The sequence below is a fragment of the Xenorhabdus doucetiae genome, from assembly GCF_000968195.1.
Lineage (GTDB): Bacteria > Pseudomonadota > Gammaproteobacteria > Enterobacterales > Enterobacteriaceae > Xenorhabdus > Xenorhabdus doucetiae.
This window is the reverse complement of record NZ_FO704550.1, coordinates 3284971-3342641: the sequence shown is the minus strand read 5'-3', so window position 1 is coordinate 3342641 and position 57671 is coordinate 3284971. Positions and strand designations below refer to the sequence as shown.

52 protein-coding genes and 2 pseudogenes (2 of these 54 only partly in view) are annotated in these 57671 nt (G+C 45.4%); 24 read left to right on the top strand and 30 right to left on the bottom strand.

The window, feature by feature from the left end; genetic code table 11:
* The 4 genes from XDD1_RS20255 to galE all read right to left on the bottom strand — a co-directional run.
* On the bottom strand, positions 1–43 hold the 5' end (the start) of the coding sequence (locus XDD1_RS20255) for a hypothetical protein (RefSeq protein WP_269450522.1). It extends 83 nt beyond the left edge of the window; only the first 43 of its 126 coding nucleotides appear in the window; its start codon is at positions 41–43; its stop codon lies off the left edge, out of view.
* Positions 44–554: 511 nt separating this feature from the next.
* Positions 555–1709 (bottom strand): galactokinase, encoded by a 1155-nt coding sequence (gene galK, locus XDD1_RS14530; protein WP_045972280.1) that lies wholly within the window; start codon positions 1707–1709, stop codon positions 555–557.
* Between the two features lie 38 nt (positions 1710–1747).
* The gene (locus XDD1_RS14525; protein ID WP_045972278.1) at positions 1748–2836 is read right to left on the bottom strand and encodes a UDP-glucose--hexose-1-phosphate uridylyltransferase; all 1089 of its coding nucleotides are present in this window, start codon (positions 2834–2836) and stop codon (positions 1748–1750) included.
* A 102-nt stretch (positions 2837–2938) separates the two neighbouring features.
* The gene (gene galE / locus XDD1_RS14520; RefSeq protein WP_045972276.1) at positions 2939–3958 is read right to left on the bottom strand and encodes a UDP-glucose 4-epimerase GalE; all 1020 of its coding nucleotides are present in this window, start codon (positions 3956–3958) and stop codon (positions 2939–2941) included.
* Positions 3959–4108: 150 nt separating this feature from the next.
* Between galE and XDD1_RS14515 the strand changes: the two genes are divergently transcribed.
* The 3 genes from XDD1_RS14515 to XDD1_RS14505 all read left to right on the top strand — a co-directional run bounded on the left by XDD1_RS14515 (position 4109) and on the right by XDD1_RS14505 (position 5791).
* Positions 4109–4861 carry a 4'-phosphopantetheinyl transferase family protein gene (locus tag XDD1_RS14515; protein ID WP_045972274.1) on the top strand — a complete coding sequence of 251 codons (753 nt, stop codon included), beginning with the start codon at positions 4109–4111 and terminating at the stop codon, positions 4859–4861.
* Between the two features lie 81 nt (positions 4862–4942).
* Complete coding sequence (locus XDD1_RS14510; protein WP_045972272.1) at positions 4943–5314, top strand: type II toxin-antitoxin system HigB family toxin; 372 nt, start codon at positions 4943–4945, stop codon at positions 5312–5314.
* Positions 5315–5317: 3 nt separating this feature from the next.
* Positions 5318–5791 carry a helix-turn-helix domain-containing protein gene (locus tag XDD1_RS14505; protein WP_052705726.1) on the top strand — a complete coding sequence of 158 codons (474 nt, stop codon included), beginning with the start codon at positions 5318–5320 and terminating at the stop codon, positions 5789–5791.
* 185 nt (positions 5792–5976) lie between these two features.
* Here XDD1_RS14505 and speB read toward each other — a convergent pair whose 3' ends face one another.
* Positions 5977–6903: an agmatinase gene (speB, locus tag XDD1_RS14500; RefSeq protein WP_045972270.1), complete on the bottom strand. Its 927-nt coding sequence runs from the start codon at positions 6901–6903 to the stop codon at positions 5977–5979.
* 367 nt (positions 6904–7270) lie between these two features.
* Complete coding sequence (speA, locus tag XDD1_RS14495; protein ID WP_045972268.1) at positions 7271–9175, bottom strand: biosynthetic arginine decarboxylase; 1905 nt, start codon at positions 9173–9175, stop codon at positions 7271–7273.
* A 429-nt stretch (positions 9176–9604) separates the two neighbouring features.
* On the opposite strand from speA, the gene metK reads away from it, so the two are divergent.
* Together metK and XDD1_RS14485 are read left to right on the top strand one after the other, a co-directional pair.
* Positions 9605–10759: a methionine adenosyltransferase gene (gene metK, locus XDD1_RS14490; RefSeq protein WP_045972266.1), complete on the top strand. Its 1155-nt coding sequence runs from the start codon at positions 9605–9607 to the stop codon at positions 10757–10759.
* Between the two features lie 72 nt (positions 10760–10831).
* On the top strand, positions 10832–11344 hold the full coding sequence (locus XDD1_RS14485; RefSeq protein ID WP_045972264.1) for a SprT family zinc-dependent metalloprotease: 513 nt from the start codon (positions 10832–10834) through the stop codon (positions 11342–11344).
* 2 nt (positions 11345–11346) lie between these two features.
* Here the strand turns inward: XDD1_RS14485 and XDD1_RS14480 are convergent, their stop codons facing one another.
* Together XDD1_RS14480 and XDD1_RS14475 are read right to left on the bottom strand one after the other, a co-directional pair.
* Positions 11347–11694 carry a DUF6694 family lipoprotein gene (locus tag XDD1_RS14480; protein WP_045972262.1) on the bottom strand — a complete coding sequence of 116 codons (348 nt, stop codon included), beginning with the start codon at positions 11692–11694 and terminating at the stop codon, positions 11347–11349.
* 253 nt (positions 11695–11947) lie between these two features.
* Positions 11948–12694, bottom strand: a complete 747-nt coding sequence (locus XDD1_RS14475; RefSeq protein WP_045972260.1) for a sulfite exporter TauE/SafE family protein — start codon at positions 12692–12694, stop codon at positions 11948–11950.
* A 259-nt stretch (positions 12695–12953) separates the two neighbouring features.
* On the opposite strand from XDD1_RS14475, the gene XDD1_RS14470 reads away from it, so the two are divergent.
* Positions 12954–14255 (top strand): dicarboxylate/amino acid:cation symporter, encoded by a 1302-nt coding sequence (locus XDD1_RS14470; RefSeq protein ID WP_045972258.1) that lies wholly within the window; start codon positions 12954–12956, stop codon positions 14253–14255.
* Between the two features lie 481 nt (positions 14256–14736).
* A complete protein-coding gene (locus tag XDD1_RS14465; RefSeq protein WP_045972256.1) occupies positions 14737–16221 on the top strand; it encodes an aldehyde dehydrogenase family protein in 1485 nt (494 codons plus the stop codon).
* A 63-nt stretch (positions 16222–16284) separates the two neighbouring features.
* On the opposite strand, the gene XDD1_RS14460 is transcribed toward XDD1_RS14465, so the two are convergent.
* Positions 16285–17670, bottom strand: coding sequence for an SLC13 family permease (locus XDD1_RS14460; protein ID WP_045973659.1), 1386 nt, complete (start codon positions 17668–17670; stop codon positions 16285–16287).
* 409 nt (positions 17671–18079) lie between these two features.
* On the opposite strand from XDD1_RS14460, the gene abiEi reads away from it, so the two are divergent.
* Positions 18080–18613 (top strand): type IV toxin-antitoxin system AbiEi family antitoxin, encoded by a 534-nt coding sequence (gene abiEi / locus XDD1_RS14455; protein WP_045972254.1) that lies wholly within the window; start codon positions 18080–18082, stop codon positions 18611–18613.
* Entirely contained in the window at positions 18606–19526 is a 921-nt protein-coding gene (locus XDD1_RS14450; RefSeq protein ID WP_045972252.1) for a nucleotidyl transferase AbiEii/AbiGii toxin family protein, read from the top strand. Before abiEi ends, XDD1_RS14450 begins: the two co-directional genes overlap by 8 nt.
* Before the next feature lie 107 nt (positions 19527–19633).
* Here the strand turns inward: XDD1_RS14450 and eno are convergent, their stop codons facing one another.
* The 5 genes from eno to rlmD all read right to left on the bottom strand — a co-directional run bounded on the left by eno (position 19634) and on the right by rlmD (position 27255).
* Positions 19634–20935 carry a phosphopyruvate hydratase gene (gene eno, locus XDD1_RS14445; protein WP_045972250.1) on the bottom strand — a complete coding sequence of 434 codons (1302 nt, stop codon included), beginning with the start codon at positions 20933–20935 and terminating at the stop codon, positions 19634–19636.
* Positions 20936–21048: 113 nt separating this feature from the next.
* A complete protein-coding gene (gene pyrG, locus XDD1_RS14440; protein ID WP_045972248.1) occupies positions 21049–22686 on the bottom strand; it encodes a glutamine hydrolyzing CTP synthase in 1638 nt (545 codons plus the stop codon).
* A 161-nt stretch (positions 22687–22847) separates the two neighbouring features.
* Positions 22848–23654, bottom strand: coding sequence for a nucleoside triphosphate pyrophosphohydrolase (gene mazG, locus XDD1_RS14435; protein WP_084721053.1), 807 nt, complete (start codon positions 23652–23654; stop codon positions 22848–22850).
* Between the two features lie 10 nt (positions 23655–23664).
* Positions 23665–25908, bottom strand: a complete 2244-nt coding sequence (gene relA, locus XDD1_RS14430) for a GTP diphosphokinase (protein WP_045972246.1) — start codon at positions 25906–25908, stop codon at positions 23665–23667.
* A gap of 9 nt (positions 25909–25917) precedes the next feature.
* A complete protein-coding gene (rlmD, locus tag XDD1_RS14425; RefSeq protein ID WP_045973655.1) occupies positions 25918–27255 on the bottom strand; it encodes a 23S rRNA (uracil(1939)-C(5))-methyltransferase RlmD in 1338 nt (445 codons plus the stop codon).
* A gap of 53 nt (positions 27256–27308) precedes the next feature.
* On the opposite strand from rlmD, the gene XDD1_RS14420 reads away from it, so the two are divergent.
* Entirely contained in the window at positions 27309–29663 is a 2355-nt protein-coding gene (locus XDD1_RS14420) for an ATP-binding protein (RefSeq protein WP_045972244.1), read from the top strand.
* Here XDD1_RS14420 and dgt read toward each other — a convergent pair.
* Positions 29653–31179: a dGTPase gene (gene dgt, locus XDD1_RS14415; RefSeq protein ID WP_045972241.1), complete on the bottom strand. Its 1527-nt coding sequence runs from the start codon at positions 31177–31179 to the stop codon at positions 29653–29655. The genes XDD1_RS14420 and dgt overlap by 11 nt on opposite strands.
* Positions 31180–31305: 126 nt before the next feature.
* Here dgt and mtnN point away from each other — a divergent pair, with 126 nt between their 5' ends.
* Positions 31306–32004 (top strand): 5'-methylthioadenosine/S-adenosylhomocysteine nucleosidase, encoded by a 699-nt coding sequence (gene mtnN, locus XDD1_RS14410; RefSeq protein ID WP_045972239.1) that lies wholly within the window; start codon positions 31306–31308, stop codon positions 32002–32004.
* A 30-nt stretch (positions 32005–32034) separates the two neighbouring features.
* Positions 32035–32871, top strand: a complete 837-nt coding sequence (btuF, locus tag XDD1_RS14405; protein WP_084721051.1) for a vitamin B12 ABC transporter substrate-binding protein BtuF — start codon at positions 32035–32037, stop codon at positions 32869–32871.
* 100 nt (positions 32872–32971) lie between these two features.
* Here btuF and erpA read toward each other — a convergent pair whose 3' ends face one another.
* Positions 32972–33316, bottom strand: coding sequence for an iron-sulfur cluster insertion protein ErpA (erpA, locus tag XDD1_RS14400; protein ID WP_045972237.1), 345 nt, complete (start codon positions 33314–33316; stop codon positions 32972–32974).
* Between the two features lie 232 nt (positions 33317–33548).
* Between erpA and hemL the strand changes: the two genes are divergently transcribed.
* Both hemL and XDD1_RS14390 read left to right on the top strand, forming a co-directional pair.
* Entirely contained in the window at positions 33549–34832 is a 1284-nt protein-coding gene (hemL, locus tag XDD1_RS14395) for a glutamate-1-semialdehyde 2,1-aminomutase (protein WP_045972235.1), read from the top strand.
* A gap of 380 nt (positions 34833–35212) precedes the next feature.
* On the top strand, positions 35213–35956 hold the full coding sequence (locus XDD1_RS14390) for an NAD-dependent epimerase/dehydratase family protein (RefSeq protein WP_045972234.1): 744 nt from the start codon (positions 35213–35215) through the stop codon (positions 35954–35956).
* A 117-nt stretch (positions 35957–36073) separates the two neighbouring features.
* Here XDD1_RS14390 and XDD1_RS14385 read toward each other — a convergent pair whose 3' ends face one another.
* The 7 genes and pseudogenes from XDD1_RS14385 to hrpB all read right to left on the bottom strand — a co-directional run bounded on the left by XDD1_RS14385 (position 36074) and on the right by hrpB (position 44909).
* Entirely contained in the window at positions 36074–36838 is a 765-nt protein-coding gene (locus tag XDD1_RS14385) for a hypothetical protein (RefSeq protein WP_045972232.1), read from the bottom strand.
* Positions 36839–36994: 156 nt separating this feature from the next.
* On the bottom strand, positions 36995–37768 hold the full coding sequence (locus XDD1_RS14380) for a hypothetical protein (RefSeq protein ID WP_045972230.1): 774 nt from the start codon (positions 37766–37768) through the stop codon (positions 36995–36997).
* Positions 37769–37905: 137 nt separating this feature from the next.
* Positions 37906–38325 carry a hypothetical protein gene (locus tag XDD1_RS14375; protein WP_045972228.1) on the bottom strand — a complete coding sequence of 140 codons (420 nt, stop codon included), beginning with the start codon at positions 38323–38325 and terminating at the stop codon, positions 37906–37908.
* Between the two features lies 1 nt (position 38326).
* A pseudogene (locus XDD1_RS18665) lies at positions 38327–39321 on the bottom strand (IS30 family transposase).
* Positions 39322–39496: 175 nt separating this feature from the next.
* A complete protein-coding gene (locus XDD1_RS14365; protein ID WP_045972226.1) occupies positions 39497–39739 on the bottom strand; it encodes a hypothetical protein in 243 nt (80 codons plus the stop codon).
* Positions 39740–40012: 273 nt separating this feature from the next.
* On the bottom strand, positions 40013–42427 hold the full coding sequence (gene mrcB, locus XDD1_RS14360; RefSeq protein WP_045972224.1) for a bifunctional glycosyl transferase/transpeptidase: 2415 nt from the start codon (positions 42425–42427) through the stop codon (positions 40013–40015).
* Positions 42417–44909, bottom strand: coding sequence for an ATP-dependent helicase HrpB (gene hrpB, locus XDD1_RS14355; RefSeq protein WP_045972222.1), 2493 nt, complete (start codon positions 44907–44909; stop codon positions 42417–42419). Before hrpB ends, mrcB begins: the two co-directional genes overlap by 11 nt.
* Positions 44910–45009: 100 nt before the next feature.
* Between hrpB and sfsA the strand changes: the two genes are divergently transcribed.
* The 7 genes from sfsA to panC all read left to right on the top strand — a co-directional run bounded on the left by sfsA (position 45010) and on the right by panC (position 51235).
* Positions 45010–45717 (top strand): DNA/RNA nuclease SfsA, encoded by a 708-nt coding sequence (gene sfsA, locus XDD1_RS14350; RefSeq protein WP_045972220.1) that lies wholly within the window; start codon positions 45010–45012, stop codon positions 45715–45717.
* 197 nt (positions 45718–45914) lie between these two features.
* Positions 45915–46370, top strand: coding sequence for an RNA polymerase-binding protein DksA (dksA, locus tag XDD1_RS14345; RefSeq protein ID WP_045972218.1), 456 nt, complete (start codon positions 45915–45917; stop codon positions 46368–46370).
* Positions 46371–46427: 57 nt separating this feature from the next.
* Positions 46428–47312 (top strand): tRNA glutamyl-Q(34) synthetase GluQRS, encoded by an 885-nt coding sequence (gene gluQRS, locus XDD1_RS14340; RefSeq protein ID WP_045972216.1) that lies wholly within the window; start codon positions 46428–46430, stop codon positions 47310–47312.
* A 305-nt stretch (positions 47313–47617) separates the two neighbouring features.
* Positions 47618–48991, top strand: a complete 1374-nt coding sequence (pcnB, locus tag XDD1_RS14335; protein ID WP_211353889.1) for a polynucleotide adenylyltransferase PcnB — start codon at positions 47618–47620, stop codon at positions 48989–48991.
* A 1-nt stretch (position 48992) separates the two neighbouring features.
* Positions 48993–49475 carry a 2-amino-4-hydroxy-6-hydroxymethyldihydropteridine diphosphokinase gene (folK, locus tag XDD1_RS14330; RefSeq protein ID WP_045972212.1) on the top strand — a complete coding sequence of 161 codons (483 nt, stop codon included), beginning with the start codon at positions 48993–48995 and terminating at the stop codon, positions 49473–49475.
* 71 nt (positions 49476–49546) lie between these two features.
* Positions 49547–50338, top strand: a complete 792-nt coding sequence (panB, locus tag XDD1_RS14325; protein ID WP_045972210.1) for a 3-methyl-2-oxobutanoate hydroxymethyltransferase — start codon at positions 49547–49549, stop codon at positions 50336–50338.
* Positions 50339–50377: 39 nt separating this feature from the next.
* Complete coding sequence (gene panC / locus XDD1_RS14320) at positions 50378–51235, top strand: pantoate--beta-alanine ligase (RefSeq protein WP_045972208.1); 858 nt, start codon at positions 50378–50380, stop codon at positions 51233–51235.
* Positions 51236–51287: 52 nt separating this feature from the next.
* On the opposite strand, the gene XDD1_RS14315 is transcribed toward panC, so the two are convergent.
* A complete protein-coding gene (locus XDD1_RS14315) occupies positions 51288–52058 on the bottom strand; it encodes an ABC transporter permease (protein WP_045972207.1) in 771 nt (256 codons plus the stop codon).
* Positions 52055–52981, bottom strand: a complete 927-nt coding sequence (locus XDD1_RS14310) for an ABC transporter ATP-binding protein (protein ID WP_045972205.1) — start codon at positions 52979–52981, stop codon at positions 52055–52057. The genes XDD1_RS14315 and XDD1_RS14310 overlap by 4 nt, the downstream gene beginning before the upstream one ends.
* Positions 52982–53162: 181 nt before the next feature.
* Between XDD1_RS14310 and can the strand changes: the two genes are divergently transcribed.
* Complete coding sequence (gene can / locus XDD1_RS14305; protein WP_045972203.1) at positions 53163–53816, top strand: carbonate dehydratase; 654 nt, start codon at positions 53163–53165, stop codon at positions 53814–53816.
* Positions 53817–53944: 128 nt separating this feature from the next.
* Here can and hpt read toward each other — a convergent pair whose 3' ends face one another.
* Positions 53945–54484 (bottom strand): hypoxanthine phosphoribosyltransferase, encoded by a 540-nt coding sequence (gene hpt, locus XDD1_RS14300; protein WP_045972201.1) that lies wholly within the window; start codon positions 54482–54484, stop codon positions 53945–53947.
* A 273-nt stretch (positions 54485–54757) separates the two neighbouring features.
* Between hpt and XDD1_RS14295 the strand changes: the two genes are divergently transcribed.
* Together XDD1_RS14295 and XDD1_RS14290 are read left to right on the top strand one after the other, a co-directional pair.
* Positions 54758–55105: a YacC family pilotin-like protein gene (locus tag XDD1_RS14295; RefSeq protein ID WP_045973651.1), complete on the top strand. Its 348-nt coding sequence runs from the start codon at positions 54758–54760 to the stop codon at positions 55103–55105.
* Positions 55106–55224: 119 nt separating this feature from the next.
* Positions 55225–55416: pseudogene (locus XDD1_RS14290) on the top strand (polyamine aminopropyltransferase); the annotation flags it as partial.
* A 412-nt stretch (positions 55417–55828) separates the two neighbouring features.
* Here XDD1_RS14290 and XDD1_RS14285 read toward each other — a convergent pair.
* The 4 genes from XDD1_RS14285 to XDD1_RS14275 all read right to left on the bottom strand — a co-directional run.
* The gene (locus XDD1_RS14285) at positions 55829–56092 is read right to left on the bottom strand and encodes a helix-turn-helix domain-containing protein (RefSeq protein ID WP_045960475.1); all 264 of its coding nucleotides are present in this window, start codon (positions 56090–56092) and stop codon (positions 55829–55831) included.
* Positions 56093–56553: 461 nt separating this feature from the next.
* Positions 56554–56715: a LecA/PA-IL family lectin gene (locus XDD1_RS20305; RefSeq protein WP_331710080.1), complete on the bottom strand. Its 162-nt coding sequence runs from the start codon at positions 56713–56715 to the stop codon at positions 56554–56556.
* Complete coding sequence (locus XDD1_RS14280; protein ID WP_331710065.1) at positions 56679–56930, bottom strand: LecA/PA-IL family lectin; 252 nt, start codon at positions 56928–56930, stop codon at positions 56679–56681. Before XDD1_RS14280 ends, XDD1_RS20305 begins: the two co-directional genes overlap by 37 nt.
* Positions 56931–56978: 48 nt before the next feature.
* Positions 56979–57671 carry the 3' portion of a phage tail fiber protein gene (locus XDD1_RS14275; protein WP_197540993.1) on the bottom strand. The gene runs 513 nt beyond the window's last position, so only the last 693 of its 1206 coding nucleotides appear in the window; its start codon lies off the right edge, out of view — the gene reads right to left on this strand; the stop codon is at positions 56979–56981.

The following is a 57671-nucleotide window of genomic DNA, read 5'->3' as shown; positions in this document are numbered from 1 at the left end:
AAGCAGCTATAATTATTCCTGAGCTAAGATATTTTAATTTCATAATTTTCCCTTTTATATAATTAATATTAATAAATTTATATTTCTTTAAAAGAATGTATTTTTAAAACCAATACTCTTTCAGGTAGTAATTTGGCATATTTTCTCAAGAGTAATAATAAACCTAATCTAAACAAATTTATTTTTTGTTCGTAATTGTGAATTATATATTTTTATTTATGATTTAGAGGATTTCATTTTTTATCTCATTGTTATTTATTGTTTATGGATTTTTTCAATAAGAATTATTTGTTTAATTTGAATCAAACATAATAAAACAAACAGTTACACAAGATTATATACAGTGTCATAATAATCTCAGGATGGTTTATAAAAATAAACCATCCTTTTTGTAACTCTTTATTTTCTATCTGTATTTATCCGTAATAATGCAATCCCATCCCAACCTTTTTCTCCTACAGTCTGCTAGTTGCAGGAGTGCTTTCTGCAGATTAAGGCTCATGAACATACTCCTTTTATTCGTGAAGGTAAGGTATTTCAATTAGTTACAAGTTTTAATATTCCAGTTGGCCGGCACCTTTTGTTGCCTGACAAAGATAGATATCCGCCCTCAAACCGGTTTTCGCTGCGTATTGTTGCTCAATCGCCCTTTCTACATTTTTCACCAAATCAGGAGGAACCAATGCCACCACACAACCGCCAAAACCGCCTCCTGTCATACGAACACCGCCGCGATCACCTATCACATTTTTGACCATCGCCACCAGCACATCGATTTCACTGACCGTGATTTCAAAATCATCACGCATGGAACGATGAGATTCGGCCATAAGTTGGCCAAGGCGGAATAAGTCACCCGCCCTCAACGCCTCAGCCGCCCATTGGGTACGCCTATTTTCACTGATCACATGGCGAACCCGTTTGGTGAGCAATGTATTGAGCAACGTTTGTTTGGCTCTGAACTGTTCGAAAGAGATATCACACAATGCCTTTACGCCTAATAAACGGGCAGCTTCTTCGCATTGCTGCCCGCGCGTATTGTATTCGCTGTCCACCAAGCCACGCTGTTTATTGGAATTGATGATCATCACGACCGCCTCATCGGGCATAGGGACAGATTGGGTTTCCAACGTCAGGCAATTGATCAGTAAAGCGTGATTTTCCTCGCCATAAGCAGAGATTAACTGATCCATGATGCCGGAATGGCAACCGACAAATTGGTTTTCTGCCTGCTGCCCATTCAGGGCAATGGTTTTTGGGCTAATATCGAGCTGATACAACGCGTTAATCGCCTGCCCAATCACGACTTCCAACGCTGCCGATGAACTCAAACCCGCACCTTGGGGAATATTGCCGCTCACAGCAAGATCCATTCCCCCGAAGGCATAACCACGCTCTGCCAGACACTTCACCACACCACGGATATAATTCGCCCACATTTTCTCTGGCTGAAAAACAATCGGCTGGCAGAGGTCAAACTCATCCACCTGATGATAATCAACCGCGATGACCCTGATACACGTATCTTCGCGTTTAGCCGCCGCAAGTACGGTGTGGAAATTAATAGCACAAGGCAGAACAAAACCCGCGTTATAATCCGTATGTTCACCGATCAGATTCACCCGCCCCGGTGCCTGAAAAAAGTGCGTTGGCGAAGAGTTAAAGCACGCATGAAAAGCGTCCGTCACGTTTTGGATTAAAGTTTGCATCTCTATTTTCCTCCCCCTTTTTCCTCCACAAACGTTTTTTAGCGGATGTGCGCAGATTTAAAATGAATGTCGCTGACATCGCGTAACCGCTGGGCTGCCTGTTCCGGTGTTAAGTCACGCTGAGATTCCGCCAACATTTCATAACCCACCATAAACTTACGGACGCTGGATGAACGTAATAACGGCGGGTAAAACAGGGCATGTAATTGCCAGTGATCAATATCGTGTTTTTGCGGAGCGAGGTGAGTATCGCGTTGCTGCTCGAAAAAAGGCGCAAAGTGCCAGCCCATTGAATAGGGAAATGCACACTGAAACAGATTGTCATAGCGGCTGGTCAATTTTTTAATCGCCACCGCCAAGTCATCACGTTGGGCTTCCGTCAGCTCATTCATGCGACGAACATGACTTTTAGGCAACAGCATCGTTTCAAACGGCCACGCCGCCCAATAAGGGACGACCGCAAGCCAGTGGCCGGTTTCCACGACCGTCCGTGACCCCGCTTTGCGTTCAGCCTCGACATAATCCAGCAATAAGTTAGATCCCTGCTGGCGATAATATTGCCGTAATCGTTCATCTTTGCGTGCTAGCTCATCAGGCAGGAAATCGCTGGCCCAAATCTGCCCATGAGGATGAGGTTGAGAGCACCCCATCATTTCCCCTTTGTTCTCAAAAACCTGAACCCAAATATAACGCTGGCTTAATTCTTCAATCTGCGCATTCCATATATCAATAACACGACGAATTTGTGTCAGGGACAGTTCCGGCAAGGTTTTACTGTGATCAGGGGAAAAACAGAGTACCCGACAGATACCGCTTATCGGCGCAGTTTTAAATAGCGGGTGATCGGCAAAGGTCATATCGGGACGTTCCGGCAGCAAAGCCGGATAATCATTCTCGAAGAGATAAACGTCCTGATAATCTGGATTGATATCACCGGAAGCACGGGAATTGTTCGGGCATAAAAAACAGTGTTTATCGTAACTCGGCAACGCAACGGGAAGGAGTTTTTCATCAATGCCACGCCACGGCCGCTCCGTCCGGTGTGGTGAAACGATAATCCACTTTCCCGTCAAGGGATTGTATCGCCGGTGTGGAAAATCAACAGAATTGAAGCGCAGCTTCGACATCATTCCTCCTTGCCTTACCACAAACGTGAGTGCTTCCCGCCCTGCCGGGCGGGAGAGGTTACAGCGATTTTGCTAACAGAAGACCAAAATGTTTAGTGTTCCTTACTTCGCCTGATAGCCATTCGGGTTTTGCGATTGCCAGCGCCAGGCATCGGCGGTCATATCCACGATAGTACGGTTGGCCTTCCATCCCAACTCTCGCTCGGCTTTCTCCGGGCTTGACCAACATTCAGCAATATCCCCCGGACGACGAGGACAAATTTCATAAGGCACGGGCTTGCCGCAAGCATGACTGAAAGCGGCCACCATTTCCAGCACGCTGGTGCCCTTTCCGGTGCCCAAATTATAGATATGCAGCCCCGCCTTTTTACCCACGGCATTCAATGCCGCGATATGCCCGTCAGCCAAATCCATGACATGGATATAATCACGGATGCCAGTCCCATCAGCGGTCGGATAATCATTGCCATACACCGACAGTTTTTCCCGGCGACCAACCGCAACTTGCGCAATATAAGGCATCAAATTGTTGGGAATTCCCTGTGGATCTTCCCCCATTGTCCCCGAAGGATGAGCGCCAACAGGATTAAAATAGCGCAACAATACCACCGACCAATCATTTTCTGCATGATGAAGATCAGACAGGCAGCGTTCGACCATATATTTACTGGTGCCATAAGGGTTAGTGGTATTACCGACCGGAGATTGTTCCGTGATCGGCACGACATCCGGATCACCATAGACCGTCGCGGATGAACTAAAGATCAGGCTTTTTACCCCTGCTTTACGCATACTGCGCACCAGCACCAGTGTTCCATTGACATTATTGTCATAATATTCGATAGGGTTGGCGACAGATTCCCCAACCGCTTTCAAACCGGCAAAATGAATCACTGACTGAATTTGGTGACGGGAGAAAACCGCATCCAGGAATGCTTCATCACGAATATCCCCTTCATAAAACAGGGGCTGCACACCCGTTAATGCCTCAATGCGCGCCAAAACTTCACGATTGGCATTGCATAGGTTATCGATAATAATCGGCGTCATTCCGGCTTCAAGCATTTGCACACAAGTATGGCTACCGATATACCCCATCCCGCCTGTCACTAATATTTCCACACTAACCTCTTTTTAAAAATGGTAACAACGGAGAGTATAAAAAGAGTTAGCACGTTAGTGAACCAAAACTAAAATATGGCAGAATCAGACAATCATTATTTTTACTTGATCCACAATCTCATCAACGCAAGCGAATAATAAAAAACCCTTATGAACAAAATAATTTTTACTTCTGTCCCTATCTCTGCCCAAGTCACGGCCATCAATGATCCTTTTTTCACAGACAGACAAACCGGCATACTGCCAGAACATCCTGATCTGCACATCATGAAGACTGATTTTGACCTGTCTTACTATCGGGATGCTTTATTTGGTGAATGTGGCATTGTCAATCCGCCCCGATTACAGAATGCGGTGAATAAACGGCGGGCGGAATATCTGGCCGCCCGTTACTGTACGCAACACGTCTTAAACAAGTTAGGCTATCCTGACTTTCAGGTCACTAATGCCGAAGATCGTTCCCCTATCTGGCCTGACAATATTTGTGGTTCGATTTCTCATTCAACCAACTGTGCGATTGCGTTTGCGGCTTCTTGCCATCAATACCGCATGATAGGCATAGATATTGAACAAGAGATTAAATCAGAGACCATCGAAAGTGTTTCATCCAGCATCATCAATGACCATGAAATGAAATTATTGACCGAATGCGCATTACCTTTTGCACAGGTATTTACGCTGGCGTTCTCCATTAAAGAGAGTCTGTTTAAGGCACTTTATCCCCATGTCAAACGCTTCTTTGATTTCCATGCGGCTGAAATTACGTCAATTGATTGTCGCAATCACACAATAAGCATAAAACTCCTGCAAACACTCTCTGATACGTATCGAGCCGGCTCACAATTTCACGGAAACTTCACCCTTATGCCACAACAGCAGGTGTTGACGTATATTGTGCAGTGATATGCTCTGTTTGAAAAAAAGAACGCTAAATTTTTTCAAACATTGCAAATATCGCAAATTGCGATATTATAAGGGAGTGATATGCGCGTTATCACAGCAAAAACCATCACTGAAGCGATGCAAAAACACGCCCAATGGAAAGTTGGGCTAAAACTCTGGTTGGATGTTTTTGATAAGGTATCTTTACGATTTGAATCTTATGCCCAAATCCGTGAATTATGGCTTAATACATCTACATGGAATGTTGATCGTGTACCCTACGAATTATTAGAAGCAGAAAGCAAGAAAGGGCCTTTAGATATTTATGTATTTGATATACATAAAAATAAATGTCGCATTATCACATGGCTTAATCCCAAATCAGGTACTTTTTACATTAAAGATGTTTGCCCCCATAGTGAGTATGATAAATGGTGGCGTAAGCAGACAAAGTCAAAACGATCAAAAAGGTGAATAATGAGAAAAACATCACTCGTTACTTATGAAGGGATTGATGGACTCATCGAAATTTTACCACAAATGATGCAGTCAATATCCGAGCAACTCGGCCCCTTGGCACTTTTGTTCTCTGCATGTATTGAACCTGTAGAAAATGATGAAGATCTGAATGCCCGAATGGCACTTATTGACGAGTTATATTCATATGCTGAAAATACCGAACATGCTGCGGCAAAGTTCGCTGATCTTATCACCGATCGTGTCTATGAGTACGAAGCTAAAAATCGCCAAGTCCCCAATGTTATCCCACGTGAAGCATTGAGCTACTTTATGCGGGAAAAAGGCGTAAGACAGATTGATCTGCGTGATATTGCCAGCCAAAGTGTTATATCAGAGATACTGCATGGAAAACGTTCAATGAATATTGGTCAGGTAAAAGGCTTTGCCCAATTTTTTAACGTTCCTGTCGAAACCTTTATGGGTTCAGATTAATAAAAAATGTCCCTGAAACTCGCTTAAAAATAAGGCTCATCTTTAGATAAGCCTTTAAAAAAACCATTGATATACTCGTAGTACTTCAAGATGTCTTTATTATCTCCCCGCGTTGTGGGGGAGATAATAAGCTGCGTTCGTCTTGCGAGCTGTGACTTGAAGTTTACAGGGTATAAATTAATACACTAAAGATCTTTCTTCGATGCCTGCAAATACAGCAACTCCAATCCAATCGTTGCTGCCGCTAACGCCGTAATTTCAGATTGGTCATAAGCCGGTGCCACTTCCACCACATCCATGCCAACGATATTTAGCGGCTGCAAGCCACGCACGATTTTCAATGCACGATCTGACGTCAATCCCCCTATCACGGGCGTTCCTGTACCCGGAGCAAATGCCGGATCAAGGCAATCAATATCGAACGTCAGGTAAATCGGCAAATCACCCACCACCGTCTTAATCTGCTCAACAATATCATCCACCCCGCGATCATTGACCTGACCGGCATCCAGCACGGTGAAACCGTTATCGGTATCATGTTCAGTGCGGATACCAATTTGCACGGAATGATGAGGATCGATTAGCCCTTCATTTGGCGCGTGATAAAACATCGTACCATGATCAAATTTGCTGCCATTAGGATAAGTATCCGTATGGGCATCAAAATGGATCAGCGCCATTTTGCCGAAATATTTCGCATGGGCACGCAACAGTGGCAACGTGACAAAGTGATCACCACCGAAAGACAGCATACGCTTGCCCGATTCCAGCACTTTTTCAGCATGTGCCTGCAACTTATCGCTCATATCCTGGGCATCGCCGAAGTTAAATACCAGATCCCCACAGTCCACGACATTCAGACGCTTGCGTAAGCTAAAATTCCACGGCCAACGGCAGCTTTCCCATGCCAGATTAGTCGATACCTGACGAATAGCGGCCGGCCCGTGGCGGCTACCCGCGCGTCCTGATGTCGCCATATCAAAAGGCACACCGGTAATCACCCATTGTGCATCACTGGAATAGGGTTGAAAGTTCAATGGAAAACGCAGGAAGCCGAAGGCATTTGAAACCAAAGAATTATCAATCTGGTTTCCTAAAGAGCTAATACTCATGATATATCCTCAAAAGTCCCATATCGGCTTATTACTCATATCCCATATTAGCAATATTCAATAATTGACGGTAACAAGTGGCATAGAGACTTATTTACGCTAGAAGATCAATCTTCCAAATACAGTATCATTTTAGATTCAAAATAAAAAAATGTTAACGATTAATCTAAAACTCAAGAAACGGATGCGTACACACTCATATAAGAACTAAAGAAAAAAGAGAATTTTCATTCGTTAAAAAAATTAATTTTTCCATTTTCTGAAATGATCTTAATTGATGAGAAAAATGATTTTAAATAGTCATCCAAAATCAAGTTATTATATAAAAACTTGACTAAGGATGACTATAAATAAAGACTAATCAGAGTTACTCATCTTCCAAATAGGTGTAACCATACAGACCACTTTCAAACTCTTGCAGGAATTGCTCCTGCAAATTTTCATCCAGATCGGTCGATTTCACTTGATCACGGAAGCGGGTCAAAAGCACTTGCGGTTCCAATTTGACATATTGGAGCATATTGGCGACAGAATCACCCTCTTCGCTCTGCTGATAAGTCACTTCACCCTGTTCTGAAACATAAACATCAATGGCCGCTGTATCACCAAACAGATTGTGCATATTGCCCAGAATTTCCTGATAGGCTCCAACCATAAAGAAACCAATCAATGGCGGATTGTCCGGATCATAAGCCGGCATTGGCATCGTTGTCGCCACACCATCGCCATCGACATAATGGTCAATCGTACCATCCGAATCACAGGTGATATCCAACAGAACGGCACGGCGATCCAGTGGCTTATCCAGCCCTTCAATCGGCAAGACCGGAAAAAGTTGATCAATCCCCCACGCATCTGGCATTGATTGGAACAGCGAAAAATTCACGTAGAATTTGTCTGCCATGCGTTCCTGTAATTCATCAATGATCGGACGATGGGCACGGTTGCTGGGATCAAGATTCTGCTGAATATGACGACAGATATTTAAATACAGTTCTTCCGCCCAGGCACGTTCTGACAGGTCTAACATGCCGTGGGCATACTGGGTATGCACGTCATGAAGATCAAACTGGCTATCATGCAGCCATTCACGCAAGGAACGGCGGTTGCCGTCAGACTGCATCTCCAACCATGTATCCCACAGACTGGTCAGGGGGCGCGTCGCACTTTCTGCCGGTGGCGTTGTTTCGGTGAATTCATTACGCTCAACGCCTATCACATTGGAGACTAAAACCGTATGGTGGGCAGTCAATGCACGACCGGATTCCGTAATCACCGTTGGGTGAGGCAGGCCGTGCTCTTCACACGCATCACCAATACCCCAAATAACGTTATTCGCGTATTCATTCAAGCCGTAGTTAACTGAGCATTCTGACTGGGAGCGCGTGCCTTCATAATCGACCCCCAATCCACCACCCACGTCAAAGCACTGGATCTTGACACCCAGCTTAGACAGCTCAACATAAAAGCGGGCAGATTCACGCACCCCGGTCGCCACATCACGGATATTCGCCAATTGGGAACCTAAATGGAAATGCAGCAACTGCAAGCTATCCAGCCGCCCTGCCGAACGCAACATTTCGATCAATTGCAATACCTGCGCCGCCGCTAAGCCAAATTTGGATTTTTCGCCGCCGCTGGCCTGCCATTTGCCAGAGCCTTGGGACGCCAAACGTGCCCGAACCCCCAAACGGGGAATGACATTGAGACGCTTGGCTTCTTCCAGTACCATCTCAATTTCAGACATCTTCTCGATAACCAGATACACCTTGTGTCCCAGTTTTTCACCGATCAGTGCCAGACGAATATATTCGCGATCTTTATAACCATTACAAACAATCACCGTCCCTGTCATGCCGGCATGAGCCAATACTGCCATTAATTCCGCTTTGGAACCGGCCTCCAATCCCACCGGCTCGTCCGCATTGGCCAAGGTCTCAATGACACGACGTTGCTGATTGACTTTGATCGGATAAACCAGGAAGTAATCCCCTTTATACCCATAAGATTCACGTGCACGTTTAAACGCGGCATTAATTGAACGCAAGCGGTGTTGCAAAATCTGGGGAAAACAAAACAATGCCGGTAAACGCAACTGTTTTTTTTCTTCCTGAACTTTCTTCACCAGATCGGCGAGTTCAATTTGAGCTCCCGGTAAATCAGGGTTCGGGCAAACACTGACATTACCCAGATCATTGACATAGTAATAGCTGCCGCCCCAGTATGCGATGTTATAGGTCTGTCGCATTTTGCGGGCGATATTATCATTCATGGCAGTCTCCTTCATGGAGTTGAGGTTCGCCTTCACCTGTAAGGTCAATAACCCAAGACACAATTTTATCGTGCGTATCTTGCGCATTAAAAAATGTCAGGGAACAGCATGCTCTTAAATTATGGGATTCTCAATTGATAAGCAGGACACGTGTATATCTCCTGTAAGCGCCTGTAACTTCAAGTGCAAAAATGACTCCTGTTACGCGCGCAGTTTATACCCGTAATCCCGTAAAATTGCAAAATGAAATTTATCTGAACAAGGCCAGACACCCCATACTTTTTAGTCAAGAAAACTAAAATGTCATACTACGAAGGATATTTGAAATTAAAAAGACTGGTAACCTTAGCAAGAGTGACTTAAAATGGCCGTCTAGATGGTAAAACATCTGCCCTTAAACCAAAATTATATTTAAGGTAACCAAATATAATGACTACACATCTTTTCACTTCTGAATCTGTTTCAGAAGGGCATCCAGATAAAATTGCCGATCAGATTTCCGATGCCGTCCTTGATGCAATCTTAGAGCAAGATCCTAAAGCTCGCGTTGCTTGCGAAACTTATGTTAAAACGGGCATGGTGATGGTAGGTGGCGAAATCACGACCAGCGCTTGGGTTGATATTGAGGAAATTACTCGCCGCACCGTACGTGAAATCGGTTACACCAGTTCAGATATGGGGTTTGATGCCAATTCATGTGCAGTGATCAGTGCCATTGGTAAACAATCTCCGGATATCAATCAGGGTGTTGACCGTGCAGATCCGCTGGAGCAAGGTGCAGGAGATCAGGGCTTGATGTTTGGTTATGCGACCAACGAAACCGATGTTCTCATGCCAGCACCTATTACTTATGCCCACCGTTTGGTTGAGCGTCAGGCCGAAGTGCGTAAAAACGGCACCCTACCGTGGCTACGCCCTGATGCGAAGAGTCAAGTCACCTTCCAGTACGAGAACGGCAAAATCATTGGCATTGATGCTGTTGTGCTTTCAACCCAGCACGCCGAAGATATCGATCAAAAATCTCTGCAAGAAGCGGTGATGGATGAGATCATCAAGCCAGTATTGCCGACTGAATGGCTGACGCCGATGACGAAATATTTCATCAACCCAACAGGCCGCTTCGTGATTGGTGGACCAATGGGTGACTGTGGTCTGACAGGCCGTAAGATTATTGTAGACACCTATGGCGGTATGGCCCGTCACGGTGGTGGCGCATTCTCAGGTAAAGATCCCTCCAAAGTTGACCGTTCAGCCGCCTATGCCGCGCGTTACGTTGCCAAAAATATCGTTGCGGCCGGTCTGGCTGATCGCTGTGAAATCCAAGTGTCTTACGCGATCGGTGTTGCGGAGCCAACCTCTATCATGGTGGAAACATTCGGGACAGAGAAAGTGCCAACGTCCACACTGATTCAATTAGTGCGTGAATTCTTTGATCTGCGCCCTTACGGCCTGATTAAGATGCTGGATCTGTTACACCCCATTTATCGCGATACCGCAGCTTATGGTCATTTCGGTCGTGAACAATTTCCGTGGGAAGCAACAGATAAAGCTGAAATTCTGCGCTCTGCGGCAGGATTGAAATAATGCTTTGCTAACCGATGAAGCCCGCAACACCTGCGGGTTTTTTTATATTAAATACAGTATTCATCAGCCGTAATGAAATTCGTTAGCGTTCCCCTCTCCTTACAGCAAGCTGTGATGCGTACCCTGCGACAGAAATTAACTCAGGCGAGTTATTTTTTGCAGCAAAAATTTCCCGAACCCCAAATTACCTATCAACAACGAGGAACCATTGCGGGCAGTGCCCGACTGCAAGAGTGGGAAATTCGCCTGAATCCTATTTTGCTGATCGAAAATCAACAAACCTTCATTGATGAAGTCATTCCACATGAACTGGCGCATCTGTTGGCGTATCATCAATTTGGTAAGGTTGCCCCACACGGAAAAGAGTGGTGCTTTATCATGGAAACAATATTTGAAGTTCCCGCCAAGCGGACACACCCGTTTTCAGTCCATTCTGTCCGTAGTCAAATATTCATTTATTATTGCCGCTGTCAGCAACATGAGCTGACAATAAGGCAACACAATAAAGTCCTTAGAGGAAAAATTTGCTATATTTGCCGCCAATGTGGTGAAAAACTAACGCTACTGGCGGAGGCGGAAACTTAAATTCATTTTTTGATCAGGCTGGCTGCTTTAATTTTCTCTGCTTCTTCAATGACTTGATCGGCAGTTTTCCCATGAAGAGATTGAAAAAATTTCTGCTCCAACTTTTGTATATCTCCATGTTGGATATTTCCGTTCTGGTTATCCTTAAACAGATCATCAAAGTTGATACTATTGATCATGGCAATATTCAATGAATCATCAAATTGTAATTTTTTATCTTCCGGCAAAGTATCTCTGATTCTTTCAATGGATGTTTTGACAGCAATTTCATTTGTTCCATCAATTTTGAGTCGATTATCACATCCTGCCAATGCAAACCCCAATAAACAAATCATTAACAATTTTTTCATGTTCAACCCCGCCTATTACTGATAATAGTCATAATAGCAGAATGAGAACATATAAGTTGGTTTAATAAAAAATTTTCTTATTAAATAAATAACACTGATAACTCAATTATTGGTCATATTATATCATTCAAAATTAATATCATTCACTTACCGTAATAAATACGATAAGTAAAGGACAAAACAATTTTTTCAATAAATATATTCTTAAATATAGTTATTTTAATTCCCGCAACAACTCCCGCAACATAGATAGCTATGCTGATATCAAAACTCGTAAAGCCTGAACCGCTGACATGATTGCCAATCCCCCTAATATCCCCAGGACAAGCCGGCTAAAATGCTGTGGACTAATCCATCTTCTCAGGCGAGAGCCAATAATGAGAGACAGTAGTGATAACGCAGTGAGTATCAGTATTACCCACAAGTATTGCGAAGAAAACAGTTGGAATGCTTCTTGATGCAGCACGGCTAATTGGCTGATCTTACCCAGCAAAAAACACAAATTGGCCGCCCGTACAATTTCGTGGTGATTTTGACTCATTGCTAATAAGCACATCATCAATATGGGTGACATTGCATTTGTCGCCCCACCTATAATACCCGCCATCAAACCAAATAATGCCAGAACGACGGCATTCTCTGGTAAGTGATGATGACTGCGACGAAGGCTATTGACGATGTAAAAAGCAATGACGCCACTCATCAATAACTGTAAGTACGCCGGATTAACCAAAAACAAAAGTTTAGCGCCGATAAAACTACCCAGTAATGAAAATAGCGCCAATAAACTGTATTTGCGTAATATAAAGCCGATTTTTCCGCCAGAAACCACACTCCAGACATTGACCAGCAATGTTGGCCACAATGCCAAGATCACCGCTTCTTTGAGTGGCATGAATAGACTGAGCGCCGCTGTGCTGGCAATAGGAAAACCAATACCGCTGATGCCGTGCAACAACGCAGCCGTGATAAACAGTAATGATAATACAGTAATATTCAAGATATTTTCCCTTATAGAAAAAGTTTACTCAATTCATTACTCATTTTGAATATTGCCACAAAATATTCCTAAATATAATCAACCAAAACAAAATTATGTCATAACCCCTACCAGTCAAGGTATACTGATCTCTTATTTTTGCGATGAACATAAAAACAAAATGAGACACTTTGGCTAAAAAGCAATCATGGCATTGTAAGATGAGTTGCCGCCAAAAAATATAATACCTATAAATTAATATATTAAATCAGGAAGTTACATGGATAATACTTTAAAGAAAACACCTTTATATAAGATTCTTTACGTTCAGGTCATCTTTGCCATCTTACTCGGTATCGCGCTTGGTCATTTTTATCCAGATATCGGTGAATCACTAAAGCCGTTAGGTGATGCTTTCATCAAAATTGTAAAAATGATTATTGCGCCTGTTATCTTCCTGACAATAGTGACAGGCATAGCAGGAATGAATGATATTAAAGCCGTTGGCAATGTGGTCGGCAAATCAATGTTATATTTCTTAACATTCTCAACGCTTGCTTTACTCATTGGCTTGGTTGTTGCAAATATCATTCGTCCCGGTGATGGGTTGAATATCTCTCCGGAGTCATTAGACAGCAGCAAAGTTATTGGTTACGTAGAAAAAGCCCATGAATCCTCCATTGTTGGCTTTCTCATGAATATCATTCCTGATACCGTGGTGAGTCCACTGGTCAATGGTAATATTCTTCAGGTTCTGTTTATCTCCGTTATTTTTGGTATCGCTTTAGCCGCAACAGGGAAAAAAGGCGAGCCTGTTTTAGTCTTTTTACAAAACCTCTCTGAACCGCTGTTTAAAATGGTGGGCATTTTAATGAAATTAGCGCCTATCGGCGCATTTGGCGCAATGTCATTTACCATCGGAAAATATGGGATTTCATCCATTGGCAATTTAATGATGTTAGTTGCTACTTTTTATATTACATCATTGCTCTTTGTGCTTGTCGTTCTGGGCGCCGTTGCCAAATATAATGGTTTCTCTATCATTCAGTTAATTAAATATATTAAAGACGAACTTTGGTTAGTTCTGGGAACCTCATCTTCTGAAGCAGCGTTACCCGGCCTAATGAAGAAAATGGAAAATGTGGGTTGCGAAAAATCAGTGGTTGGCTTGGTTATTCCAACGGGTTATTCGTTTAATCTTGATGGCACCAATATTTATATGACAATGGCGGCATTATTTATTGCCCAAGCCACAGGAATTGATTTAAGTATTACGGAGCAAATCTCTTTATTATTAGTTGCCATGATCAGCTCAAAAGGCGCGGCCGGGGTAACAGGAGCCGGTTTTATTACGCTGGCAGCCACCTTATCTGTCGTTCCCAGTGTCCCTGTAGCCGGCATGGCGCTTATTTTAGGCATTGACAGATTTATGTCTGAATGCCGGGCATTGACCAATTTAGTGGGTAATGCGTGTGCCAGTATTGTTGTCGCTCGCTGGGAAAATGCGTTGGATAAAGAAAAAATGCACCGAGTATTAAATGGTGATATGTCAAGCTCAATAGAAGAAACCGCAAAGAAATAATAAACATGACCTACAATAAATAATAAAACCTCTTATCCCCCTTATTATAAATGGGGGATATATAACATACCGTTATTGATTTCAAAATAGATACCTCACCATAAAACCAAATGATATACAACAAAAAAATCCCTATCGTTTACTTAATCATTAAGATTTATATTTATTGATATATCCTCATCGTATTTGAAGATACATTTATCCCCCTTCGCTACGCCAGGAGGGATAAGATAACCTCTATTTTGCATGATGCAACTTGAAGTTTATTATTTATTAAGTATAGATCCTTTATATTTAAGTTAAGTTTTGATAAAAATTAACAATTAGTCTAATAATAAATTGGGAATAAATAGGTTTTCATAATAGTAAGAGCTTGCAATTTTTCCCCACGCGACACACGGGACAAGATTTAAGCCTATCATTCTGAAACGCTATTTATATGTCCTAGCATACTAAAAAACCAAAGTACCCGGAGAATATAATGAAAAAGCTACATGATATTGAAAAAGAATTATTGCCCTATACCTCTTATAAGATGCTGATTAATGGTGAGTGGGTTGATAGTGTTTCGAAAAATACACTGAAAAGCTATAACCCCGCAACCGGTGAATTACTGACAGAATATGCGGCAGGAAATGCTGAAGATGTTGAACTTGCTGTCAAAGCTGCCCAAAAGGCCCTGCCGGCATGGAGTAAAACATCCGCTGCGGAAAGACAATCTCTATTACTGAAAATTGCCGACCTGCTGGAAGCAGAAGCTGAACGCTTTATCGTCCTTGAAACATTGGATGGCGGTAAAACCCAAGCTCTCTGTCGTCATTTCGACATTCCTTTTTCGGTTGATCATTTCCGCTATTTTGCCGGGGTTATCCGTGCTCATTCTGATACCACGGATGTTATCGATAATGACACCTTGAGCTTAGTTATCAGGGAACCCATCGGCGTGGTCGGGCAAATTATTCCCTGGAATTTCCCGCTATTGATGGCGGCCTGGAAACTCGCGCCCGCCCTGGCTGCCGGTAATACGATTGTGATTAATCCTGCCAGCCTCACCCCAATCACACTGCTTGAATTGGGGCGTATCATAAATCAAGTTCTGCCAGCAGGCGTTGTCAATATTGTCACGGGGCGGGGTTCGGTGGTCGGTCAAGCGATCCTCGACCACGACGGCATTAACAAGGTCGCCTTTACCGGATCAACTGAAGTCGGTTACAACGTTGCCGCAGCGGCGGCGAAAAGGCTCATTCCTGCAACGCTGGAATTGGGGGGTAAATCGGCCAACATCGTCTTCCCTGATGCCAATATGCAAAAGGCTGTCAAATATGCCGCCAATGCCATTTTATTGAATCAAGGGCAAGCCTGTGAATCCGGCGCCCGCCTGTTCCTGCATAAAGATATTCACGATGAATTCCTGCGCTCACTGAAAAGCGTCTTTGAATCCATCAAAGTAGGTGATCCGATGCTGGCAGAAACAGAAATGGGCAGCCAAGTCAGTGAAGAGCAAATGAATACCATTTTAGGTTACATTGATCTGGCAAAACAGGAAGGGGCAACCATTCTGACCGGCGGAAACCGCCTGACAGAAGCCGGACTTGATGAGGGCTTCTTTATCCAGCCAACGATCCTGACCAATGTCACTAATAACATGCGGGTTGCACAGGAAGAAATTTTCGGGCCGGTACTCTGTGTCATTCCATTCAGCCACGAAGAAGAGGTCATCGAAATGGCCAATGATTCCGAATATGGTCTGGCAGGCGCCGTCTGGACGCAGGATATTAACCGTGCCCTGCGCATCGCTAAGGCAATAAAAACAGGACGTATGTGGATTAATACCTATCACGAATTACCCGCCCATGCGCCTTTCGGTGGCTATAAGAAATCCGGGCTTGGACGTGAAACCCATAAGATGATGCTGGATGCTTACACGGAAGTGAAAAACATTTATATCAGTACCAAAGACAGCTAACACGTTCGCGACCGACAAGGGAATCGCCACCTGCAAGGGTGGCGATAAAGAAGCCAAGAGAAATTACAACCAGAAGAACCACGCAATCGCAGAAATAATGGCAATACATACCACGTTCAGTACTATGCCGACTCTGACCATTTCACTTTGTTTGATGTAGCCGGTGCCATAAACAATCGCATTAGGTGGCGTTGCTACAGGTAACATAAAGGCACAGGATGCACCAATACCAATGATCATAGTCAAAACCATGACCGGCATTCCCAGCGCTTCTGCAACCGTGGCAAAAATCGGTACAAGCAGCGCTGCGCTCGCCGTGTTACTGGTGAATTCGGTCAGGAAGATAATAAACGCCGCAATCGCAATGATGATCACAAACCAAGGGCTGGTGCCGAAAGTCGCTGCCATGCCATTCGCCATCACTTCACTGGCACCCGAATTTTTCAGGACAGCACTCAATGTCAGGCCACCCCCGAAGAGCATCAATACGCCCCATTCCGTGTTGTTTTGAATCTGTGACCATGTGGATACACCCGTGATACCAATCAGGATAGCCGCACTCACGGCAATAATCGTATCCAGATCTTTGACACCGCCCAGTGCGTCACTGATGAATGAACTGAAAATCCAGCACACGACGGTGAGCAGGAAAATACCCATGGCAATAACACGCTTGCTATTCCATTCCAGATGCTCCAGTTCCAGAGCGAATTTGTGGTTCAGGTTTGGACGCAGCATAAGGTACATCACCCCAACCATGACAGGCATGAGCACAATGACCATTGGCACGCCGTATTGCATCCATGTAAAGAAATCCATACCCAATTGTGCGGCAGCAATGGCATTGGGTGGGCTTCCCACCAAGGTTCCCAGTCCACCGATGCTGGCGCTGTAAGCAACACCGAGCAGCACAAAGACAAAGGTATTACGTTCAGAGCGGACATCCAGATTCGCCAGAATACCGAGCACCAGTGGTAACATCATAGCTGCCGTGGCCGTATTGCTGATCCACATAGACAGCAGGGCGGTAATGCCAAATATCAGCAATATCGCCACGGATAAACGCCCACGGGCCAGCATCAGCAAGCGGTTAGCGATTAATCTATCCAGGCCTTGGATATGCAACGCGGTTGCCAAAGCAAAGCCACCGAAGAATAAAAAGATTATCGGGTTTGCAAAGGATTTTAGTGCGTCACCGGTATTCAACAATCCCATGCCAACGGCCAGAATAGGAATACACAGCGCAGTAATGGTGACATGGATGGCTTCGGTTAACCATAACACGCCAACAAATGCCATTAATGCCAAGCCTGCATTGGCTTTTTCCCCGTAAGGTAAAAACTTAAGCAATACCACAAGCAAGATGATATCCAGCGCAAGGATAATTAAGCCTCTTTTATTTGAAGGGGTAGGCCCAATCGCCGGGGTTAAAGATTCAGAAGCGTCCATGAAGACTCCATAAAACAATAAGACCTGACTCTGTAACATAAAAAGCATAAATGATGATTCATTGCCATAAATGTTAAAGAATTACATTACCTGTGAAATAACCTGCGAAATAATAAGGAGTCTTATCAAATAATAAAATACGAGTTGTGTGATTTTGGGATCTGCTACGCGGGATTTATCTGATTACTGAATTTTTGTGCAAAAAAAGAACTGAATTTCTGTTGTTATATCACATTTTTATCCTGCAACAGGATGAAGAATAACGATGAAAAATAACATTTTCTTTTATTAAAAAGGCGAAAGAGACTATTCCCTTTAGTTTACTTTCTGTTATGGGCGGATATAATTGCATAATAATTATCTATACACAAAACGCCCTTAATAGGGGTTTTAATGTGGAGATAGTGGAATGGATAAGATCACTGCAATTAAAACATTAGACAAATTCAGCAAGATGGGAAAAAACATCTTCCTCTTGCAAGATTTGGCGGTCATCTTTGCTGATGAAGCACCACGAACATTGAAAAAGTCCATTGATCGTCTTATCAAGGCCGAGTTGCTGGTGCGTATCACCAAGGGGGTTTATACAAATGCACGCGCGAGCTTGGGCGCTTATCCACTGGAGAGCATCGCAATCAATATTCGACGTGGCGAATACAGCTACATCAGTCTGGAATCAGCATTGTCCCAATACGGGATTATCTCCCAGATCCCTACCGACAGACTTACGATTATGTCTACCGGCAGGTCAGGGGAATTTGAAACACCGTGGGGTGTCATTGAGATCACGCACACCAATAAGAAACCGAGTGAAATCCTGAAAGGAACGTTGGAAAACCGTGGGCCAATGCGTATCGCAAGAGAAGAAACGGCCCTTCGTGATTTAAAGCGAGTGGGCAGAAACACCCACCTGATTCAAAGGGAGGAATTGGAGCATGCCTGATAAAACCGATTTTAATATTCTTGTCGATGAAATCGTTACGCAGGACGGGTTTGCCAACATCAGGCCTGTCGTTGAAAAAGAGCTGTTGCACTATGACATTTTGTATTGTCTGGCTAAAGAGGGTTTGCTGAGAAAACTCACCTTTCAGGGAGGCACATCTTTAAGGCTCTGCTATGATTCCAACCGATTCAGTGAAGATTTGGACTTTGCAGGTGGCCGTGACTTTTGTTCAGCAGATCTGAACAGAATTAAAGAGAGCGTCGAAAGCTATTTGGGCGCACGTTACGGTCTTGAAGTCACCGTAAAGGAACCTAATGAGCTCAGAAAGGAGCCAGAGTATACCGATGTGAGAATCGATAAATGGCAAATTTCTGTCACAACCGCCCCAGAGCGTAAGGACTTGCCAAAGCAACGCATCAAAATTGAGATCGCTAACATCCCGGCCTATACAAAGAATCCGCGCCCATTAAAGCGCAATTACCCTGTGTTACCTGATGGCTACTCTGACACTATCGTGTTGGTAGAAGAATTAACCGAAATCATGGCGGATAAACTGGTTTCATTCCCTGCGACAACGAAATATATTCGTTATCGCGACATGTGGGATTTGGTCTGGCTGAAACAACAGGGAGTTGACCCCGACACCGACCTGATCAAGCGCAAGCTATCGGATTATTATTTAACTGATTTTGGCGAACTGCTTCAGGCACGCTTAGACTCGATTGAAAACCTTATCGCTTCAGGTACCTTTCAGGAAGAAATGAAACGGTTTATTCCTGCACTCGTTTACAACAGAACCATTGGGCAGGCAGACTTCATGCGCTACCTAGAGATCACCCTGAAAGAATTACTCACTACAGTGCAAAAGGCGTTGTACTCACCCGTGATTAACGTCGTTCCTTTCAAAATGTAACATGTACTATCTCAAACTGAGTCTGGCATTTATTAAAAAGGCGAAAGAGACTATTCCCCTTCGCCAAAACATAAATAAGCTTATTCTTTAGAAGAAAAAATCGGCAATTATGCCTGACCTTTCACTTCTTTCAGGCCGTTGAAAGGCGCGCGGTTACCCAGTGCTTCTTCAATACGGATCAACTGGTTGTATTTAGCAACACGGTCAGAACGGCTCATAGAACCAGTTTTGATTTGACCCGCCGCAGTACCGACAGCCAGATCAGCAATCGTTGCATCTTCCGTTTCACCAGAGCGGTGAGAAATAACCGCAGTGTAACCGGCATCTTTTGCCATCTTGATGGCAGCCAGCGTCTCAGTCAAAGAACCAATCTGGTTGAATTTGATCAGGATGGAGTTTGCGATACCTTTTTCGATACCTTCTTTCAGGATCTTGGTGTTAGTTACGAACAGATCGTCACCCACCAACTGGATTTTGTCACCCAAGACTTTAGTCTGGTAAGCAAAACCTTCCCAATCAGATTCGTTCAGGCCATCTTCGATGGAAACAATGGGATACTCTTTGGTCAATGCTTCCAAATAGTGGGTAAATTCCTGAGAAGTGAACGTCTTGCCTTCGCCTTTCAGTTCATAGTTGCCCGTTTCTTCGTTATAGAATTCAGACGCAGCGCAATCCATCGCCAGAGTAATGTCTTTACCCAGTACGTAACCCGCTTGCTCAACGGCTTCTTTGATGGCTGCCAGCGCTGCTGCGTTGGATTCCAGGTTTGGCGCATAGCCGCCTTCATCACCCACCGCGGTGTTCATGCCTTTAGACTTCAGCACTTTTGCCAGATTATGGAAGACTTCGGAACCCATGCGTACCGCTTCTTTCAGCGTGCTTGCACCAATCGGCTGGATCATGAATTCTTGGATATCCACGTTGTTGTCCGCATGTTCACCACCGTTGATGATGTTCATCATTGGCAGGGGCATGGAGTATTTACCCGGCGTTCCGTTCAGTTCAGCGATGTGCTCATATAGCGGCATACCTTTCGCTGCGGCCGCTGCTTTGGCGTTGGCGAGAGAAACCGCCAAAATCGCGTTAGCACCGAAGTTAGATTTGTTTTCAGTACCATCCAGCTCGATCATGACTTTGTCGATGTTAGCCTGATCTTTCGCATCCTGACCAAGCAGAGCCTGTGCAATTGGGCCGTTGACCGCAGCAATGGCTTTCAGTACACCTTTACCCATGAAGCGAGACTTATCGCCATCACGCAGTTCCAGCGCTTCGCGAGAACCGGTTGAGGCACCTGATGGCGCAGCAGCCAGACCCACAAAGCCCCCTTCCAAGTGAACTTCTGCTTCTATCGTTGGGTTACCACGGGAGTCGATGATTTCACGGCCAAGCACTTTAACGATTTTGGACATTTGGTTTTCCTCAAGTCACAAGTTAAATTCCGGGCAACCGATTGAAACTAAAAGTGATTACTTTAAAAGTATCTCAAAATAATTCGTTTAATATCAATCCATTGCCCCATATCTTATTTCAATTCGCCTTTCTGATATTTGCTTGCGGCTTCGACAAAGCCAGCAAATAACGGATGACCATCGCGAGGCGTTGAAGTGAATTCTGGGTGGAACTGACACGCCACGAACCACGGGTGCGCTGGGTTCTCGATGATTTCCACCAGTCTGTTGTCGATTGAACGGCCAGCAACACGCAAACCGGCATCTTCAATGCGTTTCAACAGTAAATTATTCACTTCATAACGGTGGCGATGACGTTCAACGATGTCTTGCTGGCCATAGAGTTTACGTACCAAACTGTCTTCAGTCAGATGGCATACTTGACCACCAACGCGCATCGTTCCGCCGAGATCGCTCTCTTCGCTACGTACTTCTAAGTTGCCGTTCTCATCACGCCATTCGGTGATCAGACCCACAACCGGTAACTTACATTCAGGCTCGAACTCCGTGGAGTTAGCTTCTGCCATGCCCGCAACATTGCGAGAAAATTCAATCAGAGCCACCTGCATGCCCAGACAAATACCCAAGTATGGGACATTGTTCTCACGGGCATAACGTGCTGTCATAATCTTGCCTTCGATACCACGGCCACCAAAACCACCCGGCACCAGAATCGCATCCAGACCTTTCAATACGTCAACACCACGCGTTTCAACATCCTGTGAATCGATCAATTTGATATTGACCGTCAGGCGATTTTTCAACCCGCCATGTTTCAGGGCTTCAATCACTGACTTATAAGCATCTGGCAATTCAACGTATTTGCCCACCATCCCAATGGTCACTTCACCCGATGGATTAGCTTCTTCATAAATAACCTGTTCCCATTCGGACAGATCAGCTTCCGGGCATTCGAGGCTGAATCGTTTACAAATATAATCATCTAAGCCCTGAGATTTCAAGAGGGCAGGGATTTTATAAATGGAATCAACATCTTTTAAAGAAATAACCGCTTTCTCTGGTACGTTACAGAAAAGCGCAATTTTTGCACGCTCATTGGCAGGAATGGTGCGATCTGAACGGCAGATCAACACGTCTGGCTGAATACCAATGGAGAGTAATTCTTTCACGGAGTGCTGAGTCGGCTTGGTTTTCACTTCACCCGCTGCGGCCATATAAGGCACCAGCGTCAGGTGCATAAACAGCGTGTTTTCACGGCCGACTTCCACCGCCATCTGACGAATGGCTTCGAGGAATGGCAGAGATTCGATATCACCAACCGTCCCGCCGATTTCCACCAAGACAACATCATGACCTTCTGCACCACGGATGATGCGGTCTTTGATTTCATTGGTGATATGAGGAATAACCTGGATCGTGGCACCCAAATAATCGCCACGGCGCTCTTTGCGCAGCACTTCGGAATAGACACGGCCTGTTGTGAAGTTATTGCGGCGTGTCATTTTGGTTCGGATGAAACGTTCGTAATGACCTAAATCGAGATCAGTTTCAGCGCCGTCTTCGGTCACGAAAACTTCCCCGTGTTGGGTTGGGCTCATTGTACCTGGATCGACGTTGATATACGGGTCCAGTTTCATAATGGTGACATTGAGTCCACGGGCTTCGAGTATAGCCGCCAAAGAGGCTGCGGCAATGCCTTTACCCAGAGAGGATACGACCCCGCCGGTCACAAAAATATAATTAGTTTTCATGCTGAACCTGAAAGTTTAGGTTTAAAAGGATGATGAATATAACAGGACGGGAAAGCAGTATACCCTAACCTTAATTTCGCTACAAATCATCTAAGCAGGGTAAAGTGTCACACAATCCGTCACACCGCGAAATAATCATCCAATTTTATTTTTAAATTCAGTTAGTTATTGGAATTAAATTTTTTCACCCGCTGCCACATTTCTTCCATCTCATCCAATGTCGCCGTTTCCAGTGACAAGCCTTTGTCAGTGATCAATCTTTCGACGTGACGAAAACGGTTTTCGAATTTCTGACAAGCTTTTTGCAACGCTATTTCCGGTTGATGCCCCAAATGGCGGGATAGATTGACCACCGAAAACAGCAAATCGCCCAGTTCTTCTTCCAGCCGGCCTTGATCAACCACCGCCTGTTTCGCTTCGTCCATCACTTCATCAATTTCTTCATAGACTTTGTCCAGCACAGGGCCAAGGGTATCCCAGTCAAAGCCGACCGAAGCGCAGCGTTTCTGGATTTTATAGGCTTTCATCAATGCCGGCAGGCTAACCGGGATATCATCCAGCACCGAATGCTGGTTTTTCTCCGCCCTTTCTGCCGTCTTGCGTTGTTCCCAACTGCCTAGCGCCTCTTCACTGTTGATACCGGCTTGTTGATTGAAGATATGAGGATGGCGGCGTTCCAGCTTGTCACACACGGCCTCACAAATATCATCGAAATCAAACTGTTGTTGCTCTTGAGCCATCTGGGCATAAAACACGATATGAAACAGCAGATCCCCCAATTCTTCTTTCAGGGCATTCGCATCATCGCGTTCAATCGCATCGAGCACTTCATAGGTTTCTTCCAGCGTATAAGGGGCTATCGTCGCACAGGTTTGTACTTTGTCCCACGGACAGCCGTTCTGGGGATGGCGCAACTGCGCCATAATCCCCTTAAGTCGTTCAATCGAGACAGGTTTCATTTTATCCATGTTTGCTGAGTTACCGTGAATTACCGTGCAGGCGTCTGGCTTCAATGACATCAGACAACTGATTGAGCTTCGCCAATACCCGCCCAAGCACCTGCAAGTTATAAATCTCAATGTTCATATCAATGGTCGCAAGCTGTTGCTTAACATCACTGCGGCTGCTGACGCCCAACACATTGACTTTTTCATTGGCGAGGATCGTCGTGATGTCACGCAATAAGCCACTGCGATCATTGGCGAGAACCCGTACCACCAGTGAATAGCCGCTGGAATAACTCTCTCCCCAGACGGCATCGACGATCCGTTCCGGTGAGCTGGCTTCGAGTTCCGCCAACTGATCACAATCCGCACTGTGGATGGAGATCCCGCGCCCGCGGGTGATAAACCCAATAATCTCATCACCGGGGATGGGCTGGCAGCAACGGGCCAGGTGGTGCATTAAGTTACCGACCCCTTCGACGACCACCCGGCCATTATCTTTGCTGGTATTGCGCGGTGTATAGGTCTTGCTCTCCAGATTGCGAAGCGCTTCGCGATCTTCTTCTTCTGCCGTCGTTTTGTTGAACTTGGCTTGCAGGAAATTCACTAACTGGTGGATGCGGATATCACCGACGCCAATGCCGGCCAGCACTTCTTCCAACGTATGGACGTTATAACGGGCGATTAGCACTTTCTCGGCTTCTTTGACCGTGATCCCCAAATGCGTCAATTCATTGTCCAGCATCTGACGGCCGGCAATGATATTTTTGTCACGATCTTGCTTGCGGAACCAGTTGTGGATTTTCGCGCGTCCACGGCTGGTCGTCACATAGCCAAGGTTAGGATTCAACCAGTCACGGCTGGGATTCGGGTGTTTCTGGGTAATAATTTCAATTTGATCACCCATCTGGAGCTGATAACTGAACGGGACGATGCGTCCGCCGATCTTTGCCCCAATGCAGCGATGGCCGACATCACTGTGAATGTGATAGGCAAAATCCAGCGGGGTGGAGCCAATCGGCAAATCAATGACATCCCCTTTTGGCGTAAAGACATAAACGCGGTCATCAAACACCTGACTGCGCACTTCATCCAGCATTTCGCCGCTGTCTGACATCTCCTCCTGCCATGCGATCAATTTCCGCAACCAGGCAATGCGGCTTTCATAACTGCCGGATTTACCACCACCAATCGCCGTGCCTTCTTTGTATTTCCAATGCGCCGCGACACCAAGTTCGGCATCATCATGCATCTGACGGGTACGGATCTGGATTTCAAGCGTTTTTCCATTCGGCCCCAAAACGACGGTATGGATGGATTGATAGCCATTTGGTTTCGGGTTAGCCACGTAATCGTCGAATTCATCCGGCAAATGACGATAGTGAGTATGCACTATCCCCAGTGCGGCGTAACAATCCTGCAAACGCTCGACCACAATCCGCACAGCACGCACGTCAAATAATTCATCAAAAGACAGGGCTTTCTTCTGCATTTTGCGCCAGATGCTGTAGATATGTTTCGGCCGCCCGTAGATTTCAGCGCTGATCCCTTCTTTCAGCATGTACTTACGCATTGTCGTCACGAATTTCTCGATATATTGTTCACGATCAATCCGGCGCTCATGCAGCAAGTTGGCAATTTTCTTATACTCATCAGGATGCAGATAACGGAAACAGAAATCTTCCAGTTCCCATTTTAACTGCCCAATACCCAGCCGATTGGCGAGCGGCGCATAGATATTGGAACACTCTTTGGCCGCCAGCACCCGCTCATCTTCACTGGCATCTTTCACTTCCCGCAAGTGGGCAATACGTTCCGCCAGCTTGATTACCACGCAGCGAAAATCTTCCACCATCGCCAACAGCATCCGGCGAACATTATCAACCTGTGTCGAACACGTCGAGCCGGTATGCGTGGCTTTCAGTTGGCGAATGGCATCCATTTCCAACACACCATGCACTAAGTTCGTGATGGCCTTGCCAAAGGTTTCGGTCACAGTTTCGCTATCGAGTAGTTTGGCATTAAGGATGGGAAAAAGCAGCGCAGCCCGCATACTGTCATTATCCATGCTCAATGTGGACAGGATCTCCACCATTTCCACACCGCGCCACAGCAACAGTTCCGCATTGGGATGACCCTGGACTTTTTCGTGACAATATCGCCAGGTTTCAACCAATTTTTCATTGGATTGTGGGTTAGTAATGTTTAAACTCGCGATCCACTTATTGACAGCAAATTCACCTGCCGGTGTGAGATGCGCACTTCTTACCGCAACCATAATTTCTCCCTACTCGATATCCATTGGCTCGCTGCAAAACAGAGCCATAGATTCCAGATGGCCGGTGTGCGGAAACATATCCAGCATCCGCACACTGACAAGATGATAACCCGCCTCCAGCAAGACCTTGCTGTCCCGTGCGAGTGTTGTGGGGTTACAGGAAACGTAAACCACTTTTTCGGGGGCTAACTTTACAATATGAGCCATAACACCCGCCGCGCCAGCGCGGGCGGGGTCCAGCAACACTTTATTGAACCCTTGTGCGGCCCAAGGTTGCCGGTGAATCTCCGCTTCCAGATTTGCATGAAAAAAATCGACGTTATGAAGTTGATTCAGCCGGGCGTTATATTGCCCACTCGCCACCAGCTCAGCAACCCCTTCCACGCCAACGACCGCCTGAACTTTAGTCGCTATCGGCAAGGTGAAATTTCCCATGCCACAAAACAGATCCAGTACCCGGTCCGTGGGTTGCAAATCCAGCCACGCCAACGCCTGTGTGACCATTTGTTGGTTCACCCCATCATTGACCTGAATAAAATCTTGTGGACTGAACACCAGTTTCAATCCATCCACCTGATACCACGGCGCGGCTTGCTCTGCCATCAATGGCTCAAGCGATTTCTCATCACCCAATAAATAAATCGCCACCTGGTGTTGCAGCGAAAAAGTGCGCAAGGTTTGCTTATCTTCGTGCTTAAGCGGATCAAGGTGGCGTAACACGACTAATGGGCCACTCTCCGCCAAGACCAGCTCCACATGTCCCAGTCTTTTCACCGCCTGCAAACGATTCAGGCACTGGTGCAACGGTTGCAATAATTGTTCCAATTCAGGACGCATCACCGGACAGTGTTTAATATTCACCAAATCGTTGGTCTGGCTCTGGCGAAATCCCATCAATAATGTGCGTTGCTTGGCGTGATATTGCAGGCCCAATCTGGCCCTGCGCCGATAGCCATATTCTGGGCTGTGGATGATGGGATGTGCACTGATGCGAATCCCGGTTTCCCGCTGGATCAGGTGTTCCAGTACACTGGCCTTGGTATTCACTTGCAGCTCAGTGGCAACATGCTGCTGCTGGCATCCGCCACACACGTTAAAGTGCGGACAGTAAGGCGCGACGCGATGCGGGCTGTCTGATAGCCTTTTCACTATCCTGGCTTTCGCAAACTGGCGTTTTTCCTCTGTCAGTTGGATCTGTGCCTGCTCACCCGGCAATAACCCTGAAATAAAGATCGTTTTTCCCTGATGACGGGCAATACCTTGCCCTTGTGCATCAAGGTTATCTGCGGTAACGGAAATAATGCCTCGGTTTACGGAGCGACGGTTTGGGGAGTAAAATTGCACCATGATTCTGACTGACTTTGAAAAATTGAGTTCTGATTTTCCCACAATGGACGCCTATGACCAAATATAGCCTACGCACCCGTATGATGAGCCTGATATTGGTTCCTGTTTTACTGGTCGGAACGCTGGTGAGTATATCATTTATCTCATATCGCTATTATGAGTTGAAGAGCCTGATCGTCCGCAGTGGGATCAGCATTATTGAACCCTTATCCATCGCCAGCGAAGTGGGCATTAATCTGGACAATCACCCGCGGGTTGATTCATTGCTCAACAACCTGCATAACCGGAACTCTGAAATTGTCAGAGCCATTGCGATCTTTGATAAAGATAACAAATTATTCGATATTTCGAATGACAAATATGATGTGAATCGCTTGAGGCTCACCGCCAACGAATCCATGCCCACCACGTTGTCCAAGACGGAATACGGTAACAGTATCATTTTAAGGATGCCGATTACCTCAGAAATGTCTTCTTCCTATAATTGGCAGGATGCCGCTAACGGCACGTTACCCGTGACGCCATCCATTGGCTACATTGCTATTGATTTGGACTTACGTGCTGCTCAACTTCAGCAATATAAGGAAATTGCTACCTCCATCATTTTGTTGATTTTATGTCTGGGCGGCACCGCCCTGTTTGCCCACGTGCTGGTACGTAAAGTCACCCAACCCCTGAACTGCATGGTGAAAGCCGTCGATCGCATCCGTCAGGGGCAACTGAACAGCCGGGTGACAGGGGCTATGCCCGGCGAATTGTCGGCGCTCCAGAATGGTATTAACACCGTGGCAGAATCGTTGTCAAAATACAAAGATGAGATGCAGCTTCATATCGATCAAGCCACATCCGACCTGCAAATTACGATGGAACAGTTGGAAATTCAGAATGTTGAGCTGACTATCGCCAAAAAACGCGCACAGGAGGCGGTCAGGATCAAAACGGAATTTCTGGCGAATATGTCCCATGAATTACGCACACCGCTCAATGGAGTTATTGGCTTTACCCGCCAGATGTTAAAAACGCCGATTACTTCTCAACAGATGGAGTATCTGTATGTCATTGATCGCTCAGCCAATAACCTGCTGAAAATTATCAATGACATTCTGGATTTCTCCCGGCTGGAATCCAATAAACTGGTCTTGGATCAGGTGCCTTTTCTGTTAAGGGATACTGTCAATGAAGTGATTGAACTGCTCACACCGGCCGCCAGTGTGAAAAATCTTCCCCTGCATCACCATATTGATGAGAAATTACCCAATCTGATGATGGGTGATCCGACCCGCTTGCAGCAAATACTGACGAACCTGATTGGCAATGCGATTAAATTCACCGATAAAGGCCGTGTGACACTGGATGTTAAATTACGCCAGCAGCAACACCATCTTGTCCAGCTTGATTTTACCGTGACCGATACCGGTATCGGGATTAAACCGGAATACCGTCCGATCCTGTTTCAGGCCTTCAATCAGGCCGATGCCAGCATTACCCGTCATTACGGGGGAACCGGGCTGGGATTAAGCATCACTAAGCGGTTGGTCAATGAAATGAAGGGAGAGATTGATTTTACCAGTGAGGTCGCTAAAGGAACGGTATTTTATTTTGATATCTGGCTGGAAAAAGAAGAGTATCCATTCGCCTCCTTGCCGCAACCTCTGCCTATCTCTTCGGTATCAGCACGTTTACCGATGACGGTCATGGCGGTGGATGATAATCCCGCTAACCTGAAATTGATCGGGACGCTGTTGAATGAACTGGTTGAAAATACCTTGCTGTGCAGTAGTGGCATAGAAGCATTGGAAATCGCGCAGCAACATGCGCTGGATTTGATTTTGATGGATATCCAGATGGCGGATATGGACGGTATCCAAACGTCTGAACAGATCCGGCAATTCCCCCTCCATCAAGAAACCCCCATTGTGGCGGTAACGGCCTTTGCTTGCCACGAGGCAAAGAGTGCCCCGTTTATCGGCTGCCTGACCAAACCGTTGGATGAAAACGGCCTAAAAACATGGCTTAATCAATACTGTCGGCAGAAAAAGCCACAAGCCATTGATTGGGATATGGCGTTAACGCAAACCGCCGGAAAAGCGTCACTGGCGCAGGAAATGCTGGATATGCTGCTACAATCTCTGCCCGATATGAAGCGTATGATTGAGCAAGCCTTAACCGCCGACGGCGAAGCGACCCGCAAACACTTTCAGCATCATGTTCACCAATTGCACGGCAGTTGCTGCTACAACGGGGTGCCTAAACTGAAAGCCATTTGCGAATTGGTCGAAAAACAACTGCAACAAGGTGTTACCTTGGCCGATCTGGAGCCTGAATTACTGGAATTCATCGACGAAATCAATCACGTCATGGCGGCAGCGCCTGACGTGCTCAACGCAACCCGAACCGTTACTTTGTGACCATAAACTTCCGATATTCCTCGTAAGCGTAATGATCCGTCATGCCACTGATATAGTCCTGAATCAGACGTGCCCGATAATAAAATTCGAGCACATCTTTTTCAGCTTCATTCGTGGCGACGATACTCCCCACGGCTTCGCCATAAGCCAGACGATGCTTACTTGAAAGTTTGTGCAGCAGGCGAGTTTCAATAAAGTATTCTTTGTGAAAATTATTCTGGTTCAGCTCCATGAAATCCTGCCGGGACAATGCCAGCAACGGGCTGTAGACATCCAGCAATCCGGTAATAATCCGGTATCCCTGTAATTCCAGCTCTTCCACTTCGGGGTGATTGAAAACCCGTTTGCGTGTGACACTTTTCAAGGTTTTCAATAAACGGTGTTCATCGCCATCACCTTCCAGCAAGGCGTGATTAAATGTCCCCGAATAAATCTCCGCAAGGTGTTTAATAAACAATTTGGCGGTATAAGGCACCAATTTCCCGGTGATAAATACCCGTAAATACATGAAAAATTGTTCGTGGATATTACGGCGCGCCTCGTTATTGGTGGTTTTTTTATAGGCTTGTATCACCGTCGATTCGAATAAATCCCCTTTCCGGTGCCCGCCGTTTTCTTCCCACTCTTTTTTCAGGTATTCCACCAACTGCTCAACATTAAAAATGCCCTTTTCAACCGCATCATCTAAATCTGCAATGCAATAGGAGATATCATCTGCGGCTTCCATAATGTATGTCAGCGGGAAACGGCAGAAATCCCCCATTTGCAGCTCTGTTTTCAATTCACGGATAAAATTATCTTCCGACCAGTAATAGCCTTTTTTCTTCATCAGGTAACTGAATTCAGCCGGGTTCTCTTCCAGCCGATAGGCCGGGCAGGTATATTTCAATATGCAGCCAATCTGGGCATAAGTGAGATTCAGGCGTAGTAAATTATGCGCCAGACGGATCGCCTGCGCATTGCCTTCAAACTGGCATAAATCTTTACGCAATTGCCGGCAGAATAGATCTCTCTTTTCTTCCCCCGTCAAACGCAATGCCGCAACCTGACACGCATCCTGCCGATCTGCCGTTTCCGGCGAATAGTCCGGATCTAACCGACGGGAGAACCAATCTTTAATGGCGGCTTCCCCAAAATGCCCAAAGGGCGGATTGCCAATATCGTGCATCAGGCAAGCCATCTCAACCAGACTTTCAAAAGCCGTCAGGCGATCACTCAGCCCATATTTTCTCAATGCGTCTTGCTTTGCCAGCTCCGCAATAATCGTTTTTGAGATATAGCGCCCGGTTTGCTGCACTTCGAGCGAATGCGTCAACCGACTGCGTACCGCCGCATTACGTTCCAACGGAAAGACCTGTGTTTTCTGTTGCAAGCGCCGAATGGCGGCTGAGTTGATAATCCGCCCACGATCACTTTCAAATTGGCGATTCACGCTCTCTTCATCATCGGGATGAATGGAAGATTTACTGAACTTGCGTTGGTAATTCAACTTCTGCTTAAAATCAATCTTAGACATTAAACCCCCCATGCCAAATGAAACGATTATTTAGAATTGGAATTGGCTATTCAATGATACACTTTCCGCTTAAATCAGCCTGTTAATATAGGCTGCAATCCATCAATAACAAGCGAGTATGACACAATGAAAATAGGTGTAATAGGTGCAATGGAACAAGAGGTGACATTGCTGCGTGACCAGATTGAAGGTCTGCAAACATTGTCACGGGGCGGATGTGAAATCTATACCGGCAAGCTGAATGGCGTTGATATCGCCCTGCTGAAATCCGGTATTGGTAAAGTTGCCGCCGCACTTGGCACCACCTTATTGATTGAACATTGCCAGCCGGATATCGTGATTAACACGGGTTCAGCCGGTGGCCTTGATCCTAAGCTGAACGTGGGCGATATCGTGGTTTCCGAAGCAGTTCGCTACCATGATGCGGATTTAACCGCCTTTGGCTATGCACCGGGTCAGATGGCACAATGCCCTGCCGCATTTATGGCTGACGCTACCTTGATCTCGCTGGCAGAAAAATGTATCCAATCCCTCGACTTAAATGCCGTGCGGGGTCTGGTTTGCAGTGGTGATGCCTTTATCAATGGTGCAGAACCACTGGCACGCATTCGCGCCACTTTCCCCGATGTTGCCGCGGTTGAAATGGAAGCCGCAGCCATTGGTCATGTTTGCCATCAATATAACCTACCCTTTGTGGTTGTGCGGGCGATTTCTGACGTTGCCGATCAAGAATCCCATCTCAGTTTTGATGAATTTTTGGTTGTCGCGGCACGCGAATCAACCCGGATGGTCAATGCCATGCTGACTGAACTCAGCAAACAGTAAACCAGCATTCATTAAAGTGGAGCATCGCTAATGACATCATGTTTGAAAATCATTTTCCACCGATCCCGTTGGCTGGCATTTTCACTCCTTTGGTACAGCGTTTGCGGTGGTTTCAGTGCTCCGCTTTATGCAGCCGCTTCCCGCGTGATCAGCCTTGCACCCTCAACGACAGAACTGGCGTATGCGGCGGGGCTGGGTGATCAGCTTGTCGCAGTTAGCGCTTACTCCGATTATCCTGAAGCCGCCAAAAAGCTGGAGCAAGTTGCTGACTGGCAAGGCATCAATGTTGAACGGATCATTGCCCTGAAACCTGATCTGATTCTGGCATGGCGTGGCGGTAATCCTCAGCGTCCTCTGGAACAACTCTCTGCTCTGGGCATTAAGATTTTTTATTCTGATGTGAAGAAAGTGGAAGATGTTGCAACAGAGTTGGAACAACTGGCTGCTTATAGCCCACATCCCGATATGGCTAAGGCATCTGCCGCCAGTATTCGTGATAAGTTCGATCGATTAAAGCAAGATTATGCCAACCTGAACCCTAAGCCCGTGTTCTTGCAGTTTGGCATGAATCCGATTTTCACGTCCTCTAGCCATACTATCCAAAGCGAGATAGTTTCCGCCTGTGGCGGTAAAAATATTTTTGCTGACAGCCCGGTTCCGTGGCCGCAGGTTAACCGTGAGCAAGTACTCACCCGCAAACCGGAAGTGATTGTGATAGGTGGAACGCAAGAGCAAAAACAGCAGGTTGCGGATTTTTGGCGACCCCAAATGAAGGTCAGGATTATCGCGCTGAATGATGACTGGTTTAGCCGTGCGGGGCCAAGGATTATTTTGGCGGCAGAACAACTTTGCCGGCAGTTAAACTAGCCCTATCCAAAATTACTATGCAGATGGAAGGAATGCCCGTATTTCTCACAAAATAGCCTCCGCAACAGGAGGCTATTTATTGCCATCGTGAGTTTCGCAATCAGATACTAAAAGAAGAGCCACAACCACACGTGGTTTTTGCATTGGGATTGGTGACGATAAAACGGGAACCTTCCAGCCCTTCGGTATAATCCACACAGCCACCGACTAAATATTGCAGGCTCATGGGGTCAACAACCAGCTCAACCCCTTGTTTCTGAATCGTCATATCACCGTCATTAATCTGGTCATCGAAAGTGAAACCATACTGGAAACCGCTACAACCACCACCGGTAATGTAAACCCGCAAACGCAAGTTCGGGTTATCTTCATCAGCAACCAGTACTTTGACTTTATTGGCTGCGGCATCCGTAAACTGCAAAGGCAATGCAGCATCATCGCTCATATTTTTGCTCCAGTCCGGTTTTCCGGTAAAAATTCTCGGAAAGTCATCTTATGCTTTCTGAAATCAGTTAACGGCAATTATCCAATACCTGACTGATTCGTTCAAGTTTTGCCACCCAAATGCGCTAACTCAAATTTCACTTCACTTTATGATGATGATTTGGCTTCCCTTGTGGGGTGTTTTAAAATGATATCCCCATATCTGAACCGTTATCTTTCAGGAGCTTTTATTAATGAGCCAGTCCGAAACGCTTTACTCTCAGGCAAAACATGTGATCCCCGGTGGCGTCAATTCACCGGTGCGTGCTTTTAACGGGGTTGGTGGTACACCTGTCTTTATCCAACGTGCTGACGGTGCTTACCTTTATGATGTTGATGGTAATGCTTATATCGATTATGTCGGTTCATGGGGGCCAATGGTTCTCGGACATAACCATCCTGCTATCCGCAATGCCGTGATTGAAGCCGCAGGGCGTGGCCTGAGTTTTGGTGCACCCACCGCCGCCGAAGTGGAAATGGCAAAGCGAGTCACTGAACTGGTGCCTTCGATGGATATGGTTCGCATGGTGAACTCAGGGACAGAAGCCACCATGAGCGCTATTCGTCTGGCTCGCGGTTATACCCAGCGTGACAAAATCATTAAATTCGAGGGCTGCTACCACGGCCATGCCGATTGCTTGCTGGTCAAAGCCGGTTCGGGTGCCCTGACTATCGGTCAGCCAAACTCGCCGGGAGTGCCCGCTGATTTCGCTAAACACACCCTGACGTGTGTTTACAATGACCTGAATTCTGTCCGCGAAGCCTTCGAAAAATATCCGAAAGATATCGCCTGTATTATCGTCGAACCTGTCGCGGGCAATATGAACTGTATTCCACCGCTGCCGGAATTTCTGCCGGGCCTGCGTAAGCTGTGTGATGAATTTGGTGCCCTGCTGATTATTGACGAAGTGATGACGGGTTTTCGGGTTGCACTGGGTGGCGCACAAGCGTATTACGATGTTAAACCGGATTTGACTTCCCTTGGCAAAATCATCGGTGGCGGTATGCCGGTCGGTGCCTTTGGCGGCCGTCTGGAAATCATGGAAAAACTGGCACCCACTGGGCCGGTTTATCAGGCCGGCACCCTTTCCGGTAACCCTATCGCGATGGCAGCCGGCCTTGCCTGCCTGCAAGAAGTCGCCCAAGCGGGTGTTCATCAGCGCTTAAGCGAACTGACCGACAAGCTGGCCATTGGTTTAAAACAGGCAGCCGCAAAAGCCGGTATTCCTCTGGTGGTGAATCACGTTGGCGGCATGTTCGGTATTTTCTTTACCGATGCACAAAGCGTGACCAGCTATCAGGATGTGATGAAGTGCGATGTAGAACGCTTCAAGCAATTCTTCCACTTAATGCTGGATGAAGGCATCTATCTGGCACCTTCTGCATTTGAAGCCGGCTTTATGTCTGTTGCTCATTCCGATGAAGATATCCAGTGCACAGTTGATACAGCAGCACGTTGCTTTGCTAAATTGAAATAGACTATTTTCTTTCAGGCGCCACTACTTTCTGTTATCAGTGGCGTCTGGGACAGATTGATACTTGATACCAAATTCCGTATTGCCTGAATCGCGGGTATTATCGCCAATACATCAAGTAAAATCAGTATTAACCAGTGAAAAAGACCGTCTAACTAATATGGAGAAAGCCCAACTTAAAGCAGTTGTGGCTGGCTTCAAGGAGTAATGATTATGCGTAAAGAATTTTTTGATGACTTACATTTTCGCAGAAAGAGCGTTAAAAACTCTTGCATGTGATAGAACTGAAACCAGATTTGATTGAGACATTACGTTTAGCCTAATTCTTTGGATGAGATTGAAGAGAAAATTTACGGCCGTTTTTCACTAAAAGAGAGAAAATAATGTCAAAACGTACTATTTTGTTAACCGGAGCAAGTGGGCGTATAGGACGGACTTTTTTTCTGTCCATGCACGAACATTATATTTTTACCCTTGTTGATCAAAAACAACCCGATTATCCCGTTCAGTCTCCACATCGTTTCATCCTCGCCGACTTATCCGACCCCTCTGTTACTGAACAGCTAGTCATTGATCTAGAAAATATCATTCATCTCGCTGGTATCCCTTATGCTGATGCTGAATTTGAACATTTATTACCAGCGAATATTTTAACAACAACTTATCTTCTGCAAGCAGCAGCGAAATCTCAATGCCGCCGTTTTGTCTTTGCCAGCAGCGCACAGACAATCGAAGGATATCCGGTCGATAAACAAATACCTGATGGTATAGCTGTCTCTCCCGCTAATTTATACGGCGTCACAAAATGCTATGGAGAAGCACTTTGCTCTTATTTTGCAACTCAAAAAGGATTATCTTCCATCGCGCTGCGAATAGGGGCTTTTGAATTTAAAGAGAATCACGAACTGAAAAATGCTCGTGATCTAAGCGCTTGGCTGAGTCCTGAAGATGCCGTTCAGTTGATCACTTGTGCGATTGAAGCGGAAGGTATCACTTTTTTTATCGCTCACGGTATTTCCAATAACCGATTTAAACGCCTCGATCTCACTCAAACCCACAAAATGTTGGGGTACTCCCCCAAAGATGATGCGTTTAAGTCGTTTGATCTGCGATCGTTTTACCCTTGATACAGCAGCACGTTGCTTTGCTAAATTGAAATAAACTATTTCCTCTCAGGTGCCACTATTTTCTGTTATTAGTGGCACCGGGGACAGATTGATACCCAATATCCTACGATCATAAGATCATAAAATCTTAAATAATCTGGATAAACCGTCGTATATCTCTTCATCTAAACCTAGATTTTCTTTTTCCGCTAAGTGCCTTGCATAATTATTCCATACATGACTTCCTAAACCCATCCAAGGCGGGAAAGTGGGATTACCATTATTCCAGAATTGTACTTTTTTCATAACCTTGAGATGATATCTGTGTCTGAAAAGCCATCTTAATTCTTTTCCGGTTATGCTTTTCTCATCTTCGCGTTTTTCAGCTACACGCTCCATATCTATGCCATCAAGTATAAAATGTACATGTATATCACGAACTAATTTACTATTACTTCTGCCTATCCAAGATAATCCTCCTTTGCATTTTCTGCCTATTGTTAATTCATTATATTCTTGTTTGCTATCCATAACATTGCAATATTTCTTATTGTGTTTTAGATACTTAAAAAAATCTTCTTCATATTTTTTGTACGTATAATGATTACACCCATTATAATGATATCTTTCGTAAAAATCCTCCATAACTTCACTATAATACTGATTATCCGAATCCGAGAGTGGCCCATGCTTGAGGATATTTTCTATTTCGTCTATATTTTTTAATTCCACAGGAGTTAGATAATAATCAATTAAAATGGGTGGGCTGCGTTTTTCATCATAGTAAGTTTTGACACCATTAAAATGAGAAATTTTACTAAAATAGATATTCCTCTGCTCACTTAAGCCATATACTAAATCACCTGCGAAGAATTTTTCTCTAAAAGGTCTAAAGAATGGCATTTTCTTATCCTATTTTACTTTAAAGAGTATTTATTATAACCGCCAATTATTTAACGAAATTTATTTAATTTCTGTAGAATGTCCCAAGCAGTTCTCCCACTTGATATTGAATAACTATATGTTGAATAATTAGTTATAAAACAATCAATAAGAATGTCAGACTCCACAACATAGGATTTTAAATAATCTGGATAAACCGTCATATCTCTCTTCTTCTCCAGCGCCTCCTTTTTCCATTAGCTTTCTTTCATAATTATCCCATATATGGCCTGCTTCACCGTTCCAAGGTGGGCTAACGGGTTGACCATTCCTCCAGAATTGTACTTTTTGACTTACCTTGGGATGATTTCTGTGCCTGAAAAGCCATCTTAATTCTTTTCCGGTTATACTTTTCTTTTCGAATTCTTCGTGTTTATCAGCGACCCATTGCATATTTATATCATCAAGTATGAAATGGACATGTATATCACGAACTAATTGACTCTTGCTCTTACTTACCCACGATAATGCGCCTTTGCATTTTCTTCCCACATTTAATGTATCTAGCCCATGATTTCCCTCTAAGACACTGTGATATTTCTTATCGTGTCTTAAATGATTAGAAAAATCTTTAGTATATTTTGGAAACTTATCATGATGAGCGTCAAAGTATTTTAATCTTGATCTAAAACATGACATCCTGGTATTCGTCATTTCAGAATTATCCTGATTATTCACGGATTCTCGTTTGATAAAACCCCTCATACACTCCTCTTCCGAAGAAACTAAATAATCATCAATAAAGACTGGTGGCCATGCATTTTCACCAAAGTAAGGTTGAGCATCTCTAAACGCATTGACTGTATCAATATACCTAATCCTCTGTTTTTCTATACCATATATTAAATCACCTAAAAAATATTTTGTCCTAAAGGGTACAAAGAATGGCATATTTTTATCCTATTTTAACTTAAAGAGCATTTATTATAATTGCCCATTATTTAAAGAGATTTATTTAATTTCTGTATAATGCTTCAAGCTGTTCTTCCACTTGATGCTAAATAACGATTTATAAAATAATAAAACAATCAAACAGAATGTCCTCTCCCACAACATAGGATATTGAATAATCTGGATAAACTGTTATATCCCTCTTCTTTTCTTATTAGCTTTCTTTCATAATTATCCCAGATATGGCTTTCTTCACTCTCCCAAGGTGGGCAAACGGGTTTACCATCCTGCCAGAATTGCACTTTTTGTTTGACCTTGGCATTATGCCTGTTTCTGAAAATCCACCTTAATTCTTTTCCGGTTATACTTTTCTTTTCGAATTCTTCGTGTTTATCAGCGACCCATTGCATATTTATATCATCAAGTATGAAATGGACATGTATATCCTGAACTAACTCACTATCGCTCTTGCCTACCCACAATAATCCGCCTTTGCATTTTCTTCCCAAATTTAATTGATTAAATCTTTCTTTTTCATTTACAACTTGGATTCGCATATTAAGCGCAACACCGTAATGAACGAAGTAAATGAGTTGGGGTTCCTGTAAATAACTCATTCGGTGTTTTATAATCTCGTGTCTTACGTGGTCGATTATTTAGTCGGTTTGCCACAAGGTTAACCTCCCGCTCTGATACCTTATTAAAATCGGTTCCTTTTGGAAAGAAATCTTTCGATTTAATCCCATTATTGTTTTCCTTTTATCCCCTCTTTCCCCAAGGGGAAACACGAAAGAGCAAAAAAAATTTTTTTTCTCTAAATTTTTACCGAATCCGTTTTTGTTGGGAAAATTCGAAGTCCGTTATCAAAGGGTAATTGTTTTAACTTTATGTTTTATCATCGAAAAAGTCTTGGTCGCCGCTTTGGCAACACCTTCTGCTGTTTATCTTCAAGTTTAATGATGTTCGTAAATAACGATTTTTCGTTCAACTAAAGTCAATAAGGCACTTTTACGATCTTTGCCAACGATAGTATCCCCTTCCCAATCCCCAATACGCTGCTTTTTATCAACAATTTTTGGGCGATTATCAATACTGACTCTGTTTTTAATTTTTCCTCTGTGCTCATGGCTTCCATAGCGTTTACGATACGGTTTTTTCGCTATCCTAAGATGTTGCCATAAATCACCGCCATTTATTTTATCTTTATAAATCAATCGATAAATTGTTTCATGATGTAAAGAGATTTTCGCTTCCCGCTTGAGATAACCCACAACTTGTTCCGGACTTAAATCTTGCCAAATTAACTGTTTTATCCACTTTGTTATCTCTGGCGTGATTTTTACGGCTTTTACCTTAGAATGACGGCGTTCTAATGCTTTACGCTGAGCTTGTTCAGGTTCATATTTCTCGGCTTCCCGGTTTCGTCTCAATTCCCGGCTAATTGTTGATGGGGCCCGATTAAGCGACGTTGCAATAAAACGTTGTGTAAAACCGGCTTCTTTTAAGCCGAAAATCTGGTATCTTTCTGTTTCGGTCAGTTGCGTATAGGCCATAGTGCATTTTCCTTTGGCGAGAAAGATGCCTACTATAGCAACTGACCGCCTTTCTTAGAAATTGCACTTACTATGCGAATCCAAGCAACACTACTATATTTCTTATTTTGTCTTAAATTTTCAAAAAAATCTTTCGAATATCCTTGGTACTCATTATGATGAATTTTAATATAGTTTAATTTTCCTTTGCAATAATCCACATTTCCCTTATTACGTTTGATAACATCCTCCATACATTTTTTTCCGGAGGAACTACATAATCATCAATGTAGATGGGTGGCCATGCATTATCATCATTTAGCCCTCTGGCATCGATAAAAGCAGAAACGAAATCAATATATCTCCTCCTCTGTCCCCTTAAGCCATAGATTAAATCACCCGGAATAAATTTATTTCTAAAGGGTCTCAGGAATGGCATGTTTTTATCCTACTTTAGTTTAAAGATTGTTTATTATAAGCACCTATTTATTAAAGAGACTTATTTAATTTATATAGTTATTTAAATTAAAATACCAAACGGGTAAAAATAAGTAATTGTTCGTAAAATATAAAGCATTTCCCCTACGCAGAGAAATTTATCCAAAGTGGCATGATCTGAGGTTTCTTAACGAGAAGATATTTAATAATTAAGCTCCCCACCCATTTTCGGCAGGGAGCTATATATTATATTTTATGACTTATCAATAAATTATCACTGACCAAACATCTCACGCAGCCAGCCGGGGGCTTCTTCTGCATTCTCCTCTATCGGCTGTTGTACCGATTGCTGGCACAATCCCTGTGGATCATCCGTCCAAACCGGCAAGACTCTGATACCGCCGCCCTCGCAGTTGAAACTGCCGTCTTCATTGACGGACATATCCACAATACCTTCCGGTGGGCGGTTATTCAGTGCCAGTGGCGTTTCGTTTTCCAGATAACGGCGGTAAATCGTCAGTGCCCCCGTCGCGCCGGTCAAATTGGTCGGGCCATAGTTATCACGCCCCGTCCAGACAACCACAACTTCCTTACCATCAATTCCCGTAAACCAACTGTCACGAAGATCGTTCGTCGTGCCGGTCTTACCGGCCAGATTATATTGACCATATTTTCCAGCCAGTGATCGGCCTGTACCGCGGGCAATCACTTGCTGCATACCGTACAGTGTCAGATAAGCAGCTTGGGGAGGAACAGCCCGTTCTGCCTGTGGATAGCTCTGGTAAATCACCGTACCGTCTTCTGCAATGATGGAGCGTAACGCAGAAAGTTTTGCCCGATTACCGCCACTGGCAATCGTCTGGAACTCTTGCGCCATTTCCATTGGCGTCAGGCTAATCGCGCCCAACAACATGGCCGGGATTTGCTGGATCTCTTTTGCCGGAATCCCCAGTGAAACTAAGGTACTGGCAATGCGATCTAACCCAACATCCAGCCCCAAATTCACGGTCGGGACATTCATTGAACGCGCTAACGCATCGATCACCATTACTCGCCCACTGAAAGTGCGGCTAAAGTTCCTCGGTTCCCAAGGCTTTCCACCCGACTGAGGAATAGAAATAGGTTCATCCGACAGCCAGGTATTCAGGCGATATTTATCCGGTTGACTCAATGCCGTCAGATAAGTGGCTGGTTTTGCCAGCGAACCAATCAAACGGCGGGCATTCAATGCACGGTTAAATCCGGCATACTGTGGTTGGGAGCCGCCAACCATCGCACGAATTTCACCGCTGAAACGGTCAACCACCACCATTGCCCCTTCCAAGTCAGCAACCTTGCGGGCTTTTCGCAGGGCAGCCACGCCCTTTTCAACCGACTCTTCTGCCGCATCCTGTGCAACCGGATCTAACGTCGTGAAGATTTTTACCCCCGATAAGTCATTAACCTTATCGCCTAACTTTTCCTGCAATTCCTGCCGCACGAGCTGCATAAAAGCGGGTTGCGGTGTCAGACTTTCACTTTTCGGTTTGACACCCAGTGAACGGGCACTCAGCGTGTCATACTCTTTTTGCGTGATAATGTTTCGGCTCTGGAGAATTTTCAGAACAATATTGCGGCGTTCCAGCGCCTTTTGGGGATGACGCCACGGGTTATACACCGATGCGCCTTTCACCATGCCCACCAACAAAGCCTGCTGATCCAAGGTTAATTCACTAATCGGGCTGCCAAAGTAGTACTGACTCGCCAGCGGGAAACCGTGGATCTGCTCATCACCACTCTGCCCCAGAAAAACTTCGTTCAAGTACAATTCAAGCACACGATCTTTGCTGTAACGTGCATCTAACAGGATTGCCATCAGCGCTTCATTCGCTTTACGGCTCAGGGTGCGTTCATTTGAGAGGAACAGGTTTCTCGCCAATTGCTGTGTCAGGGTGCTGCCCCCCTGAACGGCACGCCCCGCCATCAGATTAGCCAATGCCGCGCGGGCAATGGAAAGCGGCCTGACCCCGCCATGTTCATAGAAATAACGATCTTCTGTTTCCAGCAACGTCCTGACCAGTGAATCAGGGAAGCCTTTACGCGGAACAAACAGACGCTGTTCGCCATTCGCCGACTGCATCATCGTAATCAGTTTGGGATCAAGGCGGAAGAAACCAAACTGCCGCTGATTGTCTATATTTTCGATGCTGGCAAGGTGATTGTTCTGAAAGGTCAGGCGGGCTTGAATTTGTCCTTCCTGACCATCCGGGAAATCAAATGGGCGACGCAGCATCTCAATGCTATTCCCTTTGACCATGAATTCCCCTTCACGGGTGATTTTTGCCACTTTCCGATACTGCATGCCTTCCAGCAATTGAACCATTTCATCCTTGCTGTAATTCATACCGGGTTCAAGATTGACTACCCGTCCGTACACGGCTGCCGGTAAATCCCAGACTTTCCCGTCAATACGCTGGCGAATTTTGTTATCCAGATAGAAGCCATAAATCACTGTGAGCACCGCCAGCACAATAAAGATTTTTAGCAGCAACCATAAAAACCAGCGCCCCCCTCTTTTAGGCGGACGGGGCTGAGAACGGCGGACGTTCTTCCCTTTTTTCGTCATGACTTGATCCTCATCGTCGTCGTCAAAATCATCATTTTTATCATCATCATCATCTTCATCGTCATCCCGCCGATCACGTTTGATACTTTTTCACGCGCCGGGTCGGTGGCGTATTGGCAGGATCATCCGGCCACAAATGTTTGGGGTAACGCCCTTTCATCTCTTTTTGCACCTCACGATACGTTCCCCGCCAAAATGCGGCGAGATCTTGCGTGATTTGTAATGGACGATGGGCAGGCGATAACAGTTCAATGACAATCGGAATGCGCCCTTTCGCCAAGACTGGATTTTGCTGCTCTCCGTACATTTCCTGCATTCTCACTGACAGCACTGGAGGTTTATCACTGAAATACCGGATCGTGATCCGGCTGCCTGTGGGTACAGTGTAATTAGTAGGCAATTCATTATCCAGTATTTGCCGCTGCTGCCAATCAAGTAATCCCATCAAACAGGAAGACAACTCAATCTGGCGTAATCCTTTCAAGTCCCCAACATTCCCCAAGGCAGGAAGCAACCACTGTTCAAGGGAGTTCAACAATGCTGCGTCATCAACCGCAGGCCATGCCACTCCCGGTAGCCATTCTGTCGCCCTTTGCAGGCGAATGCGCAATTGCAATGCCTCCGCTGACCAATTCAACACCGACAATCCTTCCTGCCTGACCCAATTCAGCAAGGCTTGCTGTAATTCCGCTGCCGAAGGTTTTGCCAATGGCTGTGCTTTGACAATTAATCGCTCACATTGCAAACGCTTCCATGCCCGTAACGCACCTTTGCTATCATCCCACTCTACGGCTGTCTGTTCAGTAAACAGCAAGGGAAATTGCTTTATGATCTGTTCGATGTCCAACGGGCAAGCCAGCAAAACCCGTGCATCAGGATGATCCTTTCCTTGCTGTAATGCGGGGATCACCAGCCAAGTCTCTGCCGAAAGGGGTTCTTCGCGCTCCAGCGCCACCCCCAAGCCATTGGCTAACTGAAAACGCCCAAGATTATCGCGGTTTTTGGCGATCCGGTCGGGAAACCCTTGTACCAAGAGTTCCGGCACCAGATCCAGTCTGGGGTGATTAGGGTGGCTTGTACCCTCCCTTTTCTTCGTAAAATTCCTGATAAGCTGGTTGGTTCGTTGCTGCCAATGACGCTGATTCGCCGTCATCCAATAAAGCAAATCAGGCTGCCCACGACGCGGCGGCTCTTCCAGAATGGCAACCAATTTCGCTGCCGTGAACAATGCGGCACGGTCTTGTTCTTGAGCTGAACATTTTTCTTTACCTGAATACAATATCGCCGCCAGACGCGGTTCACTACCGGATTCCGCCATTTGCCAGCCACGGGCGGTCAGTTGTTGGTTATCGTCCAATGCCCTCAGCCGCAATAGCAGGGATTCGGCAACCGCCAATGCCGGTTGGGGCGGATTGTCCAGCCAATGAAGCTGGCTGCTGTCACGGCATCCCCATTGCAATAAAGAAAGCAGTAAACCGCTGAGATCGGAATGCAAGATCTCCGGTTCGCCGTGCTCTCTGGCTCGTTCTGCCTGTTCCTGACTCAATAAGTGCCAGCAAACACCGGCCTCTAATCGTCCGGCGCGTCCTGCCCGCTGAACCATCGATGCCTGACTGATGCGTTGGGTGATTAAGCGCGTCAGGCCATTTTTCGGATCAAACCGGCTGGTGCGTTCCAGCCCGCTGTCTACCACCAGCCGGATGCCTTCAATCGTCAAACTGGTTTCTGCAATATTGGTCGCCAGTACGACCTTGCGCATCCCCGCTGGCGATGCCGCAATAGCTTTGCGTTGTTCTGACAATGACAATGCGCCATACAATGGACACAACAGCGTGTCGTCATTGACCTTGCCCTCCAGTTGCGACAACACCCGCTGGATTTCACCAACACCCGGCAGAAACAGCAATAACGATCCTGTCTCCTGCTGCAATAACTGCAATACCGCCGAGGCGACGGATTGTTCAAACGGTTGATGAGGGGAAAGTGGATGATAAGATCTCGTGACCGGATAGCTGCGCCCTTCTGACACAATCACCGGAGCATCGGGTAATAAAGCGGAAAGGCGCTGGTTATCCAATGTTGCCGACATCACCAAGATCCGCAGGTCGTCGCGCAACCCTTCCTGCACATCCAGCAGCAGTGCCAAGGCCAGATCGGCCTGTAAACTGCGTTCATGGAATTCATCCAGGATCACCAGAGAGACGCCGCTCAATTCAGGATCTTGTTGCAACATCCGCGTCAGAATTCCTTCAGTCACGACTTCAAGGCGGGTTGCCGCACTCACTTTGGTTTCCGCACGCATCCGGTAGCCGACGGTCATCCCAACCGGCTCATTGAATTGTTCGGCCAGACGTTCAGCCACACTCCGTGCCGCAATACGCCGGGGTTCCAGCATAATGATGCGTCCTGCCAACGGTGCTTGGCGTAAGATCGCCAATGGCAATCCGGTCGATTTTCCCGCTCCCGTTGGCGCGTGCAATAACACTTGCTTCGATGTTTGCAATTCAGCAATCACAGCTTCCACGACGTCATGAATGGGTAATAAATCATAAATAGGCGATGACAAAGGAGTACCATAATGAATTAACTTTCAATGGATGCCATTGTAGCATTAGCGTCTTTTTGATCACTGAACACTTTCGCCCACTGGTTATAAAGGAAAGTTTATGGAATTTTCACCTCCCCTGAAGTCTGCTACCTTAATCCGCCGCTATAAACGCTTTCTTGCAGATGTCCTCACGCCGGCAGGGGAAACGCTCACAATACACTGTGCCAACACGGGTGCCATGACAGGCTGCGCTACGCCGGGAGATACCGTGTGGTATTCCACCTCAGATAATCCCAAGCGCAAGTACCCGCATAGCTGGGAATTGACGCAGACCCAAGAGGGGCACTGGATTTGTGTCAATACCCTCAGGGCCAATGAGTTGGTTTATCAGGCCATTGAACACAATATTATCTCGGAATTGTCTGGATATGAGTATATTCATCGTGAAATTCGCTATGGCGAAGAGAAAAGCCGTATCGATTTATTGTTACAAGCAAAACAAAGAGTTGATTGCTATATTGAAGTCAAGTCAGTGACATTGTTACAAGAAAACTGTGGATATTTTCCTGATGCCGTCACAATTCGGGGGCAAAAACATTTACGTGAGCTATCATTGATAGCACAACAAGGTCAGCGTGCTGTCTTGTTATTTGCTGTTTTACATTCTGGGATCAGTCAGGTTGCGGCAGCAAAACATATTGACCCTGATTATGCGCTTCTTTTGGAACAAGCGTGCCAATCCGGGGTCGAAGTAATCTGTTATCAGGCCAGCATGACAGAAAATGGGATGGTTCTCAGTCACAAATTACCTTTTCTATCAATGTGATAATTTGTAAACAGATCATGCTAATGAGAGGTGTTTTGTAATATATTTAGGCAGTAAACATGTCAGCCTTCACACCATTGCAAAACTAATGGCAGGAACAATTGCCAACCTCGCAGTCATCTGTTATTTATAGCGGCCTATTTTTTTCCCCCTACTGTTGGGGGCCGTTTGATAGTGCGTGTGTAAGGAGAAGCATTATGCAAGAAGGGCAAAAACGTAAAACCTCGTCCTTGAGCATTCTCGCCATCGCTGGGGTAGAACCTTACCAGGAAAAGCCAGGCGAAGAATACATGAACGATGCCCAGTTAAAGCATTTCAAGCTGATTCTGGAAGCATGGCGCAATCAACTCAGGGATGAAGTAGACCGTACTGTATCTCATATGCAAGATGAGGCAGCAAACTTCCCTGATCCAGTTGACCGTGCGGCGCAAGAAGAAGAGTTCAGTCTTGAATTACGTAACCGGGATCGTGAGCGTAAGTTGATCAAAAAGATCGAGAAAACGCTGAAAAAAGTCGAGGAAGAGGACTTTGGTTATTGTGAATCCTGTGGGGTTGAAATCGGCATTCGCCGTTTAGAAGCTCGCCCAACAGCCGATTTATGTATTGACTGTAAGACGTTGGCCGAAATTCGTGAAAAGCAAATGGCTGGCTAACGAATAGGGTTAAGTACGGCGCTCAATAGCGCCGTATGCCCCTATATTGAATCTGTTATGACGCAATCTGAACATTCCTCGTTATATATTGGGCGCTTCGCACCCTCTCCTTCCGGCGATCTCCATTTTGGTTCCCTGGTGACGGCACTGGGCAGTTATCTGCAAGCCCGCGCTTGCCACGGAAAATGGTTGATGCGGATTGATGATATTGATCCCCCACGGGAAGTTGCCGGCGCTGCCAACCGGATATTGCAAGCTCTTGAGCATTACGGACTTTGCTGGGATGGCGCAGTGCTCTACCAATCCCAACGCCATGACGCTTACCGTGCCATCCTTGATCAATTAAAACAGCAAGGCGATAGCTATTGCTGCATCTGTAGCCGCCAACGCATCCAGCAACGGGGCGGCTTTTATGATGGTCATTGCCGGCATCTGCACCTGCCAGCGCATAACGCCGCCATTCGCCTGAAACAGCATCATCCGGTTTATGGTTTTGACGATAAATTGCAGGGCCATATCACTGTATCCACTGAAATGGCTGAGGAAGATTTCATTATTTATCGCAAAGACGGTTTATTTGCCTATAATCTTGTCGTGGTTATTGATGATAACTATCAAGGCATCACTGAAATTGTCAGAGGCGCGGATTTAATTGAACCCACGGTTCGCCAGCTATCTCTGTATCAGCGCTTGCATTTTGCAGCACCCGATTATGTGCATTTACCTCTCGTGCTAAATAAAGAGGGAAATAAACTTTCGAAGCAAAATCATGCCCAGCCGATCCCCTTGGGCGATCCAAGACCATTGCTTATTGATGCGTTATCATTTTTGAATCAACCCGCTATCGCAGGCTGGCAAGATCTCACCACCGAGCAACTGCTACAGCAAGCGATTGTCGGTTGGAATATAAACGCGGTTCCGCCAAAGAAACATAACCCATAGATCAGGTTAAATAAAGTCTTTCTATTAGCGCTATAAGCATTCTCAAAAAATGTCCAGTAAGTTATGATTGGCGGCTGTTTTTTGTTTTAATTGATTAGTCACTATCGAGGTGTACCATTTTTAACCGAGTAGCAACTTTCTGCCGTAATTTGCTAATTCGCGAACACAGGGCAAAGCGCGACGTACAGGCAGTCAGTGAAAGGCCAGTCACCGTATCTGACCATTCTGCTCAAACAGAGAGCAGCCCTCTGCGTAAACGTCGCAGAGGGAATCATTCATCTTCATCACATGCCGAAAACGACAAAATGAAGAAAAAATCCGCCAAGGCAACGCCTTCGGACTCTCCGATCACGGTGATCCCACGAGAGCAGCACCCTATTTCACGTAAAGACATTAGTGATAATGCCCTGAAGGTTTTGTATCGCCTGAATAAATCCGGTTTTGAGGCTTATCTGGTCGGTGGCGGAGTGCGTGATCTCTTGCTGCACAAAAAACCCAAAGATTTTGATATCGCTACCAATGCGACACCTGAGCAAGTTCGTAAACTGTTCCGTAACTGTCGTCTGGTCGGGCGCCGTTTTCGCCTTGCCCATATCATGTTTGGCCCGGATGTGATTGAAGTGGCGACTTTCCGCGGGCCACATGATCAAATAGAAAACAATGACCGCAGCCAGTCACATAAAGCTCAAAGCGGTATGTTACTGCGTGATAATATTTTCGGTTCAGTGGAAGAAGATGCAGTGCGCCGCGATTTCACGATCAATAGCCTCTACTATGGCATTGAAGACTTCGCCCTGCGGGATTACATCGGTGGCATGGCCGATCTGAACGCAGGCATCATTCGCCTGATTGGTGATCCGGAAACCCGCTATCGGGAAGATCCCGTGCGGATGCTGCGTGCTGTCCGTTTCGCCGGCAAACTGGATATGACCATTGAGCCAGCCACGGCGGAACCTATCCCGCGTCTCGCCTTTCTGTTGAAAGAGATTCCATCAGCCCGTCTGTTCGAAGAATCTCTCAAACTGTTACAGTCAGGGCAAGGTTACAAGACCTATAAACTGCTGCGGGAATATCATCTGTTCCAGCCATTGTTTCCGCTGATTCAGCGCAGTTTTACCCAAGGTGATGATTCACCGATGGAAAAACTGCTGGCACAGGTGCTGAAAAATACCGATTTTCGCTTGCAAAATGACAAGAAAGTGAATCCGGCTTTCTTATTTGCGGCCATGCTGTGGTATCCGCTGATTGAACATGCAGAGAAACTGACACAAGAAAGCGGATTGCAGTATTACGATGCTTTTGCGTTAGCCATGAATGATATTCTTGATGAACAGTGCCGCTCCATTGCGATCCCGAAACGCCATACCACCACGATGCGCGATATCTGGTTGCTTCAGCTTCGCCTGCCGCGTCGTCAAGGCAAACGGGCGAATAAACTAATGGAACATCCGAAGTTCCGTGCCGCCTATGATTTACTGGAATTACGTGCCAGTATTGAACCACGCCATGAACTGAAAGAGTTGGTGCGATGGTGGGCTGAATTCCAACAGTCAACCCCATCACAACAGCGCGGAATGATAGCAGAACTGGGCAGCGAACCGATTCGCCGCAGAACACGCCCCCGTCGTGGTGTTGGTAGTGGTGGTGGACGCATTCGTCAGAACAGGAACAACAGTTAACATGACGCTAGTCTATATCGCCATTGGCAGTAATCTGGCCGACCCTTTGCAGCAAGTCAATAACGCACTTGCTGCGCTGAAACAGATCCCTGATACCACGTTTGTTGTTCAATCCTCTTTTTACCGAACAAAACCCATGGGGCCACAGGATCAACCTGATTATCTCAACCTTGCCGTCGTATTGGACACCCAGTTATCACCAGAGATATTGCTTGATCACACGCAAGCCATTGAACGGGCTCAAGGACGTGTTCGCAAGGATGAACGCTGGGGGCCTAGAACGCTCGATTTGGATATCATGCTGTTTGGCGATCACATCATCAACACCGAACGCTTGACCGTTCCCCATTATGGATTAAAACAGCGTGAATTTATGCTCTACCCGCTGGCAGAAATTGCACCAGACCTGGTGTTTCCCGATGGGGAAACCTTAGCAGAGCAATTAAAACTCGTTCCAGAACATGGCCTGACGCTTTGGGTCTAGCTTGTGTACCTCTTTCTGGATAATGGGATACTATCCTGAAACTAAAGGGTATAACTATTCAGGAGAATGTAATGAAACCAACAACCCTGGCGGATCTCAGTCAGTTAAAAAAAGCCAAGCGCAAATTCGCCACTATCACCGCTTACGATGCCAGTTTCGCCCACCTTTTCGCCGAACAGGGCATTAATGTCATGCTGATTGGCGATTCACTCGGCATGACCGTGCAGGGATTCGACTCAACCCTGCCCGTCACGATTGAAGATATCGCTTACCACACCCGCAGCGTTCGCGCCGGTGCTCCGCAGGCTTTTCTCATCGCCGATATGCCTTTCATGAGCTATGCGACCCCTGAACAAAGTTTTGGCAACGCGGCGGCATTAATGCGTTCTGGTGCCAATATGGTCAAAATTGAGGGTGGGGATTGGCTGTGTGATACCGTCAAAATGCTGGCCGAACGTGCCGTCCCCGTTTGCGGACATTTGGGTCTGACACCACAATCCGTTAATATCCTCGGCGGTTATAAAGTTCAGGGACGTGATGAATCCTCCGCCCAGACGTTACTCAACGATGCCATTGCCCTGGAAAAAGCGGGTATGCAGCTACTGGTGTTAGAATGTGTGCCGACTGCGCTGGCCCAGCGTATCACTGAAGCCCTGGACATTCCGGTCATTGGTATTGGGGCGGGCAATATGACGGATGGCCAAATTCTGGTTATGCACGATGCCCTCGGCATTACCACAAGGCCGCCTAAATTTGCCAAAGACTTCCTCAAAGAAACGGGCAACATCAGGGATGCCATCCGCTTATACATTGAACAAGTAGAAAGCGCTGCCTATCCCGATCAAGCACATTCATTCAATTGATGATTCTCCAGCATGACTGCTAATTAAAGGAGTACAGCAATGCTGATTATAGAAACGATCCCCCTTTTACGCCGAGAAATCCGCCGCTGGCACCAAGCCGGCAAACGCATTGCTTTCGTTCCCACGATGGGAAATCTGCATGATGGTCATATGGCGTTGGTGGATACCGCCAGAGCACAGGCTGACGTCGTTATCGTCAGTATTTTCGTCAATCCGATGCAATTTGACCGGGAAGACGATCTGGCCAATTATCCCCGAACCTTACAGGAAGATTGCGAAAAACTGAGCCGTCGCAATGTCGAGCTGGTATTCGCGCCCAACGTTAACGAGATGTACCCGAATAGCTCAAACAACAACCAAACTTTTGTTGAAGTGCCGGGGCTTTCTCATCTCCTTGAGGGCGCCAGCCGGCCTGGGCATTTCCGTGGTGTCACGACCGTTGTCAGCAAATTGTTTAATCTTATCCAACCTGATCTGGTTTATTTCGGTGAAAAAGATTTCCAGCAATTACAGATTATCCGCAAAATGATTGCCGATATGGCCTACGATATTACCTTGGTTTCCGTGCCTATCGTCCGTGATAAAAATGGATTGGCGCTGAGTTCGCGTAATAGTCTCCTGTCCGTTGAAGAGAAAAAAATAGCGCCTTTGCTCAATCAGGTGATGCAATTTATGGCAGAAAGATTGAAAAATGGCGAACGGGATACGGGACGGCTCATTGAACTCGCCGCTGCCCATTTGCGCGAAGAAGGTTTTATGCCGGATGAGTTATTTATCCGTGATGCAGAAAACCTGCTGCCATTAAGCGCACAAAGTCAAAAAGCCGTGATCCTGATGGCGGCATGGTTGGGGAAAACCCGGCTGATTGACAATCAGCAGGTCGATTTGATTGGCTGATTTGAAGTATCCACTCCGCCGCAATCGGCGGCGGAGTATTCTGTTCTGGCGATTACGTTCTCAGCCCTCGCCCTGATTCAATCAGATACCAAGCCAATATATAGAATCCAACGATAAAACTCCCCAGCATCCCTAATGTCATCGTCAGGGACACATCCATGATACCGAGAAAACCGTAGCGGAAGCCACTGACCATATAGACGATCGGGTTAATCTTTGACACGACCTGCCAGAAAGTCGGCAGCAAAGTCAGGGAGTAGAATACGCCCCCCAAATAGGTTAACGGGGTCAGCACAAAGGTTGGGATAATACTGATATCATCGAAGGTTTTCGCAAAAATGGCATTCAACAGCCCCGCCAGTGAAAATAAGATTGACGTTGCCAGCAAGGTGATCACCACCATGCCCCATGAATGTATCTGCAACGGCACGAACAACAGGGAAACCAATGTCACCAGAATACCCACGCATACCCCACGAGCGACGCCACCGCCAACAAAGCCGGCAATAATGATATGAGTGGGAACCGGTGCAACCAGCACTTCTTCAATGCTGCGCTGGAATTTGGCACCAAAGAAAGACGAAGAAACATTAGCGTAAGAGTTAGTGATCACTGACATCATGATCAGCCCGGGCACAATAAACTGCATATAACCCACGCCGCCCATTTCGCCAATGCGGGAACCCACCAGATTACCGAAGATAACGAAATACAGGGACATCGTGATCACAGGCGGCAGTAAAGTCTGCACCCAAATACGGCCAAAACGGGTAACTTCTTTAATCCAAATGGTTTTCAGCGCCACCCAGTACAATGGGATCATGATCTATCTCCTTGATGATTATTAGTCAATCCGACAAACAACTCTTCCAGACGATTGGCTTTATTGCGCATGCTGTTGATTTGTATACCCTGCGTACTTAGCTGGGAAAACACATCATTCAAGCCCTGCCCACGTTTTACATCCACTTCCAACGTGATGGCATCAAGTAGACGGTGGTCGTAACCTTCAACTACCGGCATGGCTCCTTTGGGGTCCAAATCGAGCAAGAAGGTTTCACGCTCAAGTTGACTGAGCAGATTTTTCATACTCGTGTTTTCCACCAGCTCGCCGTGCTGGATAATGCCGATGTTACGGCACAACATCTCGGCTTCTTCCAGATAGTGCGTCGTTAGGATGATTGTGGTTCCCTGAGCATTCAATCCGCGCAAAAATTCCCACATTGACCGGCGCAGTTCGATATCCACACCCGCCGTGGGTTCATCAAGGATCAACAACTTTGGCTGGTGCATTAAAGCACGGGCAATCATTAAACGCCGTTTCATGCCGCCGGACAAACGATTTGCCCGCTCGTTGCGCTTTTCCCAGAGATCCAATTGGGTCAGATAGGTTTCTGCCCTGCCGTAGGCGACATTGCGCGGGACCCCGTAATATCCCGCCTGATTCATGACAATCTGAATCACGGTTTCGAAAGGATTGAAATTAAATTCCTGCGGAACAAGGCCAAGCTGCCGTTTGGCATTAACGAGATCCGTATCAATATCGTAGCCAAAGACCTTGACCTTGCCGCCACTTTTATTCACTAAGGAACTAATAATCCCTATCGTCGTCGATTTCCCGGCGCCGTTCGGCCCTAAAAGCGCGTAGAAATCACCGGTTTCTACACGCAAATCAATTCCCCGCAGCGCTTTCACTCCACTCTCATAGACTTTCGTGAGCTGCGTCAATTCCAATGCGTAAGCCATAAGTAAAAAATACCTTTATTATTTGCTATTTCTGACTACAAGATGAAAATTATGCCATTATTATTCCCCTATTTCTTAACAATGGCAGGGGTTAATTAAAAAACATTGCTCAATTAAATATTAAATTCTCAATTAATGTTGTATATGATTCTATCTCAAAAATGTTGCCAGGCTATTCGTTATGATGAGAAAAATTGAAGAGCTGTTTGCCAGGAACAAACAGTGGTCAGAATCCGTAAACGAAGAAAATCCACGTTTCTTCAAAGAATTATCAAAAGCACAAAAACCCCATTTCCTGTGGATAGGCTGCTCTGATAGCCGAGTACCTGCCGAAAAACTGATTGATGCCGCACCCGGTGATCTTTTTGTTCACCGCAACGTCGCCAATCTTGTGATCCATACCGATTTAAACTGTCTATCTGTTGTGCAATATGCCGTTGATGTTTTACAGGTTGAACACATTATCATCTGTGGTCACTACGGTTGCGGGGGCATTGAAGCTGCCGTGGATGGCACGGAATTGGGCTTAATCAATAACTGGCTGCTCCATGTCCGTGATTTGTGGTACAAGCACAGTTCCATGCTGGGTGAATTACCACCTAATGATAGGCTGAATCGCCTGTGTGAATTGAATGTGATCGAGCAGGTTTACAACCTCGGTCACTCAACCATTATGCAATCCGCATGGAAACGCGGGCAGAAGGTGATGATCCACGGTTGGGTATATGGTTTAAAGGATGGTGAGTTACATGATCTGGATATTACGGCGGACAGCCGTGAAAAATTGGAACTCAATTATCGCCAGACGATTTCCAAGTTATCGCAGACAAAATAACGGATTGAACAATCCCTTATTGACGATAAAAATAAATGATGAGAAAAATAAATGATGAGAAAAATAAATGGCAGCAAAACGCTGCCATTTACTCACACAGTATAGATTACTTCTGCTTATCGCGAAAATTAATCTTCCAGCAAGGTGACATGCCCGATATAAGGCAGATGGCGATAACGCTGCGCATAATCAATGCCGTAACCCACGACAAATTTATCTTCAATGGAATAACCAATCCACTCAACAGGAACATCGACTTCACGACGAGAGGGTTTGTTCAACAAAGTACAAATCGCCAGTGAGTTCGGTTCACGCAGCGCCAGAATCTCGCGGATTTTGTTCAGTGTATTGCCTGAGTCGATAATATCTTCAACAATCAACACATCCTTACCACGAATGTCTTCATCCAGATCTTTAAGGATTTTCACATCGCGGGTAGAGCTCATCTCATTGCCGTAGCTGGATGCGGTCATAAAGTCCACTTCATGGGAAACCTGAATTTCACGACACAGGTCTGCCATAAAGATAAATGATCCCCTCAACAGGCCAACCAGCACCAATTCACGATCACTATGACGATAATGCTCTGTAATCTGTTGCCCCAACTCAGCAATACGTTGCTTAACCTCCTGTTCGGAGATCATCACTTCTACAATATGTTTCTTCATCAATATAACCAGTTGATTTTATTTTAAACAATCACAAGTCAAATCCAAAAGTGAATGTGACTATTTACATACCGCTCAATACCATAAGCTCACCGAGCGCATAAAATATCATTCTCTGCTACCAGAACAAACCTTTCGTTAACCCACAATCAATTTTTTTAGTTGGCAGAAAAAACAGTCATTTTACCAAAATTAAGAAAATAAAGTTTGGCGAACAAAGATATTAATATGTTAATTTAAGTAAAATGGTAGAAAAGCAGTATAATGGAAATTATGCAAAAAATTACCTTATTCACATACATTCTGGCTCTGTTGAGTTTTGCTCAACCCGCAAAAGCGCTGTCTGAAAATGAAGCGGAAGATCTCGCCGATCTGACAGCCGTCTATGTCTATCTAAAGCATGACTGTGGCTATAACCAAATTCCAGATCTGCAAATTAAGCGCACCATTATCTATTTTGCCCAACGCAACAAGTGGGATCTCAGTGACTATAATGGTCAGTTAATGCAGGAACTCAATCAATTAGGTTACAACGACTTAAAGGGAATTGATCTGCCTCATGAGGTTAAATGCCGCTCCCTTGCACGAAACTCCCTCAGTTTACTCTCCTATGTAAAGTAGCTCCTTTTGGATACTCACAAGATTAATTTCATATTGAAACTAAGTGACAATTATGTAAATAATTGGCTATTGCGTGTGCGTCAATGTCTATGAATATCACAGTGGAGGAATAGCAGAACATGTCACAAAAGGAAATTTGGTATGAAACTTTGCATCCCAATTTCGGCCAGTATTTCGCAGTGGAAAACATACTTTATCACGATAAAACACAGCATCAGGATCTTATCATTTTCGAAAATACAGAATTAGGCCGCATCATGGCACTTGATGGTGTAGTACAAACCACAGAGCGCGATGAATTTATCTACCATTAATTGACTTTATTGTTATAACCATATGTTTTAAAATGATTTTATTCTTTAAATTTCATAATGCTTTCGGTTTTATTTATACAATAATTTATACATGGTTTATTGAACAAGCCTATAAGCAATAAATAAGATGAGAACATCTAATACTACCGGCGAATATCGTCACCCGTGAGTAGGTAGGTACGCTAAACGTTCCAACCTATGGAGGTTGCAACGTATTTCGTCGGAATCTATTAAGCAATCGAGGTAACAGCCAACTGATAGCCCCGCCAGTAAGAAGACTTCCCCGTTACGGTTATCACCTGACCTTTCCGCAACAACATCACCGATAGCGCCACCTCATCAAAGCCAATAACTAGCAAGTAATTAGACGAGGTGACTATTTCCCTGATGTTTTTCGGTATTAGAATAATTATTTTGCTGACTTATCGCGAACTTTGCGTTCTATAAGGTTACCGTTCATATCAAAATAACGGCTAGGCCAGATTTCAGATGGGTGAATGTTGAGATAATTAGCAACGATCCATTCCCCTTTAGGCCAAGGGCGTGATAACACATTTGCTAATGTAGAAGAACTTAGTCCAGCTTCGCGGGAGACTGCGGCAAGCGTTGTACCACGTTTACGTAATGCAGCAATAATATCGGCTTGATGCCAGTCATTTCTAACGTTATTCATTCCTGCTACCCCTTCCATTAATTGAGAAAATTGATGGTGGTGATTCAGACGGGGTTCGCAGTACCGGGACACTCGTCCGGCGAAGCCGAAGCCTCCCCCACCTGAACCACCATTGAAAGGGCGATAACAGGCACACTGGTAGAAACATCCTACCAGTGGAGTGTCTTTAAGGCTGCGAAACCTTACCATTGGATTTTGCCAATGGCAGGAGCACTTTAATGAATTGGTTTATCAAATTCAATAAGCGAATCAGTAAAACCGCTTAACTTTTTGCGTTATATCCCATTAAACGCTTTAACTCGCCGTTGTTTTTCACCCAAGGTAACAGCCAAAGCTCATCAGAGGTACGATAGTTACCGATATTACCTCACCGGAACAATCGAAGTAAGAAAAGAGGGAGCAGAAGAATTGGTGAGATTGCTATAACCCGCAGAAATTTGCGGGTTATATATTGAGATTATTTATTTAATTTCTTCAAGGTCATCTAAAAGATCTGGTGACTCGATTATAATATCAACCTGAAACTCACCTGAATTATCACTATAAGTTCCGGGAGCATCATCGAATAGGAGTATCAACTCACCATCTACGGGAACTCTTCTTCGTAGGACTCCATTCCCAATTTTGTAAGTTTTATTGGCAATTTTAGCCCGTAAAGAGAAACTGGTTGGTACATTGGCATAGTACCTTCAGGTGATGCCGATGCATTATCAGCAAGGGCATATTTTACCCACCCTCTAGCAACAACAGATATCACATTTCCCGCTTTGATCAAAAGCCCTGTAGGTTGACCTTGCTCAAGGTTAGCAGAAACAACACCAGACCAGCTATTCAACATAGTATTACCTCCAAATTATATATTGAAAGTGACAGAAGAAAATTAAACCTATGATTCATCATTTTTAGTGGCAGGCATTTGCACTCTAATTGAAACAAATCTACCTTCGGGAATATCAATTAAATCACCGTCAGAGTGATCTTCTCTTATATTTCTGGCGAATTCTGGTGCGTCTGAGTGTTCGCGGTGGTAACTCATTAATTTAATAGAGCCATCGGGGAGTATTTCGTGATTGACCCAAATCATTGGTAGTTTGTTCTGACATAGTGGAATCTCTATGCTATCTAAGACGTTATCATTATTGAACCCCCTAACACCTTTGATGAGATAAATACCTTTTGACAAACGCCCGACGGTAGCACCGTTAGATTCATCATTTGTTTCAAATGAACCATTAGAAAATATTTTGATTATTGGGGATATTTTTTTTACAAAGCCACTGGCATCAACATAATGTTGAGATGTTGACATTATAGTGCCAACTCCTTTTGGTAATTGTTGAACAGATTTATTTATTGAACCAGTTGAATCTCTGTCTATGAAGTAAAGTAGAATTGCTTCATCATCAGGAAGCCCTTCTATTCTCCAGAATGTTCCATCAGGTCGGTACATATTTATACCTCCCCGTTGGTTATTGGGATTCACAGTTACCCCCCACGGATCTACTGCAAATGCACGTCGGTTATTAATGTCTACAGCATATCCCAAAGTATCGGCACCACCACCTCTCACGACTCCTGT

What these genes read in the sequence shown, in the direction of transcription:
- XDD1_RS14390 (WP_045972234.1), top strand. Translation starts at nt 35,213, where the DNA reads ATGTCAAAACGTACTATTTTGTTAACCGGAGCAAGTGGGCGTATAGGA.
- abiEi (WP_045972254.1), top strand. Translation starts at nt 18,080, where the DNA reads ATGGATAAGATCACTGCAATTAAAACATTAGACAAATTCAGCAAGATG.
- erpA (WP_045972237.1), bottom strand. Translation starts at nt 33,316, where the DNA reads ATGAGCGATGATGCTGCATTGCCTTTGCAGTTTACGGATGCCGCAGCC.
- panC (WP_045972208.1), top strand. Translation starts at nt 50,378, where the DNA reads ATGCTGATTATAGAAACGATCCCCCTTTTACGCCGAGAAATCCGCCGC.
- XDD1_RS14460 (WP_045973659.1), bottom strand. Translation starts at nt 17,670, where the DNA reads ATGGACGCTTCTGAATCTTTAACCCCGGCGATTGGGCCTACCCCTTCA.
- gluQRS (WP_045972216.1), top strand. Translation starts at nt 46,428, where the DNA reads ATGACGCAATCTGAACATTCCTCGTTATATATTGGGCGCTTCGCACCC.
- eno (WP_045972250.1), bottom strand. Translation starts at nt 20,935, where the DNA reads ATGTCCAAAATCGTTAAAGTGCTTGGCCGTGAAATCATCGACTCCCGT.
- XDD1_RS14485 (WP_045972264.1), top strand. Translation starts at nt 10,832, where the DNA reads ATGAAATTCGTTAGCGTTCCCCTCTCCTTACAGCAAGCTGTGATGCGT.
- XDD1_RS14315 (WP_045972207.1), bottom strand. Translation starts at nt 52,058, where the DNA reads ATGATCCCATTGTACTGGGTGGCGCTGAAAACCATTTGGATTAAAGAA.
- XDD1_RS14380 (WP_045972230.1), bottom strand. Translation starts at nt 37,768, where the DNA reads ATGCCATTCTTTGTACCCTTTAGGACAAAATATTTTTTAGGTGATTTA.
- hemL (WP_045972235.1), top strand. Translation starts at nt 33,549, where the DNA reads ATGAGCCAGTCCGAAACGCTTTACTCTCAGGCAAAACATGTGATCCCC.
- hpt (WP_045972201.1), bottom strand. Translation starts at nt 54,484, where the DNA reads ATGAAGAAACATATTGTAGAAGTGATGATCTCCGAACAGGAGGTTAAG.
- XDD1_RS14285 (WP_045960475.1), bottom strand. Translation starts at nt 56,092, where the DNA reads ATGAATAACGTTAGAAATGACTGGCATCAAGCCGATATTATTGCTGCA.
- XDD1_RS14385 (WP_045972232.1), bottom strand. Translation starts at nt 36,838, where the DNA reads ATGCCATTCTTTAGACCTTTTAGAGAAAAATTCTTCGCAGGTGATTTA.
- XDD1_RS14505 (WP_052705726.1), top strand. Translation starts at nt 5,318, where the DNA reads ATGAGAAAAACATCACTCGTTACTTATGAAGGGATTGATGGACTCATC.
- can (WP_045972203.1), top strand. Translation starts at nt 53,163, where the DNA reads ATGATGAGAAAAATTGAAGAGCTGTTTGCCAGGAACAAACAGTGGTCA.
- XDD1_RS14365 (WP_045972226.1), bottom strand. Translation starts at nt 39,739, where the DNA reads ATGCCATTCCTGAGACCCTTTAGAAATAAATTTATTCCGGGTGATTTA.
- XDD1_RS14465 (WP_045972256.1), top strand. Translation starts at nt 14,737, where the DNA reads ATGAAAAAGCTACATGATATTGAAAAAGAATTATTGCCCTATACCTCT.
- XDD1_RS14375 (WP_045972228.1), bottom strand. Translation starts at nt 38,325, where the DNA reads ATGCGAATCCAAGTTGTAAATGAAAAAGAAAGATTTAATCAATTAAAT.
- pcnB (WP_211353889.1), top strand. Translation starts at nt 47,618, where the DNA reads ATGAAGAAAAAATCCGCCAAGGCAACGCCTTCGGACTCTCCGATCACG.
- dksA (WP_045972218.1), top strand. Translation starts at nt 45,915, where the DNA reads ATGCAAGAAGGGCAAAAACGTAAAACCTCGTCCTTGAGCATTCTCGCC.
- relA (WP_045972246.1), bottom strand. Translation starts at nt 25,908, where the DNA reads ATGGTTGCGGTAAGAAGTGCGCATCTCACACCGGCAGGTGAATTTGCT.
- rlmD (WP_045973655.1), bottom strand. Translation starts at nt 27,255, where the DNA reads ATGGTGCAATTTTACTCCCCAAACCGTCGCTCCGTAAACCGAGGCATT.
- XDD1_RS14470 (WP_045972258.1), top strand. Translation starts at nt 12,954, where the DNA reads ATGGATAATACTTTAAAGAAAACACCTTTATATAAGATTCTTTACGTT.
- pyrG (WP_045972248.1), bottom strand. Translation starts at nt 22,686, where the DNA reads ATGAAAACTAATTATATTTTTGTGACCGGCGGGGTCGTATCCTCTCTG.
- btuF (WP_084721051.1), top strand. Translation starts at nt 32,035, where the DNA reads ATGACATCATGTTTGAAAATCATTTTCCACCGATCCCGTTGGCTGGCA.
- XDD1_RS14515 (WP_045972274.1), top strand. Translation starts at nt 4,109, where the DNA reads ATGAACAAAATAATTTTTACTTCTGTCCCTATCTCTGCCCAAGTCACG.
- XDD1_RS14280 (WP_331710065.1), bottom strand. Translation starts at nt 56,930, where the DNA reads ATGTTGAATAGCTGGTCTGGTGTTGTTTCTGCTAACCTTGAGCAAGGT.
- folK (WP_045972212.1), top strand. Translation starts at nt 48,993, where the DNA reads ATGACGCTAGTCTATATCGCCATTGGCAGTAATCTGGCCGACCCTTTG.
- speA (WP_045972268.1), bottom strand. Translation starts at nt 9,175, where the DNA reads ATGAATGATAATATCGCCCGCAAAATGCGACAGACCTATAACATCGCA.
- mazG (WP_084721053.1), bottom strand. Translation starts at nt 23,654, where the DNA reads ATGGATAAAATGAAACCTGTCTCGATTGAACGACTTAAGGGGATTATG.
- metK (WP_045972266.1), top strand. Translation starts at nt 9,605, where the DNA reads ATGACTACACATCTTTTCACTTCTGAATCTGTTTCAGAAGGGCATCCA.
- XDD1_RS14420 (WP_045972244.1), top strand. Translation starts at nt 27,309, where the DNA reads ATGACCAAATATAGCCTACGCACCCGTATGATGAGCCTGATATTGGTT.
- sfsA (WP_045972220.1), top strand. Translation starts at nt 45,010, where the DNA reads ATGGAATTTTCACCTCCCCTGAAGTCTGCTACCTTAATCCGCCGCTAT.
- galK (WP_045972280.1), bottom strand. Translation starts at nt 1,709, where the DNA reads ATGCAAACTTTAATCCAAAACGTGACGGACGCTTTTCATGCGTGCTTT.
- XDD1_RS14525 (WP_045972278.1), bottom strand. Translation starts at nt 2,836, where the DNA reads ATGTCGAAGCTGCGCTTCAATTCTGTTGATTTTCCACACCGGCGATAC.
- mtnN (WP_045972239.1), top strand. Translation starts at nt 31,306, where the DNA reads ATGAAAATAGGTGTAATAGGTGCAATGGAACAAGAGGTGACATTGCTG.
- XDD1_RS14450 (WP_045972252.1), top strand. Translation starts at nt 18,606, where the DNA reads ATGCCTGATAAAACCGATTTTAATATTCTTGTCGATGAAATCGTTACG.
- speB (WP_045972270.1), bottom strand. Translation starts at nt 6,903, where the DNA reads ATGAGTATTAGCTCTTTAGGAAACCAGATTGATAATTCTTTGGTTTCA.
- XDD1_RS14510 (WP_045972272.1), top strand. Translation starts at nt 4,943, where the DNA reads ATGCGCGTTATCACAGCAAAAACCATCACTGAAGCGATGCAAAAACAC.
- XDD1_RS14480 (WP_045972262.1), bottom strand. Translation starts at nt 11,694, where the DNA reads ATGAAAAAATTGTTAATGATTTGTTTATTGGGGTTTGCATTGGCAGGA.
- XDD1_RS14295 (WP_045973651.1), top strand. Translation starts at nt 54,758, where the DNA reads ATGCAAAAAATTACCTTATTCACATACATTCTGGCTCTGTTGAGTTTT.
- dgt (WP_045972241.1), bottom strand. Translation starts at nt 31,179, where the DNA reads ATGTCTAAGATTGATTTTAAGCAGAAGTTGAATTACCAACGCAAGTTC.
- XDD1_RS14310 (WP_045972205.1), bottom strand. Translation starts at nt 52,981, where the DNA reads ATGGCTTACGCATTGGAATTGACGCAGCTCACGAAAGTCTATGAGAGT.
- panB (WP_045972210.1), top strand. Translation starts at nt 49,547, where the DNA reads ATGAAACCAACAACCCTGGCGGATCTCAGTCAGTTAAAAAAAGCCAAG.